At 65.9% G+C, this 57,260-nt stretch carries 47 protein-coding genes, 1 tRNA gene and 3 pseudogenes (2 of these 51 running past the window's edge); 8 read left to right on the forward strand and 43 right to left on the reverse strand.

What is annotated here, in order from left to right; translation table 11 throughout:
• Positions 1–353: the 3' portion of an urease accessory protein UreG gene (ureG, locus tag PKB_RS25670; RefSeq protein ID WP_043255684.1), read on the forward strand. 262 nt of this gene lie to the left of the window's left edge; only the last 353 of its 615 coding nucleotides appear in the window; its start codon lies beyond the left edge, outside the window; the stop codon is at positions 351–353.
• Positions 354–397: 44 nt separating this feature from the next.
• Positions 398–971 (forward strand): annotated as a pseudogene (locus tag PKB_RS25675) (HupE/UreJ family protein).
• Between the two features lie 129 nt (positions 972–1,100).
• On the opposite strand, the gene PKB_RS25680 reads toward PKB_RS25675, so the two are convergent.
• The 9 genes and pseudogenes from PKB_RS25680 to amaB all read right to left on the reverse strand — a co-directional run bounded on the left by PKB_RS25680 (position 1,101) and on the right by amaB (position 11,957).
• Entirely contained in the window at positions 1,101–1,862 is a 762-nt protein-coding gene (locus PKB_RS25680; RefSeq protein WP_043255686.1) for an SDR family oxidoreductase, read from the reverse strand.
• A gap of 675 nt (positions 1,863–2,537) precedes the next feature.
• Positions 2,538–3,470: a bifunctional Delta(1)-pyrroline-2-carboxylate/Delta(1)-piperideine-2-carboxylate reductase gene (gene lhpI, locus PKB_RS25685; protein WP_043255688.1), complete on the reverse strand. Its 933-nt coding sequence runs from the start codon at positions 3,468–3,470 to the stop codon at positions 2,538–2,540.
• Between the two features lie 119 nt (positions 3,471–3,589).
• Entirely contained in the window at positions 3,590–4,306 is a 717-nt protein-coding gene (locus PKB_RS25690; RefSeq protein ID WP_043255689.1) for an ABC transporter ATP-binding protein, read from the reverse strand.
• A complete protein-coding gene (locus tag PKB_RS25695) occupies positions 4,303–5,175 on the reverse strand; it encodes an ATP-binding cassette domain-containing protein (RefSeq protein ID WP_043255691.1) in 873 nt (290 codons plus the stop codon). Before PKB_RS25695 ends, PKB_RS25690 begins: the two co-directional genes overlap by 4 nt.
• A complete protein-coding gene (gene livM, locus PKB_RS25700) occupies positions 5,172–6,461 on the reverse strand; it encodes a high-affinity branched-chain amino acid ABC transporter permease LivM (protein WP_043255693.1) in 1,290 nt (429 codons plus the stop codon). Before livM ends, PKB_RS25695 begins: the two co-directional genes overlap by 4 nt.
• Positions 6,462–6,463: 2 nt before the next feature.
• Complete coding sequence (locus PKB_RS25705) at positions 6,464–7,378, reverse strand: ABC transporter permease subunit (RefSeq protein WP_043255695.1); 915 nt, start codon at positions 7,376–7,378, stop codon at positions 6,464–6,466.
• Positions 7,379–7,521: 143 nt separating this feature from the next.
• Positions 7,522–8,648: pseudogene (locus PKB_RS25710) on the reverse strand (branched-chain amino acid ABC transporter substrate-binding protein).
• A gap of 393 nt (positions 8,649–9,041) precedes the next feature.
• On the reverse strand, positions 9,042–10,325 hold the full coding sequence (gene amaA, locus PKB_RS25715; RefSeq protein WP_043255696.1) for an L-pipecolate oxidase: 1,284 nt from the start codon (positions 10,323–10,325) through the stop codon (positions 9,042–9,044).
• 141 nt (positions 10,326–10,466) lie between these two features.
• Positions 10,467–11,957 carry an L-piperidine-6-carboxylate dehydrogenase gene (gene amaB, locus PKB_RS25720; protein WP_043255698.1) on the reverse strand — a complete coding sequence of 497 codons (1,491 nt, stop codon included), beginning with the start codon at positions 11,955–11,957 and terminating at the stop codon, positions 10,467–10,469.
• Between the two features lie 168 nt (positions 11,958–12,125).
• Between amaB and PKB_RS25725 the strand changes: the two genes are divergently transcribed.
• Together PKB_RS25725 and nadE are read left to right on the forward strand one after the other, a co-directional pair.
• Positions 12,126–13,025, forward strand: a complete 900-nt coding sequence (locus PKB_RS25725; RefSeq protein WP_043255700.1) for a LysR family transcriptional regulator — start codon at positions 12,126–12,128, stop codon at positions 13,023–13,025.
• A gap of 94 nt (positions 13,026–13,119) precedes the next feature.
• Positions 13,120–13,947, forward strand: coding sequence for an ammonia-dependent NAD(+) synthetase (gene nadE, locus PKB_RS25730; protein WP_043255703.1), 828 nt, complete (start codon positions 13,120–13,122; stop codon positions 13,945–13,947).
• A 111-nt stretch (positions 13,948–14,058) separates the two neighbouring features.
• On the opposite strand, the gene trhA is transcribed toward nadE, so the two are convergent.
• Together trhA and azu are read right to left on the reverse strand one after the other, a co-directional pair.
• On the reverse strand, positions 14,059–14,691 hold the full coding sequence (gene trhA / locus PKB_RS25735) for a PAQR family membrane homeostasis protein TrhA (protein WP_043255705.1): 633 nt from the start codon (positions 14,689–14,691) through the stop codon (positions 14,059–14,061).
• A gap of 102 nt (positions 14,692–14,793) precedes the next feature.
• On the reverse strand, positions 14,794–15,240 hold the full coding sequence (gene azu, locus PKB_RS25740) for an azurin (protein WP_043255707.1): 447 nt from the start codon (positions 15,238–15,240) through the stop codon (positions 14,794–14,796).
• A gap of 112 nt (positions 15,241–15,352) precedes the next feature.
• Between azu and PKB_RS29760 the strand changes: the two genes are divergently transcribed.
• Together PKB_RS29760 and PKB_RS25745 are read left to right on the forward strand one after the other, a co-directional pair.
• Positions 15,353–15,532, forward strand: a complete 180-nt coding sequence (locus tag PKB_RS29760; protein ID WP_156958082.1) for a hypothetical protein — start codon at positions 15,353–15,355, stop codon at positions 15,530–15,532.
• A gap of 75 nt (positions 15,533–15,607) precedes the next feature.
• Positions 15,608–16,195, forward strand: coding sequence for an LOG family protein (locus tag PKB_RS25745; protein ID WP_043255708.1), 588 nt, complete (start codon positions 15,608–15,610; stop codon positions 16,193–16,195).
• On the opposite strand, the gene PKB_RS25750 is transcribed toward PKB_RS25745, so the two are convergent.
• From PKB_RS25750 to PKB_RS25805, 12 genes are all read right to left on the reverse strand, one after another.
• The gene (locus PKB_RS25750; protein WP_236658336.1) at positions 16,192–16,575 is read right to left on the reverse strand and encodes a type IV pilin protein; all 384 of its coding nucleotides are present in this window, start codon (positions 16,573–16,575) and stop codon (positions 16,192–16,194) included. The genes PKB_RS25745 and PKB_RS25750 overlap by 4 nt on opposite strands.
• A gap of 5 nt (positions 16,576–16,580) precedes the next feature.
• Positions 16,581–18,536, reverse strand: coding sequence for a pilus assembly protein (locus tag PKB_RS25755; protein WP_052355389.1), 1,956 nt, complete (start codon positions 18,534–18,536; stop codon positions 16,581–16,583).
• 9 nt (positions 18,537–18,545) lie between these two features.
• On the reverse strand, positions 18,546–19,112 hold the full coding sequence (locus tag PKB_RS28865) for a pilus assembly PilX family protein (protein ID WP_052355390.1): 567 nt from the start codon (positions 19,110–19,112) through the stop codon (positions 18,546–18,548).
• Positions 19,109–19,855 carry a PilW family protein gene (locus tag PKB_RS28870; protein WP_052355391.1) on the reverse strand — a complete coding sequence of 249 codons (747 nt, stop codon included), beginning with the start codon at positions 19,853–19,855 and terminating at the stop codon, positions 19,109–19,111. Before PKB_RS28870 ends, PKB_RS28865 begins: the two co-directional genes overlap by 4 nt.
• A 1-nt stretch (position 19,856) precedes the next feature.
• Positions 19,857–20,354, reverse strand: a complete 498-nt coding sequence (gene pilV, locus PKB_RS25770; RefSeq protein ID WP_052355392.1) for a type IV pilus modification protein PilV — start codon at positions 20,352–20,354, stop codon at positions 19,857–19,859.
• Positions 20,355–20,609: 255 nt separating this feature from the next.
• Positions 20,610–21,461, reverse strand: a complete 852-nt coding sequence (locus PKB_RS25775; protein WP_043255712.1) for a mechanosensitive ion channel family protein — start codon at positions 21,459–21,461, stop codon at positions 20,610–20,612.
• Between the two features lie 95 nt (positions 21,462–21,556).
• The gene (locus PKB_RS25780; protein WP_043255714.1) at positions 21,557–22,492 is read right to left on the reverse strand and encodes a transglutaminase family protein; all 936 of its coding nucleotides are present in this window, start codon (positions 22,490–22,492) and stop codon (positions 21,557–21,559) included.
• On the reverse strand, positions 22,492–24,990 hold the full coding sequence (locus PKB_RS25785; RefSeq protein ID WP_043255716.1) for a circularly permuted type 2 ATP-grasp protein: 2,499 nt from the start codon (positions 24,988–24,990) through the stop codon (positions 22,492–22,494). Before PKB_RS25785 ends, PKB_RS25780 begins: the two co-directional genes overlap by 1 nt.
• 50 nt (positions 24,991–25,040) lie before the next feature.
• Positions 25,041–28,325, reverse strand: coding sequence for a transglutaminase family protein (locus PKB_RS25790; protein ID WP_043255718.1), 3,285 nt, complete (start codon positions 28,323–28,325; stop codon positions 25,041–25,043).
• A 308-nt stretch (positions 28,326–28,633) separates the two neighbouring features.
• The gene (locus tag PKB_RS25795) at positions 28,634–29,761 is read right to left on the reverse strand and encodes an SO2930 family diheme c-type cytochrome (RefSeq protein WP_043255720.1); all 1,128 of its coding nucleotides are present in this window, start codon (positions 29,759–29,761) and stop codon (positions 28,634–28,636) included.
• Complete coding sequence (locus tag PKB_RS25800; RefSeq protein ID WP_043255722.1) at positions 29,758–31,005, reverse strand: parallel beta-helix domain-containing protein; 1,248 nt, start codon at positions 31,003–31,005, stop codon at positions 29,758–29,760. The genes PKB_RS25795 and PKB_RS25800 overlap by 4 nt, the downstream gene beginning before the upstream one ends.
• 226 nt (positions 31,006–31,231) lie before the next feature.
• Positions 31,232–33,496, reverse strand: coding sequence for a YgiQ family radical SAM protein (locus PKB_RS25805; RefSeq protein WP_043255724.1), 2,265 nt, complete (start codon positions 33,494–33,496; stop codon positions 31,232–31,234).
• 231 nt (positions 33,497–33,727) lie between these two features.
• On the opposite strand from PKB_RS25805, the gene PKB_RS25810 reads away from it, so the two are divergent.
• Positions 33,728–35,617: a diguanylate cyclase gene (locus PKB_RS25810; protein ID WP_043255725.1), complete on the forward strand. Its 1,890-nt coding sequence runs from the start codon at positions 33,728–33,730 to the stop codon at positions 35,615–35,617.
• Between the two features lie 6 nt (positions 35,618–35,623).
• On the opposite strand, the gene alr is transcribed toward PKB_RS25810, so the two are convergent.
• The 8 genes from alr to rnr form a co-directional block, all read right to left on the reverse strand.
• Positions 35,624–36,700, reverse strand: coding sequence for an alanine racemase (gene alr, locus PKB_RS25815; protein WP_043255727.1), 1,077 nt, complete (start codon positions 36,698–36,700; stop codon positions 35,624–35,626).
• Positions 36,701–36,858: 158 nt separating this feature from the next.
• The gene (dnaB, locus tag PKB_RS25820) at positions 36,859–38,253 is read right to left on the reverse strand and encodes a replicative DNA helicase (protein WP_043255729.1); all 1,395 of its coding nucleotides are present in this window, start codon (positions 38,251–38,253) and stop codon (positions 36,859–36,861) included.
• A gap of 130 nt (positions 38,254–38,383) precedes the next feature.
• Complete coding sequence (rplI, locus tag PKB_RS25825) at positions 38,384–38,830, reverse strand: 50S ribosomal protein L9 (protein WP_043255731.1); 447 nt, start codon at positions 38,828–38,830, stop codon at positions 38,384–38,386.
• Positions 38,831–38,851: 21 nt separating this feature from the next.
• The gene (locus PKB_RS25830; RefSeq protein ID WP_043255733.1) at positions 38,852–39,721 is read right to left on the reverse strand and encodes a hypothetical protein; all 870 of its coding nucleotides are present in this window, start codon (positions 39,719–39,721) and stop codon (positions 38,852–38,854) included.
• A gap of 35 nt (positions 39,722–39,756) precedes the next feature.
• Positions 39,757–39,987, reverse strand: coding sequence for a 30S ribosomal protein S18 (rpsR, locus tag PKB_RS25835; RefSeq protein ID WP_003095634.1), 231 nt, complete (start codon positions 39,985–39,987; stop codon positions 39,757–39,759).
• Between the two features lie 29 nt (positions 39,988–40,016).
• Positions 40,017–40,433, reverse strand: a complete 417-nt coding sequence (gene rpsF, locus PKB_RS25840; RefSeq protein ID WP_043255735.1) for a 30S ribosomal protein S6 — start codon at positions 40,431–40,433, stop codon at positions 40,017–40,019.
• A 201-nt stretch (positions 40,434–40,634) separates the two neighbouring features.
• The gene (rlmB, locus tag PKB_RS25845) at positions 40,635–41,387 is read right to left on the reverse strand and encodes a 23S rRNA (guanosine(2251)-2'-O)-methyltransferase RlmB (RefSeq protein WP_043255737.1); all 753 of its coding nucleotides are present in this window, start codon (positions 41,385–41,387) and stop codon (positions 40,635–40,637) included.
• Complete coding sequence (rnr, locus tag PKB_RS25850) at positions 41,384–44,107, reverse strand: ribonuclease R (RefSeq protein WP_043255738.1); 2,724 nt, start codon at positions 44,105–44,107, stop codon at positions 41,384–41,386. The genes rlmB and rnr overlap by 4 nt, the downstream gene beginning before the upstream one ends.
• A gap of 204 nt (positions 44,108–44,311) precedes the next feature.
• Between rnr and PKB_RS25855 the strand changes: the two genes are divergently transcribed.
• Positions 44,312–44,398, forward strand: a tRNA-Leu gene (locus PKB_RS25855).
• A 110-nt stretch (positions 44,399–44,508) separates the two neighbouring features.
• On the opposite strand, the gene PKB_RS30635 is transcribed toward PKB_RS25855, so the two are convergent.
• The 12 genes and pseudogenes from PKB_RS30635 to amiB form a co-directional block, all read right to left on the reverse strand.
• Entirely contained in the window at positions 44,509–45,393 is an 885-nt protein-coding gene (locus PKB_RS30635; RefSeq protein ID WP_408004251.1) for a methyl-accepting chemotaxis protein, read from the reverse strand.
• A pseudogene (locus PKB_RS30640) lies at positions 45,367–46,071 on the reverse strand (HAMP domain-containing protein); the annotation flags it as partial. The pseudogene PKB_RS30640 and the gene PKB_RS30635, both read right to left, overlap by 27 nt.
• Before the next feature lie 512 nt (positions 46,072–46,583).
• Positions 46,584–47,879 carry an adenylosuccinate synthase gene (locus PKB_RS25865; protein WP_043255743.1) on the reverse strand — a complete coding sequence of 432 codons (1,296 nt, stop codon included), beginning with the start codon at positions 47,877–47,879 and terminating at the stop codon, positions 46,584–46,586.
• 72 nt (positions 47,880–47,951) lie between these two features.
• On the reverse strand, positions 47,952–49,130 hold the full coding sequence (locus tag PKB_RS25870) for an ATP phosphoribosyltransferase regulatory subunit (RefSeq protein ID WP_043255744.1): 1,179 nt from the start codon (positions 49,128–49,130) through the stop codon (positions 47,952–47,954).
• Between the two features lie 34 nt (positions 49,131–49,164).
• Complete coding sequence (locus PKB_RS25875; protein ID WP_043257812.1) at positions 49,165–49,350, reverse strand: DUF2065 domain-containing protein; 186 nt, start codon at positions 49,348–49,350, stop codon at positions 49,165–49,167.
• A 93-nt stretch (positions 49,351–49,443) separates the two neighbouring features.
• Positions 49,444–50,313, reverse strand: coding sequence for a protease modulator HflC (hflC, locus tag PKB_RS25880; protein WP_043255745.1), 870 nt, complete (start codon positions 50,311–50,313; stop codon positions 49,444–49,446).
• A complete protein-coding gene (gene hflK / locus PKB_RS25885; RefSeq protein ID WP_043255746.1) occupies positions 50,313–51,482 on the reverse strand; it encodes an FtsH protease activity modulator HflK in 1,170 nt (389 codons plus the stop codon). The genes hflC and hflK overlap by 1 nt, the downstream gene beginning before the upstream one ends.
• Before the next feature lie 94 nt (positions 51,483–51,576).
• Positions 51,577–52,878, reverse strand: coding sequence for a ribosome rescue GTPase HflX (hflX, locus tag PKB_RS25890; protein ID WP_043255747.1), 1,302 nt, complete (start codon positions 52,876–52,878; stop codon positions 51,577–51,579).
• A 12-nt stretch (positions 52,879–52,890) separates the two neighbouring features.
• Complete coding sequence (hfq, locus tag PKB_RS25895) at positions 52,891–53,139, reverse strand: RNA chaperone Hfq (RefSeq protein ID WP_017520393.1); 249 nt, start codon at positions 53,137–53,139, stop codon at positions 52,891–52,893.
• A gap of 100 nt (positions 53,140–53,239) precedes the next feature.
• Positions 53,240–54,205 carry a tRNA (adenosine(37)-N6)-dimethylallyltransferase MiaA gene (gene miaA / locus PKB_RS25900; RefSeq protein ID WP_043255751.1) on the reverse strand — a complete coding sequence of 322 codons (966 nt, stop codon included), beginning with the start codon at positions 54,203–54,205 and terminating at the stop codon, positions 53,240–53,242.
• 93 nt (positions 54,206–54,298) lie between these two features.
• Positions 54,299–56,212 carry a DNA mismatch repair endonuclease MutL gene (gene mutL / locus PKB_RS25905; RefSeq protein WP_043255754.1) on the reverse strand — a complete coding sequence of 638 codons (1,914 nt, stop codon included), beginning with the start codon at positions 56,210–56,212 and terminating at the stop codon, positions 54,299–54,301.
• Positions 56,209–57,260: the 3' portion of an N-acetylmuramoyl-L-alanine amidase AmiB gene (amiB, locus tag PKB_RS25910; protein ID WP_043255756.1), read on the reverse strand. The gene runs 385 nt beyond the window's last position; the window shows 1,052 of its 1,437 coding nt (coding positions 386–1,437); its start codon lies off the right edge, out of view; the stop codon is at positions 56,209–56,211. Before amiB ends, mutL begins: the two co-directional genes overlap by 4 nt.

A 57,260-nucleotide genomic window follows, 5' to 3' on the forward strand; every position in this document is an offset into this window, starting at 1 on the left:
AGCTCAACCGCCGCTTCCCGGGCCTGGAGCTGATCCTGGTGGAGTCCGGCGGCGACAACCTCTCGGCCACCTTCAGCCCGGAGCTGTCGGACCTGACGTTGTACGTGATCGACGTTTCCGCCGGCGACAAGATCCCGCGCAAGGGCGGGCCGGGCATCTGCAAGTCCGACCTGCTGGTGATCAACAAGATCGACCTGGCGCCGCTGGTGGGCGCGTCCCTCGAAGTGATGGAGCACGACGCCAGGAAGATGCGCGGCGAGCGCCCCTTCGTGTTCAGCAACCAGAAGACCGGCCTGGGGCTGGACGAGATCATCGCCTTTATCGAACGGCAGGGGCTGCTGACGGCGGCCTGACATTTCTTCTACTGGGTACGAACAAGATCACCAAGGAGTCCCACATGTCCCTGCGCAAAAGCCTCTACGCCCTGGCGCTGTTCCTCACCCCGGCCATCGCCTTCGCTCACCCCGGGCACGGCGACAACGGCCTGGCAGCCGGCGTGCTGCACCCGCTGACAGGCCTCGACCACCTGCTGGCGATGTTCGCCGTCGGGCTCTGGGCTGCACAGCAGAAAGGCGCGGCGCGCCTGGCGCTGCCTTGCACTTTCGTCGGCACGATGTTGCTGGGAGGGCTGCTCGGCTTCGACGGCGTGCAACTGCCCTTCATCGAAACCGGCATCGCTGCTTCGGTCCTCGCCCTGGGCCTGTGCGTGGCGCTGGGCGGTGCGTCCGCCGCTGCCGCTGGCGATGGGCGTGACCGCGCTGTTCGCCCTGGCCCACGGCATCGCGCACGGTCTGGAGTTGCCGGAGCTGTCGAGCCCCTGGACCTATGCCGCTGGATTCGTAGGTGCGACTGCCGCGCTGCATGCGGCGGGTTATGCGCTGGTTCGCGTATTGCCGCAGGCCGCTGCGCCGCTGGTGCGCATCGCCGGGCTGGCTTCGGCGGGTGCCGGGGTGTGGTTGCTGGCGGGTTGATGATCGGCAATGGCGGATAACCGCTTCGCGGTTATTCGCCCTACGAAAAAACGGCATTCCACGGGAGCACATCGACTCCCATGTAGGGTGCATAACCCCGTGGGGGTTATGCACCGCCGCTTCCCCGCATCACTCCTTCCGATGCACCGAGAACCCGGCCCAGGCCTGGCTCACCGGCATGATCTCCAGGCTGTTGATGTTGATGTGCGCGGGCTGGTTGATCATCCACCAGATGGTTTCGGCGATGTCTTCCGGCTGCAGCGCTTCCGCGCCGGCGTAGGTCTTGTCGTAGCGCGCCTGGTCGCCGCCGAAGCGCACCAGGGAGAACTCGCTCTCGCACAGGCCTGGCTCGATGTTGCTGACGCGCACGCCGGTGCCTTGCAGGTCGCAGCGCAGGCTCAGCGAGAACTGCTCGACGAAGGCCTTGGTCGCGCCATAGACGTGGCTACCGGGATAGGGCCACTGGCCGGCCACCGAGCCGAGGTTGAGGATGCTCGCCCCGCGGCCCTGGGCGATCAGGCGCGGCAGCAGCAGGCGGGTGCAATACATCAGGCCCTTGATGTTGGTGTCGACCATGGTGTCCCAGTCGTCCAGGTCGCAGTTCTGCGCCGGGTCCGCGCCCAGGGCGAGGCCTGCGTTGTTGATCAGCGCGGTCAGCTTGTCGAATTTGGCGGGCAGGTTGTCGACGGCGCGGGTCACGGCGGCGCGATCGCGCACGTCGAGGACGATCGGCAGCACCTCGGTCTGGCTCGAAAGCTCCTTGGCCAGCGCCTGCAGGCGATCCTCGCGACGGCCGCTGATGATCAGCGACCAGCCTTCGCGGGCGAAGCGGCGGGCGCAGGCTTCGCCGAAACCGGACGTGGCGCCGGTGATGAATACGCTGGAGGTCATGGGCAATTCCTCTTCTGGGCCAGGTGCGGCCTGGCTCGCGGGTGGTCTGTCGGCCCCCGAGGATAACAGCCCGCCTCGTACCAGGAGCGCTACAGAAAAGCGATACGCAACCCGCACAGTTGCCGGCGCCATCAAGGCTGGGCGCCAGCAGCATTCTCCCCCAGTTTCTGCACAGGGTTTTCCACAGCTTCTTCACCCTTTGCTGCAACTTGATCGGTGCTCGGCATCCACGATGCCGGATCAGGCATTGTGCGGCCTGCAGCCCCACCTGAGCAGAAATCAGCCAGTCCCGGCGAGGCCCCGCAGGGCGGGGGCCGGAGCGGTCTTCCCCCACGTTTTCCACAGGCTGCTCAACAGCCACCGGGGATAAACCGATACGTAGCCAAGCAAGGGCGGGTATCGGACAGAAACCGCTCAACCCGCCGCAGGCCGCGCGGTGCCTGGCGCGGGGCAGTCTGTCCCGAGCTTGTCCACAGTTATTCCAACAGCTTCCGTGGACAAGCCGGGGACCTGCCGGCAGCCCCACCGGTGCAAGCTAACTGTTTGTATATCCAGGGAATTTCTGGAGTTGGCGAAAAAACCGGCAGGGTGCTGGGAGGCTGCTGGGGCGGGCCTTGCGGGAAGCTGCCCCAGCGTTATCCACAATCTTGTCCAGCGTTTCTCTGGACAACCGCCTCAGCCGTTCTGCTCCACCAGCAGGCGTGCGGCGATCAGGTCTTCCAGGGCGTAGCCGACCGATTTGAACAGGGTGATCTCCTCGCCGTCGCGGCGCCCGCCCTGGCCCTGCAACAGGTCGCTGAGCTGGGTGTGGATAGCCGACGCGGCGATCACCCCTTCGGCCAGCGGAATCAGCAGGTCGCCCGCCTCCTCCAGCGCACCTTCGCGGGTGTCGACGACGATGCGCGCACGGCGCACCGCTTCGCTGTCGGTCTCGCGCATGCTCGGCAGGAAGGCGCCGACCAGGTCGAGGTGCGTGCCGGGGCGCAGCCATTCGCCGCGCACTATCGGCTCGCGCGAGGTGGTCACGCAGCTGACGGTATCGGCCTGGGCTACGCCTTCGGCGAGGTCGGTGCAGGCACGCACCGGGTAGCCTTCGGCGTTCAGGCGTTCGACCAGCGCGGCGACCTTCTCCGCTTGCCGGCCCCAGATGGCGATATCGGTGTAACTGCGCACCACGCTGTGGGCGCGGACCATATGCGCCGCCAGGGTGCCGCTACCAACGATCAGCAGGCGCTGGGCATCGCGCCGCGCCAGGTAGTCGGCGGCCAGCGCCGAGGTGCTGGCGGTGCGCCGCGCGGTCAGTTCGGAGGCTTCGAGCAGCGCCAGCGGACGGCCGTTCTCGCCGTCGAACAGGCAGAACAGCGCGGCTACCGCCGGCAAGTTGCGCGCGCCGTTGCCGGGGAACACGGTGACCAGCTTCACGCCGATGTCCTGTCCCGGCCGCCACACCGGCATGGTCAGCAGCGAGGCGTTGTCCGGCAGGTTGTGGCAGCCGCGCACTGGCGCCTCGCAGGGGCCGGCCAGGCCCTCGCGCAGCGCTTCGATCAGTTGTGGATAAGCCAGGCGTGCGGCGACGTCGGCGTTGGTGAGGAAACGAACGTCTTGCATGGGGACTCCGGTGAAGGCTGGTTCACTGGGTCCCCGCGTGCGCGGGGAAGACGGTCCAGGGATGCCGAGCCCCCCCAAACCGTCATTCCCGCGAACGCGGGAACCCAGCGACTATCGCGTCAGTGCCCGCCCAGGTAGGCGTTGCGCACGTCCTGGTTGCCGAGCAGTTCGGCGCCGGTGCCGGTCAGGCGAATCTCGCCGTTGACCATCACGTAGCCGCGGTCGGACAGCTTGAGCGCGTGGTTGGCGTTCTGCTCGACGAGGAACAGGGTCATGCCGCTCTGCGCCAGTTCGCGGAGGATCTGGAAGATCTGCTTGACCACGATGGGCGCGAGGCCCAGCGAGGGTTCGTCGAGCAGCAGCACCTTGGGCCGGCTCATCAGCGCGCGGGCGATGGCGAGCATCTGCTGCTCGCCGCCGGACATGGTCATGGCGCGCTGGTTGCGCCGCTCCTTCAGGCGCGGGAAGAGGTCGAACATGCGCTCCATGTCTTCCTGCACGTGGTCGATGCCGATGGGGATGGTGCCCATCAGCAGGTTTTCCTCCACCGACATGTCGGGGAACACCCGGCGCCCTTCCGGCGACTGCGCGATGCCGTTGGAGGCCACGTAGTGCGCAGAGCGCTTGGCGATGTCCTCGCCGCGGTAGAGGATCTGCCCGGCTGCCGCGCGCGGCTGGCCGAAGATCGACATCAGCAGGGTGGACTTGCCGGCGCCGTTGGCGCCGATCAGCGCCACCGTCTCGCCTTCGTTGACGGTCAGGGAAACCTTCTTCAGCGCCTGGATCGGCCCGTAGAACACATCCACATCACGGAATTCCAGAATGGGCGCCGTCATGCGAGCTCCTCTTCGTCTGCGCCCAGGTAGGCGGCGATAACCTTCTCGTTGCTGCGAATTTCTGCCGGCAGGCCACGGGCGATCACGTCGCCGTGGTCGAGCACGATGATGTGGTCGGAAATGTTCATGACCATGCCCATGTCGTGCTCGATGAGCAGCACGGTGATCCCGTGGTGATCGCGCAGGTAACGAACGATGCGGCTCAGCGCCTGGGTCTCGGCCGGGTTGAGGCCGGCGGCCGGTTCGTCCAGGCAGATCAGCTCGGGGCGCGTGCACATGGCGCGGGCGATCTCCAGGCGGCGCTGCTGGCCGTAGGACATCTCGCCGGCCAGGCGGTTGGCGCAGTCCACCAGGTCGACCACCTCCAGCCAGTAGAAGGCGTGGTCCAGCGCCTCGCTTTCCGCGCGGCGGTAGCCGGGGGTGTTGAGGATGCCGGAGATGAGGTTGCGGTTGGCGTACATGTGCTGCGCGACCAGCAGGTTCTCCACCACCGACATGTCGCGGAACAGGCGGATGTTCTGGAAGGTACGCGCCAGGCCTGCGCGGTTCACCAGGTGGGTGCCGCCGAACATCTTGTAGTACAGGCGGTTGGCGAATTTCGCCGGATTTACGAAGTCGCCGCCCTCGAACGGCTGGCCGAGCACCTTGATCACGTCGGTCGGCGAGCCCTGGGTGTTGAGCAGGATCTTGCCGCCGGTGGCCTTGTAGAAGCCGGTCAGGCAGTTGAACACGGTGGTCTTGCCGGCGCCGTTGGGGCCGATCAGCGCGGTGATCGAACCGCGCTCCACATCCAGGTTGACGTCGTTCAGCGCCTTGATGCCGCCGAAGTGCATCATCAGGTGCTCGACACTGAGGATCTTGTCGCTCATGGCGCCACCCCCTTGCGTACGGCGAAGCCGCGGCGGTTGATGCGGATCAGCCCGCGCGGACGCCAGATCATCATCAGCACCATGAGGATGCCGAACAGCAGCACGCGGTAGTCGGCGAAGCTGCGCAGCAGCTCAGGCGTCACGGTCAGCACGAAGGCCGCGAGCACCACGCCGACCGTCGAACCCATGCCGCCCAGCACCACGATGGCGAGGATCAGCGCCGACTCGAAGAAGGTGAACGAGGACGGGTTGACGAAGCCCTGGTAGCTGGCGAAGAACACCCCGGCCAGGCCCGCGGTGGAAGCGCCGAGCATGAACGCCGAGAGCTTCACCAGCACGTGGTTCAAGCCCAGCGAGCGGCAGGCGATCTCATCTTCGCGCAGCGCTTCCCAGGCGCGGCCGACCGGCATGCGCACCAGGCGGTGCTTGATGTAGAGCACCAGCAGCACGACCAGGAAGAGCACGGCGTAGATGAAGATGAACTTGAGGTTCTGGTTGTAATCGATGCCGAGGAACTCGTGGATTGGCGTGCCGCCCTCCTTCGCCCGGCGACCGAATTCCAGGCCGAAGAAGGTCGGCGAGGGCACCGGCATGCCGTTCGGGCCGCCGGTGAAGGACAGCCAGTTGTTGAGGATCAGGCGGATGATCTCGCCGAAGCCGAGGGTCACGATGGCCAGGTAGTCACCGTGCATGCGCAGCACCGGGAAGCCCAGCAGCGCACCAGCGACGGCAGCCATCACGGCGGCCAGCGGAAGCATGGTCCAGAAGCCCAGGCCCAGGTACTGGTAGCCCAGCGCCAGGCCGTAGGCGCCGATGGCGTAGAAGGCCACGTAGCCGAGGTCGAGCAGACCGGCGAGGCCGACCACGATGTTCAGGCCCAGACCGAGCAGCACGTAGATCAGGCCGAGGATGACCACGGTGAGCAGGTACTTGGTGGCGAAGAACGGCATGATCACCGCGGCCACCACCAGCAGCGGGACGATCCAGCGCAGGCGGGTCTTGTAGCCGGGCGGCAGCACGCTGATGCCGGAGTCCGAACCCTCGAAGCGCTCCAGCCCGCGTTGGCCGGCTGGGGTCTGCAGGTACAGGCTGAGCAGCAGGCGGCCAAGCATCACGGCGCCGACCATCATGGCCAGGCGCTGGGGTTGCAGGTTGAAGCTGTAGCCGTCGAGGACGATGCCGACGATGGGGCCGAAGACGATGAGCGCGACCAGGCCGGCGAGGACGGCGTCCAGCACGCTCTTTTTCAGGTCGAGGCGCGGAGCGGAGGCAGTTGCGGAAGTCATGCTCACACCTTCGTCACCTGGGGACGGCCCAGGAGTCCTTGCGGTCGGAAGATCAGGATGGTCACCAGCAGGCCGAAGGCGAACACGTCCTTGTAGTCGGTGTTCACCATGCCGGAGAACTGCGCCTCGGCGACGCCGAGGATGAGGCCGCCGAGCATGGCGCCGGGCAGCGAGCCGATGCCGCCGAGCACCGCGGCGGTGAACGCCTTGATGCCGATGACGAAGCCGGCATAGAAGTCGAAGGTGCCGTAGTTCATGGTGATCAGCACACCGGCCAGGGCGGCCATGGACGCACCGATCACGAACACGTAGGAGATCACCCGGTCGGTGTTGATGCCGAGGATCGAGGCCATCTTGCGATCCTGCTGGGTGGCGCGGCACATGCGGCCGAGCTTGGTGTGCTGGATCACGTAGGTCAGCACGGCCATGCCGACGAAGGACGCGATCAGGATGAACAGCTTGGTGTAGGTCAGCTGGACCCAGCCTTCACCGACATGGAACTTGATCGCGCCCTCGAGCAGCGTCGGCACGCCCTGCTGGCGCGGGCCCTGGGAGAGCTGCACGTAGTTCTGCAGGATCAGCGACATGCCGATGGCCGAGATCAGCGGGGCCAGGCGGGTGGAGTTGCGCAGCGGCTTGTAGGCGATGCGTTCGATAGCCCAGCCATACACGCCGGTAACGAAGATGGTGAAGGCCAGAGTGCCGAGGATCAGCAGCGGGAAGGACTGCACGCCGAAGAAGGCCAGCACGGCCAGGCCGATCGCGGAAAGGTAGGCCGAGACCATGTACACCTCGCCGTGGGCGAAGTTGATCATGCCGATGATCCCGTAAACCATGGTGTAGCCGATGGCGATCAGGCCGTAGACCGACCCGAGGGTCAGCCCGTTGATCATTTGCTGAAGGAAGATACCGTCCACTATTGGGTACTCACGCAAGCGGGGCAGGAAAAGGCTGACCGGACGCCGGCGACACGGCTCGTGACCGTCACCTCGCGAGGTCGACCTGCGGAGATGCCGGCGCCGCTCGTGGCGGCGCCGGCAGGCGGTGCGTCAGGCCGCGATCACTTCTTGAAGGCGTCCAGCTGGTGGTACTTGCCCTTGTCGTCCCACTCGTAGACGACATAGTCGGAGACCTTCAGGTCGCCCTTCATGTCCCACTCTTTCTTGCCCATCACGGTTTGCACCGGATGCGATTTCAGCCACTTGGAAGCGGCGGCCGGATCGGTCTTGCCCGCGCCGTTGAAGCCGGCGGCCAGGGCTTATAGGCGTAGAGGGTGTAGCCTTCGGGCTCGAAGCCGTTGGCGCGGAATTTCTCCACCACGCTCTTGCCGTCCGGGATCAGGCGCGGGTCGGCGCCGAAGGTCATCAGCACGCCCTTGACGTATTGCGGGCCGCCGGCGGTGGTGACCAGTTCGTCGGTGACGATGCCGTCGTCGGACATGAACTTGGCGGTCAGGCCCTGCTCGCGCATTTGGCGAACCAGGGGACCTGCTTCCGGGTGCAGGCCGCCGAAGTAGACGACCTCGGCGCCCGAGGCGCGGATCTTGGTGACCAGGGCGTTGAAGTCTTTCTCGCCACGGGTCAGGCCTTCATAGAGGACTTCCTTCACGCCGCGCTTGTTCAGCTGCGCCTTGGTGGCGTCGGCCAGGCCCTGGCCGTAGGTGTCCTTGTCGTGGATGACCGCGACCTTCTTGGCCTTCAGCACGTCGACGATGTAGTCGCCGGCGACGATGCCCTGCTGGTCGTCACGGCCGCACATACGGAACATGTTGGCCAGTCCGCGCTCGGTCACGGCCGGGTTGGTCGAGCCGGGGGTCATGGCGATGATGCCGGCCTCGTCATAGACCTCGGAGGCGGGAATGGTCGAGGAGGAGCAGAAGTGGCCGACCACGGCGACTGCCTTGTCCTCGTCTACCAGGCGGTTGGCCACGGCTACGGCCTGCTTGGGTTCGCAGGCGTCGTCGGCCTTGACCAGCTTGATCTTCTCACCGTTGATGCCGCCGGCTGCGTTGATGTCCTCGGCGGCCTGGGACGCCCCGCGCCAGTACTGCTCGCCGAAGGAAGCGTTGGCCCCGGTGTGCGGGCCGGCAACGCCGATCACGACGTCGGCTTCGGCGAGAGAAGTCATGCCCATTGCGGCGGTTACCGCCAGAGCCAGAAAGCCTTTTCTGAAAATCTTCTGCGACATGGAGTTTTGCTCCTGAGGTTTTTGTGATGACGCGCGAAACACCAGATGTTGGCGATTAGCCAACAGCAAGCCGCGTGCCATTCGTTTTTGTTATTGGCAAAGTCCTACAGCAAAACCAAACAGAGCTGATAGATAACGGCCTCTACCGCGTGCAACCCCACAGATAGAAAGGTGCAACCCATCCATTTGCGAGGCGCAACCAGCCACCCTGCACGCCGACGAAAATCGGCAGCGACAGGCGCAACCCGAGAAGTAACCATCGCTGTAACCGAACTGCACATTCGCGGTGCGCGCCTGGGACGGTAACGCACCAAAAAGGCTAGACCATAGTGCAGAACGGGTCAGATGGATGGCGGACGGAGCCGGGCGAGCTCCGTCCCTGGAGCCGCTTCCTCAGATCACCACGCGCAGGCACTGGCCGGCGTGATAAAGCGAGAAGCCCGCTTCGTACAGACAACTGCGTAGGCCCACCGCGGATATTTCCTCGAGGGGACGCAGCGGCATGGGCAGGGCATTGCTGTCGCCGCGCAACAGGAAATCGGCGAAGGCCTTGCCTACCACGGTGCCCGTGGTCACGCCGCGACCGTTGTAGCCGCTCATGGCGAGCAGCCCCGGCGCCGGCTCGAACAGGCGCATCAGGTGGTCGGGGGTGAAGTCGATGCAGCCGGTCCAGGTGAACTCCCAGTCCACCTTGCCCAGCCGGGGGAAGTAATGCTGCTGGATGCGATCGGCCCAGCTCTTGAGGAACCAGGCCGGCTTGCCGGTGCCCTTGCCCAGGCTGCCGAGCAGCAGGCGGCCATCGGCGTCGCGACGGATGCTGCTGAGCACCTGGCGGGTGTCCCAGGAACCCTGGCCGCCGGGCAGGATTCGATCAGCCTCGGCGCCTTCCAGCGGACGCGAGGCGACCTGGTAGTAGTAACCGGGGAAGAAAGTGCGGCGCAGCTGCGTCCACTCGCCTTCGGTGTAGGCGCTGGAGGCGATCACCACCTTCTGCGCCAGCACGCTGCCGGCGTCGGTGCGCACGCGCCAGGCGTCGCCTTCCTTGTGCAGGGCGGTGACCGCCGAATGGTGATAGAGCTCGCCACCCATGCCGACCACGGCGCGGGCCAGGCCGCTGACGTAGGCCATCGGGTTGACGGTGCCGGCACGGCGGTCGAGCAATGCGCCGGCGATTTTCTCGGTGCCACAGGCTTCGGCACAGGCCGCGCCGGTCAGCAGTTCGCCGGGGGCGCCGCGCCGCTGCCACTGTTCGCAGCGGCTGCGCAGGTCGTCCAGGCCGCGCTGGTTGTGCGCCATGTGCAGGGTGCCTTCGTTGCGCGCCTGGCACTGGATGCCGTACTTGTCGATCAGCGAGAAGACCAGCGAAGGAGCCGCGCCCAGCATGCGGTTGAGGCGCCCGCCGACGTCCGCGCCCAGACCGGCCTCGATCTCGTCCGGCGGAATCCACAGGCCGGCGTTGACCAGCCCGACGTTGCGCCCGGCGCCGCCATTGCCGGTGCGATGAGCCTCCAGCACGCACACGCGCTGGCCCTCTTCCAACAGATGCAGCGCCGCCGAAAGGCCGGTGAAGCCGGCACCGATCACACAGACATCGGCCTTGCGTTCCCCTTGAAGCGCCGGTGCATCCGGCCGCTCGGGGGTCAGGTATTCCCACAGACACTCTTGGCGAAGCGACATCCAGCGATCCTTATTCGTGAATCTTGTGAATGACTCGGTACTGCGGTGTTGCCATTGGGTCCCCGCGTTCGCGGGGATGACACGGGAGGGCCGGAGCCCTCCACCGCCAATCCGGCGAACGCGGGAACCCAGCAGACAGCCTCAATCGAACACTATGCCCTGGGCCAGCGGCAACTCCCGCGACCAGTTCACGGTGTTGGTCTGCCGGCGCATGTAGGCCTTCCAGGCGTCGGAGCCGGATTCACGGCCGCCGCCGGTTTCCTTCTCGCCGCCGAAAGCGCCGCCGATTTCCGCGCCGCTCGGGCCGATGTTGACGTTGGCGATGCCGCAGTCGCTGCCGATCGCCGACATGAAGCCTTCCGCCTCGCGCACGTCAGTGGTGAACACACAGGAAGACAGGCCCTGGGGCACGGCATTGTTCAGCGCCACCGCCTCGTCGAAGTCCTTGTAGGGGATCACGTAGAGGATCGGCGCGAAGGTCTCGTGACGCACCACGTCGCTCTGCTCGGGCATCTCGACGATGGCCGGGGAGACGTAGAAGGCGTTGGGGAATTCGTTCTGCAGCTGGCGCTCGCCACCAAAGACCACGCCGCCTTCGCCGCGGGCCTGCTCAAGCGCACCCTGCATGGCGAGGAAGCTGTGCTCGTCGATCAGCGGACCGACCAGGTTGCCCTGTAGAGGATGGCCGATGCGGACTTTCGAGTAGGCAGCCTTCAGGCGGGCGACGATCTCGTCCTTCACCGACTCGTGGGCAATCAGCCGGCGCAGGGTGGTGCAACGCTGGCCGGCGGTGCCGACGGCGCTGAACAGGATGGCGCGCACGGCCATGTCGAGGTCGGCGCTCGGGGCCAGGATCATGGCGTTGTTGCCGCCCAGTTCGAGGATGCTGCGGGCGAAGCGCGCGGCAACGCGCGGGCCCACTTCGCGGCCCATGCGGGTGCTGCCGGTGGCGCTGACCAGGGCGACGCGAGGATCGTCCACCAGGGCTTCGCCGGCGGCGCGATCACCGATCACCACCTGGCTCAGGTACGCCGGGGCATCGCCGAAGCGGGCGATGGCCTTTTCGAACAGCGCCTGGCAGGCCAGCGCGGTGAGCGGAGTCTTCTCGGAGGGTTTCCACACCACGGTGTCGCCGCAGACCAGCGCCAGCGTGGTGTTCCACGCCCACACGGCGACCGGGAAGTTGAAGGCGCTGATCACGCCGACCACGCCCAGCGGCTGCCAGGTTTCGCGCATGTGGTGGCCCGGGCGCTCGGAGGCGATGGTCAGGCCGTAGAGCTGGCGCGACAGGCCGACGGCGAAGTCGCAGATGTCGATCATTTCCTGCACTTCGCCCAGGCCTTCCTGGGTGATCTTGCCGGCTTCCCAGGACACCAGTTCGCCGAGCTCGGCCTTGTGCGCGCGCAGCTCTTCGCCGAACAGGCGCACCAGCTCGCCGCGACGCGGCGCCGGCACGGCACGCCAGGCGACGAAGGCCTGGGCAGCGCGGCCGATCTTCTGCTCGACTTCGGCGGCGCTCTCCAGGCGCACCGCGCCCAGGCGGCTGCCGTCGATGGGGCTGTGGATCACGTGGTCGCCGTTGGTGTAGGCCTGGGAATCGACTCCCAGTTTCGCGAGCAGTGCGGAAATCATCGTCTCTCCTGGTCCTTGCGGATAAGCCATTGGAATGAAAGCAGTAATAACTGGCTTGCCAACAGCCAACAAACGACGTTTCCTCTGCACATCATTCCGTAAATTCATGCCACGGCCCGAGGATGGGCCGGGCCCTTCGCACAGCGCCGTCCGGATCGACTCGCCACCATGCTGAACAAACGCCACCTCCCCTCCATGACCGCCCTGCAGTGCTTCGAAGCCGTGGCGCGGCACCTGAGCTTCACCCGCGCCTCGGAGGAACTGGCGCTGACCCAGAGCGCGGTGAGCAAGCAGGTGGCGCAGCTCGAAGAGATGCTCCAGCACCTGCTGTTCCGCCGCGTGCGCCGGCGCCTGCAGCTGACGCCGGCGGGCGAGCTGTACCTGCAGGAGGTGCGCAAGATCCTCAGCCAGGTCGAGCTGTCGACCCAGTACCTGCTGTCCTACGGCGGCGAGACCGAGGTGCTGCGCGTCTCCACCCCGCCCACTTTCGGTGCGCGCTGGCTGGTGCCGCAGCTCAACGGCTGGCGCCACCGCCATCCGAACATCCACCTGGACCTGCGCCAGGAGCTGGAGCCGGTCGATCTGCTGCAATCGCGCTGCGACCTGGCGTTTTTCTTCGGTCCCGGCACCCTGCCCGGCGCCGAGTGCGTGCGCCTGTTCGGCGAGGAAATGGTGCCGGTGTGCGCCCCCTCGATCCTGCCGCCGCAGCCGCTGACCGACCCGCTGCAGCTCGACGGCCTGGTGCTGCTGCAGAACGCCACCCGCCCGGAGGCCTGGCACGAGTGGTTCGCCAGCCTCGACCGACGCAGCGAACACAGCTTCCACGGGCCGCGCTTCGATACCTTCTACATGTGCATCCGTGCAGCGCAGGCCGGCTGTGGCGTGGCCCTGCTGCCGCGCTTCCTGGTGGAAGAAGAATTGCAGGAAGGCAAGCTGGCCATCGCCTGGCCGCATGCCCTGGAAAGCCGCAGCGCCTACTACCTGGCCTACCCCGAGCATGCCGCCGCGGTGCCCAAGGTGCGCGCATTCGTCGAATGGATCGGCGAACGCCTCGGCAAAACCGAATGACACCAGCCCCGGGCATCGCCCGGCGCGCCCGAGGCTGGTATTTTTTCCGCATCCGACAGGCGCCGACCTGTCCACAGCCGGATCGAGGAATCCCATGAAAGCCATCCAAGACGCCATCGCCAAAGACCTCAACGTGCAGCCGCCCTTCGAGGGCGAGCAGGCCGTGCAGGCGGAAATCCAGCGCCGCATCCGCTTCATCCAGGACAGCCTGCGCGAATCGGGCACCAAGACCCTGGTGCTGGGCATCAGCGGCGGCGTCGACTCGCTCACCGCCGGCATGCTCTGCCAACGCGCCGTTGAGGGCCTGCGTGCCGAGACTGGCGACGAAAGCTACCGCTTCATCGCCGTGCGCCTGCCGTACAACGTGCAGGGCGACGAAGCCGACGCCCAGGCCTCGGTGGACTGCATCAACCCGGACGAGCGCCATACCGTGAACATCGGCCCGTCGGTGAAGGCCCTGGCCGCGGAGATCCGCGCCCTCGACGGCCTGGCGCCGGCCACCGCCGACTTCGCCCTGGGCAACACCAAGGCGCGCATCCGCATGGTCGCCCAGTACACCATCGCCAACGCCCGCCAGGGCCTGGTGGTCGGCACCGACCATGGCGCCGAAGCGGTGATGGGCTTTTTCACCAAGTTCGGCGACGGCGCCTGCGACATCGCCCCGCTGACCGGCCTGGTGAAGCACCAGGTGCGCACCATCGCCCGCACCCTGGGCGCGCCGGAATTCCTGGTGGAGAAAGTGCCGACCGCCGACCTCGAGGACCTCGCTCCCGGCAAGCCGGACGAGCACGCCCACGGCGTGACCTACAAGGAGATCGACGCCTTCCTGCACGGCAAGCCGGTCAGCCCGGAGGCGTTCGAGATCATCAAGCGCACCTACGAGAAGACCCACCACAAGCGCCAGTTGCCGAAGGCGCCGTAAGGTCGACCGCTCCGCTCCTGACCTTGTAGGAGCGGACCTTGTCCGCGATAGCCGAAAGCAGCGGCACGATTCGCGGATGAGATCCGCTCCTACAGGGTTGAAGCTCTGCCGTCAGGCGACGCGCGCAGGCAGCACGTACAGCCACACCGCCACGAAGTGCAGCAGGCTGCCGGCGATGACGAACAAGTGCCAGATGCCATGCCAGTGGCGGAAGCGCTCGTCGTAGGCGAAGAACAGGATGCCGATGGTGTAGCTCGCCCCGCCGGCCACCAGCCAAGCCACTCCGGCATCACCCAGGGCACGGTGCAAGGGCCCCAGGGCGATCAGCACTATCCAGCCCATCACCGCGTAGATGACGATGGACAGCACCCGCGCCTCGGAGCGCGGCTTGATTTCCTGCAGCATGCCGAAGACTGCCAGTCCCCAGACGATGCCGAACAGCGTCCAGCCCCAGGCACCCTTCAGGCTGACCAGGCAGAACGGCGTGTAGCTGCCGGCGATCAGCAGGTAGATCGACAGGTGGTCGAGCTTGCGCAGCACAGCTTTGGCCCGCCCGCGCACGCTGTGGTACGCGGTGGAGATGCTGTAGAGCAGCAGGAGCGTGCCACTGTAGACCGACACCCCGACGATCTTCAGGGCGTCGCCCAGCAGACTGCTGGTCACCACCAGCCAAGTGCCGCCGGCCAGCGCCAGCAGGGCGCCGACAAGGTGGGTCCAGGCGTTGAAGCGTTCACCGTGATACATGATTCCCCCCGGCACCCGCCCAGGCGGGGCGGACGCGCTCAAGGGAAAAGGTAGAACGAAAAAGCCCGGCGCAAGGCCGGGCTTTTCAGTTGGGCGACGAAATCACTTCAGGGTCAGGGTGCCCTTCATCATCGCGGAATGGCCGGGGAAGCTGCAGAAGAACGTGTACTGCTCGTCTGCCTTGAGCTTGGAGACGTCGAAGGTGACCGAATCCTTCTCGCCGGCACCGATGATCTTGGTGTGGGCGATCACGCGGGTATCGCCGTCCTTCAGGTAGTTCTTGTCCAGGCCGGCGGCCATGCCGTCGCCTACCACGCCCTGCATGTCGGCGGCGGTGGTCAGCACCCAGTTGTGGCCCATGACGTTCTTGGCCAGGGCGCCGGGGTGGGACAGGTTGACGGTGAAGGTCTTGCAGCTCTTGTCCACGCTGATGGCGTTGGTGCTGAACTGCATCTGGTCGGTGCCCTGGATGTCGACGGAGCATTCGGCGGCCAGCAGCGGAGCGCTGAACAGGGCGAGCAGGGAAACGGCGGCGAGTTGGCGGAACATGGGAGCCTCCTAGGCAGGTTGGGCGGGAAACCGGAGCAGCAGGCTGCCCGAAACGCAAAGGCCGGCTGCTGATCCAGGTCAAAACGGCGGCAACGAGTGCCAGTGTTGTGCCATGGCTGATTTCTATCAGACCGATCCGAAGGATCAACGAGGCAAAACAGCACGCCCCGTCCAGCATAGCCCCACGCCATCGACCGGGAGCAAAGCCATGCGCAATAAATCGGATACAACACTGTATACAATATTTCAGCAACTATTTGCCAGCTACGCGCATGGCGCCTGCGGCGGCTGATCGGCCGCAGGCTTGGTCCGTCCCGCGTCAGCCGGTAACCTTGGCGGTTCGTTGTCCGTCACGGAGTTCCAAGCGATGACCCTGCGTTCCGTCTGCGTGTTCTGCGGCGCCAGCCCCGGTGCCAGTCCCATCTACCGCGAAGCCGCGGAAAACCTTGGTCGACATCTCGCCGAGCGCGGCTTGCGCCTGGTCTACGGCGGCGGTGCAGTGGGCCTGATGGGCATGGTCGCCGACGCTGCCCTGGCTGCCGGCGGTGAAGTGATCGGCATCATTCCGCAGAGCCTGCAGGACGCCGAGATCGGTCACAAAAGCCTGACCCGCCTGGAAGTGGTGGATGGCATGCACGCCCGCAAGGCGCGCATGGCGGAGCTGGCCGACGCCTTCGTCGCCCTCCCCGGCGGCCTGGGCACCCTGGAAGAACTCTTCGAGGTCTGGACCTGGGGCCAGCTCGGCTACCACGCAAAGCCCCTGGGCCTGCTCGAAGTGAACGGTTTCTACGAACCGCTGCTGACCTTCCTCGACCACCTGGTGGACGAGCGCTTCGTGCGCCCGCAACACCGCGGCATGCTGCAGCGCGGCGCCACCCCAGCCGAACTGCTGGACGCCCTCGAAGCCTGGCAACCGCTGGCCGCACCCAAGTGGGTCGACCGCACGCCGACCTAACGCCAGCAGCGTACGTCCGGGCCCCGGTCGCCCAGCGCATTGAGCGTCAGCGCCGGGCATTCCGGGTCCCGGCGCAGGGCCACGGCGACCAGCCGGAAGCCGCCGTCGGCCCCGTCGCCGGCACTCACCTCCAGGCGGTAGAGGCCACTGCGTGAAAGCGCATCCAGGCCCAGCAGGTCGATCTGCCCGCTGACTCGCACGAAGCGGTGGTTCTGCGCGAAGTAGCGCTCCTGGCGCGCCGCCGCGTCCATGAGCAGCGCCCGCCCCTCCACGCGGTTCGCCCGCAGCACGTGCGCCTGGTAATTGGGGATGGCAATGCTCGCGAGGATGCCGAGGATCGCCAGGGCCAGCAGCAACTCCAGCAAACCGAAACCGCGCACGCGCTTCACAGGCCGCCCTCCAGTACGCGCCAGCTCTGCCGGCCGGGCCGCACGCCGTCAAAGAAGCGCACTGTCTCGCTGCGGCCCAGGGCAATGCCCAGGCCACTGGCCAGATCGAATGCGTACGACAAGCCACTGTCGCCGACGACGAGTCGCAAGCTGGCCACGACTTCGCCCTCGCGACGGTCGGCCTCGTCGATGCTCCCGTCATGGTTTGCATCGAGCGCATCGACCTGCGGCGCCCCACCGGTGCGCGGATCGACGGCCAGCAGGCGGCTGACCACTCCGCTACAGGGATCGGCATTCGGCGCCAGGGTGGTGAACAGCGCCAGTTGGCCGCTGCTGACCGGGTCGGCGATCGACCGCTCGCCCGCCTCCGGCAAATCGACATACCAGCCCCATTGCTTCACCCGCGCCTCGGGGTCCTTCTCCACTCGCCAGACCACCGGATGACGGCTGAGGCTTCGGCGCCCCGCTGCGTCCTCGGCCCCGAGCACCTGTCGCTGCAGATCGGTGCGGGTGATGCGCGGCGTGCCGAGTGCGGCCTCGCCCGCCGTATGCCGATCCCAGATGCCGTAGAGGCTCATTGGCCTGCCAACCGCAGGTCGAGCGTCGGCTTCCTCGAAGAACTTGCCGGTGCCAAACAGCACCAGCAGGCCCTCACCGGTGGGATGGCGGATCACTCGCGGCGCGGCGCTGATCGGCTGTGGACGCTCGGCAGCATCGCGGGCCGCGAACAGCGGGCGCCCGGCGAATGCGGTGCGTGCCCCTTCGGTACCGGCAGCCAGGTCGAAGCGCCAGAGATTGCCGAGCAGGTCCCCGGCATAGGCGTAGTCGGCGATGCCATCGCCATCGATATCCACGGCTCGTGGGCTGGAAAGCCCGTTGGGCACGCCGCTGTGGTCGTTCGCAGCCAGGGCCTGCAGCAGGCGGCCGCTGCCGATGTCGATCAGATAGAGCAGCGCCCTGTCGTTCCGGCTGCCATAGCCGTTCGCTGCCAGCACTACCCAGCGCCCATCGCTCAGCCGTACCAGGCTCGGACGCGGCAAGCCGAAACCGAGCTCGGCGAAGCGTTCGCTGGCGTCGATCTCCCAGAGCAACCGCGGGCTCCGCGGATCGCTCACGTCCAGCGCAAAGAACCCTCGCCCCCCGCCGCCAAGGCTGCCGACCAGCACGGTGTGCCAGTCACCGTCGATGTAGACATCCTCGGCCACCAGCGGCCCGTCGACGAAGTAGCGATGCCGGTCGCCGACGTATCCCGGATCGGCCAACTGGTTGAGCTCGCCGATGACAGCGCTGGGCACGAAGGCGAAGAGCTCGTCGCCACTGTCAACCGCAAAGGCGTGCAGCATGCCGTCGTTGGCGCCGACGTACAGGACGCTCGGGCGCTGCCCCTGGGCAGCCTTGAACGCACTGTAGCGCTGCGCCTGCAGGTCGCCCTCGAGGCGGTCGAGCGCCCGTGCATTGCGCGACGGCGGACCGATCAGCAACGGAGTCGAATTGACGATGTCGCCGAGCACCGAACTGCGCTGACGAAAGAGTCGTTCTTCCTCTCCACGCTCACCGCGCAGGAACGCCAGGCGTTCGCGCCCCAGCCCATCCGGCTCCCCCTCCGGAGGACGATCAAGCGCCGCCTGCTGCGACGCATCGAGATTGGCCCAACGGAAATCGACCAGTTCGCCATCTCGATGCATCAGCACACGGCGCACCATGCCCTGCGCTTCGAGCCGCGCCCTGGCGCTCCACAGCGCTTCACGCTGGCCGTTCGGTTGCAGCCGGTAGCGCGTGAGATCGCCGCTCCAGTCCGCGCTGTCGAAGCTCGCGACGTAGCCATGGGAACCGGCCTCAACCGCAGGCGCTGATACGGAGGCAAGGCACAAGGGCAATTGGCTGACCTCCGCCTGCACCTGGAAGACCAGGCAAAAGACGAGCGCTGACGCGCCCGCGAAAGGGTGCTTCATGGGTTGTCCTCAATTGGCATAGCGCCGCGCGTACACCACTTGCAGGATCACCGGCGCACGTCCGGCGTCGCCGCTGGCATAGGCATCGACGTAGTAGAAGTCGGTACGCGGAATCGCCTCGCCGAGATTGCCGAGGTTCAATCCCTCGCCATCGCTGGCGAAGTACGCCGCATGCAGGCGCGGCGCCGGCTCGAAGCGCGTGAGCCCGTCGGAGCCGCGGTAGTCCCGCGCATTGCCCGGCGCCGCCCACCAGCGCTGCGGATCGCCCTGCCACAGCCAGCGCCAGCGCTCGTCGTGGACATCACGCACTTGCTCGACCTGCAGCACGCAAAGCGCCTGCGCCGCGCGGCAGTCTTCCCCCCGCCCGTCCTCGGGCCCGGTCATCTGCGCCAGACGCCGCTCGCCTTCGCGCAGCGCGGACTCGGCGGCATTGAAGACTCTCCGTTGCTCGGAACCATTGCCCACCAGGCGGAACTCCAGCTGCGCCGCGCGCATGCCGGTCATCGCCAGCAGGGTCAGCATCAGCAGCATGAGCAGCGCTACCAGAAGCACCGCGCCAACCTGTCTGCGCTTCATGGGCCAATGCTCCGCAGCGCCAGGCTGAGCTGGCTGAGGTGCAGCAGCCGATGGTCCCCGGCGGGCAGTTCGAGTCGCCTTCCGCTGAGCGCGCGCCAGTGTTCCGGGCGCTCGCTGGCGATGCCGTCGGCCGCATGCTGCTCACTGGCGAACAGCAGGGCGATACCGATGGCCTGGAGCGGGTCCCGCGGCCGGGGAAGTGGCTGGAACTGAAAATCCAGCAGCCCATCGACCAGCACGCTGCTACTGGCGAAACCCACAGCGCTCTCGACGCGGGAAGCACAACCCAGCTCGCCGGCGAGGCTGTCGAAACTCAGGCGCGCCACCACGTTGAGCGGCTGCGCGGAGAAGGCCAGCGGGTTGCCCGTGCAGTCCGCCTCCTGCGCTTCGAAGCCGCGCTGATAGCGCACACACAGCTCGGCGCGGCGACCGTCGCCAGCATGTGCGAGGGCAATGCTCTGACCGCTGGCGAAGGCGGGACAGCCGCCACTCGCGGGCATAGCCCCAAAGGCCGCTTCAGGCGAATCCTGCTCGGGCCTGGTGCGATAACCCGCCTGCGCCACCAGCCGGCTGATGAGCTGGATGGCGAGCCGGGCGTTCTCCTGGTTGGCCAGTTGCCCCTGCTGAACCCCGTAATGCCGCTTGCCGTCGAGGAACAGCTGGGTGATGCCCAGCACCAGGAAGCCGCCCAGCGCCAAGGCCACCAGCAGCTCGACCAGCGCCAGGGCGCGCTGCCGCCTCATTTCATAGTTCCGCGCGCAGGGCATGGCTGCATACCTCCTGCTCGCACAGGCCAGAGCGACGGTCGGACCAGAACAGACGCACGAGCACCGCGCTGCCGGTCGCCGAACATTGCCCGGGCGCGGCGCTTCGACAGATCTCGACGCGCCCGAGCAGCTCCGCGTCTACCGGCAGCAGCCGCTCGATGCTCTGCCGCCAGCAAGCGAGGTCGGCGCGCGCGACGGCAACACCGCCGGCGCGGCGATCGCGCTCGGCACAATTTCCCGTTGCACCGGGGAAAGCTTCGCCGTGCGCTTTGAAATAACCGTCGATGCCTGCTGGGTTACTGCGCATCAGCTCCAGCAGATCGCTGGCCAGCAAGGTCGCGCTATCGCGCCATTGCGCGTCCAGGAGGTGCTGCTGGGCCCTGGCCTGAAAGGCCAGCGACCCGAGCACGCCGATGCCCAGCACCAGCAGCGCGACCAGCACTTCGATCAGGGTGAATCCACGGGAGTCCTGCATGGGCGATCCTCGGCATGGCCATTGGGAGCGCACAGGCTGCCGCGCGAGTGCAGGCGGCGATGCAGGCTTCGTCCATCAGTAAGCGAAGGGTTTTCCCCCAGGATGCTAGGAGGGTTTTGACGGCGCACCGACGCTTCCTACGTGGCGTCCGGTTGTCCGCGCCAGCCGACCGCTCATCGTGGACGGAGTAGGAAGCGTCCCTCAGAAACGCGAAAAGCACGCCGAAGCGTGCTTTCCGGAACCCCTCCGGCTGCGCTAGTTGCCGGGCGCCTGATGAACGATCACGTTCTGCGTCGGGGTCGGCGCCGGGAAGCCAGTGCCCAGCGCTTCCTTGATGGTACGGTTGGTGTCGAAGTAGACCTGCCAGTAGTTGTCGTTGTGGCAGTACGGACGCACTGCCAGTACCGGGCCGACCAGGTTGAACTCGAGGATTTCCACGTCCACAGCCGGTTCGGCGAGCACGTTGGGGATCTGCGCGATGCGCTCCTTGAGCAGGGCGGCGGCAGCGGCATAGTCGGCGGCGCCGGACAGCTGTGCCTTGAGGTCTACACGGCGGAACGCGTTCTGCGTGAAGTTCTGGATGGTGTCGCCGAAGATCTTGTTGTTGCCAACGAGGGTCAGCACGTTGTCCGGAGTGTTGATCGCGGTGACGAACAGGCCGATCTCCTTGACCGTGCCGGTGACACCGCCGGCGCTGACGAAATCACCGACCTTGAACGGCCGCAGCACGATGATGAAGCCGCCGGCGGCGAGGTTGGCCAACAGCCCCGACCAGGCCATGCCGATGGCCACGCCGGCGGCGGCGATCAAGGCCGCCAGGCTGGTGGTCTGCACGCCGAAGTAACCGAGGATGCCGATCACCAGGACGATGTTCAGGGTCACGGTGATGAAGGAGCCGACATAGCGCAGCAGCGTGGGGTCGACCTTCTGCCGGCCAAGAGCCTTCTCGACCATGTTCACCGCCATGCCGATCAGCCAGCGGCCGATCATCCAGAAGGCAATGGCGGCGAGGATCTTGATGCCGAAGGCCAGGGCGTATTGCTGTACCAGCGCCCAGATCTCGTTGAATTTCTCCGTACTCACATTGACGATGTTGGTGTCACCCATGGTCTTGCCTCATCCGTTGATCGAGAAACGACCACGGAAAAGCTAGCACGCGCTCCGCAGCTTGCTCGCCGGGCAATTTTCCCGCTTGCGCGCGTTCAGACCGCCAGTTCCCAGTGCGGCATCACCGTCACGCGCACTTCCGGATCGTGGCTGCCGCCGCCGAGGATCACTCCGCGCAGCGGCGAGACGTCAGCGAAATCGCGGCCCCAGGCGAGGGTGATGTGCTCCAGCGAGGGCAGCACGTCGTTGGTCGGGTCGAAGTCCACCCAGCCGTTCTGCGGGCAATACAGCGACACCCAGGCATGCGAGGCGTCTGCGCCAATCAGTCGCGGCTGCCCGGGCGGCGGCTGGGTCAGCAGGTAGCCGCTGACGTAGCGCGCGGCCAACCCGCGCGAACGCAGGCAGGCGAGCATCAGGTGGGCGAAGTCCTGGCAAACGCCGCGGCGGCGCTCCAGCACTTCGGTCAGCGGCGTGGCGACCTGGGTCGCCTCGGCATCGAAGGCGAATTCGCCGTGGATCTTGCCCATCAGCCGCGCGGCGCCCTCGAGCAGCGGCAGGCCGGGCGTGAAGCAGTCGGCGCCGAACTCGGCGAACTGTCGCTTGATCCGTACGTAGGGCGATTCCACCCGGTAGCGGCAGGCGTCCAGCTCCTCACGGCCCAGCGGCCGTCCGCTGAAAGCCAACGCAGCAGCCACCTGCTCCCAGGCCGGCGAGGCCTGCAGGCTCAGCGGCAAGCGCGGTAGCACTTCCACCTGAAGGCGCGCATCGACCCGCAACTCGTCATGCGGGCGCTCGAAGGCCAGGCGCGTCAGGGGATTGCCGAAAACGTCGACGCCGTCGCTGCGCCGGGTCGGTAGCGGCTCGATCAGCAGCTCGCGGGCCAGGCAGCGCTGCCACGGGCAATCGCGCGGCCACAGGTGCAGCAGCTGCTGCGACAGCGATACGGGCGCGGCATAGCGGTAGCGGGTGTCGTGGAACACCTGGTAGCGGGCGACTTCGCCCGGCGGACTGGAGACCAGGGGCAAGGCCATCAGGTGGACACCGTGCGTTGGCTGACGTCATCGACGTGAGCGAAGTAGCGCAGGCCGAGTCGATCGGAAACCTGCCCGGCACCGCGCGCCAGCTCGCGCAGCAGGCGCGCCAGGCCGGCGAGCACTTCGTCCAGCCCGGCATTGCCGAACAGCGCCTCTTCCAGAGTGGCGAAGTCGAAGCTGCGCAGGCGCTCGGTGAGGTGCTTCAGGTCCATTTCGCGCGGCGCGCCGAACTCCTGGTGCAGGCGCTCCAGCGAGCGATCCAGGGCCTGCAACTGGAAGAACAGCGCATGCGGGTTCTGTTCGTGCAGCAGGAGCAGGTCGAGAACCGGGATCAGCTGCGGTCCGGCCAGGTAACGAGAGCGGTAGGTGATGGTGCTGTTGCCCAGTTCCAGCAACCACTCCAGCGCGCCCGGGTCCCAGGCCGCGCCGCCTTCGAGGAAGCCGGCGATGGCGTCGGCGAAGAACTGGATGCGTTCGATGCGCCGGCCGATCATCAGGAAGCGCCAGCCGTCGTCGCGGGTCATGTCGTCGAGGGCGAAGCCGGACAGCGCCGCCAGCGACATCAGCAGGCGGTTGAGGAAGTCCAGGGCGTCGCCCAGCTCGGTACGCCGCGGATCCAGCCCCTGCAGCTCGCGCTGCAATTCGAGCAGCGCCAGCCAGTTCTCCCGCGACAGCCGTCCGCGCACCTGCGCGGCGGCCCAGTGCAAGCGGCGCAAATTGGCGCTCAGGCTGCTGCCTGAATCGCCTTCGAGCAGGGCCGCGAGCAGACGTTGCTCCAGTGGCTCTTCACCCTGAGGCAACACGCCGAGAGCGCTGGCCAGGGCGAGCGCGCTGCGTAGGGCTTGTTCGTCGCCATCGGCATCGACATAGCGCGACAGCACCACGCGCAGCAGCCGCGCATTGTCATCGCAACGCTCGGCGTAGCGGCCGAACCAGAACAGGTTCTCCACCACCCGCGAGGGCAGGTACGGGTCTTCGCGGATCAGGTCGCGCGCGCCGATGCTGCGCGGCCGCAGGGGCTCGCCGTGGACCGGGAGGTCGGCCAGCACCCAGGTGTCCTTGCTCGCGCCGCCGCGCTGCATTGAAACCACTTCGGCGTCCGCCGCCGAGGCCACCCGCGTCAGGCCGCCGGGCATCACCCAGTAACTGCCGTCGCTGCCGGCGACCACGAACACGCGCATGCCGATGGCCCGCGACTGCAACTCGCCCCGCGCGCCGTGGCTGTGCCAGACCGGCGCCTGGGACAGCTGCGCCTGGCGTTGCGCGACATAGGCGTGCGGCTGCGCAGCCAGGCGGGCCTCCAGCTCCGCGCGCGCAGTAGCATCCAGCGCATGGCCGAAGAGCGGCTCGAAGCTTTGCGAGGGGAAGGCCGGCTTGATTACCAGGTGATCCAGCTCCGCCAGCGCGCTACTCACCGCGCCCGGCTCGCCGCACCAGCGCGTCTGCACGGCCGGCAGCAGCAGTTCTTCGCCGAGCAGGCGCCGCGCCGCCGCCGGGAGGAAGCCGAGCAGGCCGGGGGATTCCAGCACCCCGCTGCCCAGCGCGTTGGCCACCAGCACGCGGCCGCAGCGAACGGCATCGAGCAGGCCTGGCACGCCGAGCGCGGAATCGGTACGCAGCTCCAGCGGATCGCAAAAGTCGTCGTCGAGGCGGCGCAGCACCGCATGCACGCGCTGCAGGCCGCCAAGAGTCTTCAGGTACAAGGTCGCGTCGCGCACCGTCAGGTCATGCCCCTCGACCAGCGGGAAGCCGAGCTGGCGCGCCAGGTAGAGGTGCTCGAAATAGGTCTCGTTGAATCGCCCCGGCGTCAGCAACACCACCAGCGGCGTCTCGCCGTCGCCCGGGGCGCATTGCGAAAGGGTCTCCTGCAACGTGCGGAAGTAGCCGGCCAGGTATTGCACGCGCAGGTCGCGGTAGAGCTCGGGCAAGGCGCGCGAGACGATCTGCCGGTTCTCCAGCGCATAGCCCGCACCGGACGGCGCCTGGGTGCGGTCGGCAAGGACGTGCCAGCGGCCATCGGCGTCGCGCGCAAGATCAGCCGCATAGCAGTGCAGGTAGATGCCGCCGGGCGGGGTCAGGCCGCTGCAGGGCCAGAGGAAATTCGGATGACCGTAGACCAGCTCGCTGGGCAGCAGGCCTTCGCTGAGCAGGTTCTGCTCGCCGTAGAGATCGGCCAGCACCGCGTTGAGCAGACGCGCGCGCTGCGCCACGCCGCTGGCGATGCCCTCCCACTCCTGCGCGGACAGCAGGTTGGGCAGCAGGTCCAGCTCCCAGGGACGGTCGGCGCCCTTGGGGTCGGCGTAGACGTTGTAGGTCACGCCGTTTTCCTGGATCTGCCGCGCCAGCAGGGCCTGGCGCTGGCGCAACTGGGCGACGCTGCTGCGCTCCAGGCGTTGCAGCATGCGCTGCCAGTGCGGGCGCACCGCGCCCTCGGCGTCCAGCAGTTCGTGGTACGCCGTGGCGGTCAGCGGATAGTGGGCGAGCAGTTCGGACATCGGGGACTCGACGCGCAGGATGGCCTTCTCACTTTAGCGGGCGGACAGGGTCATGTCCGCCGCAGGTCAAGGGTCATCGGCAACTCGGCCGAGCTGTGCGGCAAGGCCACCTCCATCCGCCCGGGTGTGTGGCCATGGCGGAAGAAGCGCGCCAGGCGCCGGCTCTCGGCCTCGTAGGCGTTCACCGGGAAGCTCTCGTAGCTGCGCCCGCCCGGATGGCTGACGTGGTACTGGCAGCCGCCGAGCGAACGCTGCATCCAGGTATCGACGATGTCGAAAACCAGCGGCGCCTGCACGCCGATGGTCGGCTGCAGGCAGGACGCCGGCTGCCAGGCGCGGTAGCGTACGGCAGCGACGAACTCGCCGACCTGCCCGGTCGGCCGCAGCGGCACCGGACGACCATTGCAGGTCACCACGTAGCGATCCGGCGCCATGCCGGAAACCTTCAGCTGCACGCGCTCCAGCGACGAATCCACGTAGCGCACGGTGCCGCCGGTGGCGCCCTCCTCGCCCAGCACGTGCCAGGGCTCCAGGGCCTGGCGCAGCTCGAGGTCGATGCCCTTCACCGCATAGTCGCCGTACTTCGGGAAGCGGAATTCGAAGTGCGGGGCGAACCAATCGCTGCGCAGCGGATAGCCGAAGGCGTTGAGCTCGTGGACCACGTCGGCGAAGTCCTGCTCGACGAAGTGCGGCAGCAGGAAACGGTCGTGCAGCTCGGTGCCCCAGCGCACCAGCTTCGGCGGCGTGTAGGGCTCGGTCCAGAAGCGCGACACCAGCGCGCGCAGCAGCAACTGCTGGGCGAGGCTCATGCGCGCATGCGGCGGCATCTCGAAGGCGCGCAGCTCCAGCAGCCCCAGTCGCCCGGAGGCGCTGTCGGGCGAGTACAGCTTGTCGATGCAGAACTCGGCGCGGTGGGTATTGCCGGTGACATCCACCAGCAGGTTGCGCAGCAGACGGTCGACCAGCCACGGCGGGCAGTCGGCGCCCGGCTCGGGCATCTGCGCGAAGGCGATCTCCAGTTCATAGAGAGCGTCGTTGCGCGCCTCGTCCACCCGCGGTGCCTGCGAAGTCGGGCCGATGAACAGCCCGGAGAACAGGTAGGACAGCGATGGATGGTTGTGCCAGTAGCTGATGAGGCTGCGCAGCAGGTCCGGCCGACGCAGGAAGGGCGAGTCGCCCGGCGTGGCGCCGCCGAGGACGAAGTGGTTGCCGCCGCCGGTGCCGACGTGGCGGCCGTCGACCATGAACTTCTCGCTCGACAGCCGCGACTGGCGCGCCGCCTCGTAGAGGAATTCGGTGCGCTCGACCAGCTCGCCCCAGTTCGCCGAGGGATGGATATTCACTTCGATCACGCCCGGGTCGGGGGTGACGCGGAAGTTCACCAGGCGCGGGTCGGCCGGTGGCTCGTAGCCCTCCAGCAGCACCGGGCAGCCCAGCTCGCCGGCGGTGGCCTCGATGGCGGCGACCAGCTCCAGGTAAGCCTCCAGCTCCGCCAGCGGCGGCATGAACAGGTACAGCCGCCCCTCGCGCGGCTCGGCGCAGAGCGCGGTGCGGGTGATCCAGCCGGCGGACTGGTGCATCAACGGCTGGCGCGTGGCGTCCGGCCCGCCAGGCATGCGTCCGCGCGCCTGCTGCATCTGCGCGGCGCGTTGCAGCGGCGGGCGTGGCTGGCTCGGGTCGGCCGGGTTGACGTAGGGATAGTCGGCCTCGCTGACCCACGGCTGCGAATCCAGCGGCAGGCGGTAGCCCAGCGCGGAGTCGCCGGGGATCAGCCGGCAGGTGTCCTCGCGGAGGAACCAGCGGCCACTTTCCCACTGATCGCCTGCCGCACTGCGCGCCAGCGGCAGCACGTGGCCGACCACCTCGCCCAGGCCCCGCTCGAAGACCTTGCGCAGGCGCTCGCGCTCCAGCGGGTCGGCCAGGCGCGCGTCTTCCGGGGTGACGTTGCTGGGCAGCCGGCGTTCGCGCCAGAGGTAGTAGAGCCAGTCCTCGTAGGCGGCGAACTGGGTATCGCCGGACAACCCCAGGCGCCCGGCCAGGCGGCGCAGGAAGCGCGACGCGAGGGCCGCATCGGCGCCGTAGCTGCGATCCTCTTCCGCGTAGAGCATGGGGTTGTTCCACAGCGGCTCGCCGTCGCGGCGCCAGAAGCAGTTCAGCGACCAGCGCGGCAGCTGCTCGCCGGGGTACCACTTGCCTTGGCCGAAGTGCACCAGGCCCTTGGGCGCGTAGTGGCGGCGCAGGCGATGGAACAGCTCGGCGGCCATGCGGCGCTTGTTCGGGCCCAGCGCGGCGGTGTTCCACTCGGGGTCGTCCGGGTAGTCGAAGGCGACGAAGGTCGGCTCACCGCCCATGGTCAGGCGCACGTCCTGTTCTGCGAGGTCGGCGTCGATGCGCTCGCCCAGGTCGAGGATCGCCTGCCACTGCTCGTCGCCGTAGGGCTTGGTCACCCGCGGCGCTTCCCAGACGCGCTCGACGCGCATCTCGTGGCGGAAGCTGACTTCGCACTCGTCCAGCGCCCCGCTGATCGGCGCCGCCGAGGAAGGCTCGGGACTGCACGCGAGCGGGATATGGCCCTCACCGGCGAACAGCCCGGAGGTGGGGTCGAGGCCGATCCAGCCGGCGCCGGGCAGGTAGACCTCGGCCCAGGCGTGCAGGTCGGTGAAGTCCACTTCGGTGCCGCTGGGACCGTCGAGGGATTTCTGGTCAGCGGTGAGCTGGATCAGGTAGCCGGAAACGAAGCGCGCGGCCAGGCCCAGGTGGCGCGCCAGCTGCACCAGCAGCCAGGCCGAGTCGCGGCAGGAGCCGGAGGCCAGCTTGAGGGTTTCCTCGGGGGTCTGCACACCCGGTTCCATGCGGATCAGGTAGCGCACGTCGCGGGCCAGGCGCTGGTTCAGGTCGACCAGGTAGTCCACGGTGGCGCGCGGTTCGCGCGGGATGCCGGCGAGGTACTCGGCGAACAGCGGGCTGGCCGGCTGGCGCGACAGGTAGGGCGCCAGCTCGCGCTGCTCGTCGGCACCGTAGCTGAAGGGGAACTGCTCGGCGTAGGGCTCGAGGAAGAAGTCGAAGGGGTTGAACACCGCCATCTCGGCGACCAAGTCCACCTCCACGCGCAGCTCTTCGGTCTTCTCCGGGAAGACCAGGCGCGCCAGGTAGTTGCCCTGCGGGTCCTGCTGCCAGTTGATGAAGTGCTTGCCCGGGACGACCTTCAGCGAATAGCCGAGGATGCGCGTGCGGCTGTGCGGCGCCGGGCGCAGGCGCACCAGTTGCGGCCCGAGGTTGACCGCGCGGTCGTAGCGATAGTGGGTGACATGCTGCAAGGCGACATGAATCGACACGGCGGGCCTCCTGCGGGCCTGGGCGATAACCGCTTGCGCGCAAGTCCCGTGCCAGCCAGCCAAGGCCCTGGCGCGGGCTGCGCAGGGGCGCCAGGCACCAGAGCGGGGCCGAGCGTGCACGCCGGGCGCGAGCGCGCACGAAAACGGGGCATGGCACGGCGCCGGCTACGACCAGCCTAGCCCGCTGGGTATGACAGACAGGAGACGGCGCGTCTGGCCGATGGAGGGAACGCGTAGGCCTTCCTGTAGGAGCGCGCCATGCGCGCGAATCGCGGGCATGGCCCGCTCCTACAGGGGGTAGAGCCGTATCAGGTGCAGCCGCCCGGCAGCGAGGCGATCCAGCGTTGCAGCATCTCCAGGCCTTCCTTGTGCACCAGGGTGCGGCCCAGCTCCGGCATCATGTCGCCGGGCTTGTCGCTGCCCACGCGGTAGGTCAGCACCGAGAGCTCCGGATGCCCCGGATGGATGTCCTCCAGGCGTCCACCGGTACCGCCGCCGGCCGCCACCGGCTGCTTGCACAGGCCGTAGTTCACGCCGAACTCGGCGCGGGCGTCGAGGTAGAGCCCGGAGGTGCGGCCCGCGCCTTTGGGGTTGTGGCAATGCCCGCAGTTGGCGTCGAGGTAGCTGCGCGCCTGCTTGTCCAACGTCTCGCCGGCGCGCGGGTGGCCCCAAAGGGCGTTCTGCGGCACCTGCGCCAGCGCCGGCAGGCCGCTCAGGAAGCCGCGCGCCTGCCAGTGGTTCAGCTGGTTGTCGCTGCCGTCGGCGTAGACGAAGTCCTTGTTCAGGTGACGCGCCTTCGGGCCCAGCGGGGCGATGCCGCCGCCCTTGTGCTCGGCGTGGCATTCGGAGCACTGGTTGGCGTCCGGCACCATGTAGGTGAAAGAGACCTTCTTCCCGGCCGCGTCCTGCAATTCGAGCGGCTGGCTGTCGCCGGCCAGTTCGAGGGTGGCTTCCTTCTGCTTGGCATCCCAGACGTAGGGCAAGGCGGTCCAGCCGTCCTTCTGCTTCACCAGCACGCGGGTCTCGATCAGGCGCACCTTGCCCAGGTCCAGGCCCTGCTGCGGGTCGCGGTCGTCCTGGGCGTTCTCCAGCAACTGCCCCGCTCCGTCGGTGGGGTAATAGAAGGTCTTGGTCAGCACCGTCCCCAAGGGATAGTCGAAGTGGTCGTCGGCATACTTCGCCGACTGGCCGTCGGGCATCCACACGGTGCGCAACTTGTGCGCATAGTCGGTGAACAGCGGGGTGTTGAGGTCGTAGGGCAACACTTGCGCGACAGGCTTCAGGTGACCGTCGGCCAGCTGCAGCATGCCCCAGCCGCTCAAGGTCTGCGGGTAGTCGTCGCCTTCGGGCTGGTAGCGCGGCTTCGCCTCCTGCCCGCACCCGGCCAGCGCAACGGCCAGGGCGAGCGACAACCAGGCGTGGGGCGCTCGCGTCATGCCTTGCCTCCCTTGTCGCCCAGGCCGGCTTGCTCGATCTTCGGCAGCGGGTTGAGCTTGCAGCGGTGGCTGCTCATGTCGGTGCTGATGTTCTTGTAGCCGTTCGGGCCGTCGACATTGACCAGGGTCGCGTCACCGTTGTCGACGCAGATCGACAGGTTGTCCGGCAGTTTGCCGTCGACGACTTTCTTCTGGTTGAAGTAGCCATCCCAGAGGATGTCCGGCAGGTGGCCGTTCAAGCCGAACTTGGCGATCTTCAGCGCCTTCAGCTCGAGGTGGTCGGGGCTGTCGCCGCCGGGCCCGAAGGTATTGCCGTGGATGTAGATGCCTTCGGGGTAGGGGTCGAAGTTCGGCTGGGTCGCCTTGTCCGAATAGTTGGTGCTGTAGTAGCTGCTGATGATGACGTTGGCGGTTTTGTGGTTGCCGATCTTGTTGTCGAAGATCTCCACGTCGTCGTTGGAGTTCACCACCACGCCGGAACCGGCCGGCACGCTGGCCACCGGGGTGCCCTTGTGGCCGAAGTTCTCGTGGTTGTTGCCCTGCACGTCGTTGTTGAAGACGCGTGAGCCACGCCCCGGCTGCTGCAGGTTGGGCATGTTGAAGACGAGGATGCCACCGGTGTTGTCGGTGGCGACGTTGTTGTAGACGTCGGCGCCGATGGTGTTCTCGATCTCGATGCCGGCGACGTTGCGCTCGGCGCGGTTGTTGCGCACCACCACGTTGCGCGACTGGCCAACGTAGATGCCCGAGTCCGATGCGCCTATGGCGACGTTGCCTTCGAGCAGGGTGTTCTCGGTCTGCACCGGGTAGATGCCGTAGCCGCCGTTCTCGGTGGACGCGCCGTTGGTCCACTCGGTGCGGATGTTGCGGATCACGATGTTCTTGCCGCCGACCACCTTGAGCGCGTCGCCGCTGGTGTCTTCGATGGCCAGGTTCTCGATGGTGAAGTCCGAGGCATCGACGAACAGCCCCTCCGCCCCGGCCTTCTGGCCCTTGAAGTTGAGGATGGTCTTGTCCATGCCAGCGCCGCGGATGGTCACGCCGTCGACCTTGAGGCTGAGGCTGCGGTCTAGGTGGTAGGTGCCCGCCGGAATCTCGATGACCTCGCCGGCCTTGGCCTTGATCAGCCGGGTCTGCAGATCTTTCTGAAAGTCCGTGCTGACAGCAGCGGTAGGTTTGTCCTGCTCGCCACAGGCGGCAAGGAGTACGGCGATGCTGAGGAGAGATAGAGCGGCGCGGCGCATGGCGGGGTCTCCGGCGTTGTTCTTATGATTTGGAACTATAGTGCCAAAAACATTTTGTAAACAACCCCCGACAGCGAGAGGCCGACAGAAGCGCCTGTAGGAGCGGATCTTTTCCGCGATAGCCGGGCCCCCGGCGCGATTCGCGGATGAGATCTGCTCCTAGACACGGGGAAATATCCACCGCAGAAACGACAACGGGGCCTTGCGGCCCCGTTGTCGATGTCACTCAGCGCGGTAGGTTCGGCTGGCGCTTGGTAGTGCGCTTCTTGCCCTTGGCGTAGCCGCTGGCCTTGCCCTCTTCCACCTTGTTCCACGGCTTGGAGCCGTCGCTGGCGCGCGGCGGCAGGCCGGTGTGCTGGGTCAGGACGCGTCCGCCACCGTTGCCGGCGACCTTCTTGCTGCCGGACGGGGTCGAGTTCTTGCGGCGCGCGCTCTGGTACTCGTCGGTCTGCGGCTGGTAGGTCGGGATCAGGTGATGCTTGCCGTTGCCGATCAGGTCCGCACGGCCCATGCGCTCCAGCGCCTCGCGCAGCATCGGCCAGCCCTTCGGGTCGTGGTAGCGCAGGAAGGCCTTGTGCAGGCGGCGCTGCTGGTCGCTCTTGACGATGGTCACGCCGTCGCTCTTGTAGGTGACCTTGCGCAGCGGGTTCTTGCCCGAGTGGTACATCGCCGTGGCGCTGGCCATGGGCGAGGGATAGAAGGCCTGCACCTGGTCGGCGCGGAAGCCGTTGCGCTTGAGCCACAGGGCGAGGTTCATCATGTCTTCGTCGGTGGTGCCCGGGTGCGCGGCGATGAAGTACGGGATCAGGTATTGCTCCTTGCCCGCCTCCTTCGAGTACTTCTCGAACATCTGCTTGAAGCGGTCGTAGCTGCCGATACCCGGCTTCATCATCTTGTCCAGCGGGCCGCGTTCGGTGTGCTCCGGAGCGATCTTCAGGTAGCCGCCGACGTGGTGGGTGACCAGCTCCTTGACGTACTCCGGCGACTCCACGGCGAGGTCGTAGCGCAGGCCCGATGCAATCAGGATCTTCTTCACACCCGGCAAGGCGCGGGCCTTGCGGTACAGCTCGATCAGCGAGCTGTGGTCGGTGTTCAGGTTCTCGCAGATGCCGGGGAACACGCAGGACGGCTTGCGGCAGTGCTTCTCGATCTCCGTGCTCTTGCAGGCGATGCGGTACATGTTGGCGGTCGGCCCGCCGAGGTCGGAGACCACGCCGGTGAAGCCCGGCACCTTGTCTCGCATTTCCTCGATCTCGTTGAGGATCGACTCGTGCGAGCGGTTCTGGATGATCCGGCCTTCGTGCTCGGTGATCGAGCAGAAGGTGCAGCCACCGAAGCAGCCACGCATGATGTTGACCGAGAAACGGATCATCTCGTAGGCCGGAATCCGCGCCTTGCCGTACGCCGGGTGCGGCACGCGCGCATAGGGCATGCCGAACACGTAGTCCATTTCCTCGGTGGTCATCGGAATGGGCGGCGGGGTGAACCACACGTCCACTTCACCGTGCTTCTGCACCAGCGCACGGGCGTTGCCCGGGTTGGTCTCCAGGTGCAGCACGCGGTTGGCGTGGGCGTAGAGCACCGGGTCGTTGCGCACCTTCTCGAACGACGGCAGGCGGATCACCGTCTTCTCGCGGGTCATCTTCGGGCTGGGCAGCAGCTCGACGACCTTGGCCTCGTTGGCGTCCTCGACCGGGCCCTTCTCCTGCTCGATGGCGCAGGCGGCGGTGTCCTGGGTGTTGACGTAGGGGTTGATGATCTTGTCGATCTTGCCCGGGCGGTCGATGCGGGTGGAGTCAATCTCGAACCAGCCTTGCGGGGTATCGCGGCGGATGAAGGCGGTGCCGCGCACGTCGGTGATGTTCTCGATCCGCTCGCCGAAGGCCAGGCGCTGGGCGATCTCGACCACAGCACGCTCGGCGTTGCCGTACAGCAGGATGTCTGCGGTAGCGTCGATCAGGATCGAGCGACGGACCTTGTCCTGCCAGTAGTCGTAGTGGGCGATACGGCGCAGCGAGGCCTCGATGCCGCCGAGGATCACCGGCGTTTCGCTGTAGGCCTCCTTGCAGCGCTGGCTATAGACCAGGCTGGCGCGGTCCGGGCGCGCGCCGGCCAGGCCGCCGGGGGTGTAGGCGTCGTCGCTGCGGATCTTCTTGTCCGCGGTGTAGCGGTTGATCATCGAGTCCATGTTGCCGGCGGCCACGCCGAAGAACAGGTTCGGCTGGCCCAGCTTCATGAAGTCATCCTTCGACTGCCAGTCCGGCTGGGCGATGATGCCGACGCGGAAACCCTGGGCTTCCAGCAGGCGGCCGATGATCGCCATGCCGAAGGACGGATGGTCGACGTAGGCATCGCCGGTGACGATGATGATGTCGCAGGAGTCCCAGCCCAGTTGATCCATCTCCGCCCGGCTCATCGGCAGGAAAGGCGCCGGACCGAAACACTCGGCCCAGTACTTGGGATAGTCGAACAGCGGCTTGGCGGCTTGCATCGGGGACACCGGGATACTCGAAAAGGGATGCGGAAAAACGCGGGCGCGGAATATAGCACAAAAAGTGAGCAATTCCGACTCCCGCGCTCGGGCTTCATCCCCGACCGATGGCACTGTCGGTGATCGGCCGCGGCCGCAAAGGTCACTGCCGGGCAGCGTGGCCAGTGGCTATACTCGCCCGACCGAACCTTCCGGTTCGATCCATCCTGCCGGGTACAGGGAGTGTCCGTCGTGCGCCATCTGTTGTTGTGCATCCTTGCCGTATGCCTGTGGCCCTTCGCGACACTCGCCGCCGAGCCCGTTTCGCTCGATTCGCAATCCAGCGGACGCTGGCTGAACGACGCCCTGACGCTGCTCGAAGACCACAGCAAGCAGCTCGACCTGGAGCAGGTCGAGGCGCGTGACGCCGAGTTCGTGCCCGCCGCCGGCCGCACCAGCGTCGGCCAGAGCAGCAGCTCCTGGTGGCTGCGCCTGGACCTCGACCAGCGCATGACACCGCCCGGCGGCTGGTGGCTGGAGGTCGACGCGGTCAATCTGCTCGACCTGCGCGTCTACCTGCCGGACGGCCAGGGCGGATACCGCGAGCTGCGCTCCGGCGAAGCCGTGCCCTTTGCCGAGGGCCGCGACCGCACCTATCGCCGCCCGGTGTTCCATCTGCCCGAAGGCCAAGGCCCGCTGCGCGTCTACATGCGCAGCTACGATCCTGCCGGCAACTCCTTCCCGCTGCGCCTCTGGAGCCAGGACGACCTGCAGGACCACCGCGCACAAACCAACCTGTTCCTCGGCCTGGTCTACGGGCTGATCGGCGCGCTGCTGCTGTACAACCTGTTCATCCTCATCACCCTGCGCGACCGCGCCTACCTCTGGTACGTGCTGACCACCGCCTTCGCCCTGCTTTTCAGCATGGGCATGACCGGCCACGCCTTCGAGTACCTGTGGCCGGAGCACGGCGTGCCCTGGTGGCTCAACCGCATCACCCTGCCCTCGCTGTGGGGGCTGTGCGTCACGCGCTTCACCCAGACGCTGCTGCAAACCCGCGTCCACGTACGCTGGGCGCACCACATGCTGACCCTGAACTGCCTGCTGTACGTCACCTCGGTCCTGATGAACGCCTTTGTCGGACGGGCCGAGGCCGGTTGGGTGATCGCCAGCACCACCCTGGTCGGAGTCCCCGCAGCGCTTGGCGCCGCCATCACCCGTACCCGCCAGGGCTCGCTGCCGGGGCGGCTGTACCTGATCGGCTTCGGCCTGGTGCTCACCAGCATCAGCGTCTCGGTGATGCGTGCGCTCGGCGTAGTGCAGCCGTCGCCGACCACCGCGTACCTGTTCCCGGTATCGGTGGGCATGGAATCGATCCTCTTCTCCTTCGCCCTGACCTCGCGCATCCAGGAGCTCAAGCGCGAACGGGCACAAGCGATGGACCAGGCGCATCGGGAAAAGAACGCGCGCCTGACCCTGCTGCAGAGCGCGCAAACCGATCTGGCGCAAGCAGTGGCGGCCCGCACGGCCGAACTGACCCAGGCCAACCAGTTGCTGCTTGAGCGAGAAGCCCAGCTCAAGCACGCCGCACACAACGATCCGCTGACCGGCCTGCCCAATCGCCGCTTCCTGGTGGAGCACGCCGAGCTGGCGCTGACGCAGGCCCAGCAGCGCGGCGAAACCCTGGCGCTGATGCTCATCGACCTGGACCACTTCAAGCCGATCAACGACCGCCACGGCCACGACGCCGGCGACTTCATGCTGCAGAACGTCGGCTATCGGCTGCGGCAGTGCGTGCGTTCCAGCGACTGCGTCGCGCGCCTGGGCGGAGACGAATTCGCCGCGCTGATCGCCGGCCCCGACGCCGAGGGCCATGCCCGCGAGATCGCCGAACGGCTGCTCAGCGAACTGTCGCGCCCGGTGCAATTCGACAAGCTGGAACTGCGCATCACGCCGAGCATTGGCGTGGCCATCTATCCCAGCCACGCACTGCAGTTCAGCAAGCTCTACAAGGCTGCCGACCAGGCGCTGTACGAGGTTAAGGGGAGCGGCCGCGCCAGCTACGCGCTGGCCGGCGAAGCGGAAAGCGGCACCAGCGACTTCTGGATGGACACGCTTCCCGCCCCGGACGGTCTGTCCTGAGATGCCTCAGGCGCTATAGCGGCGCGGCACCCGCGCAGTGACCTTGGTCAGCAACTCGTAGCCGATGGTGCCGGCGTGCGCCGCGACTTCGTCGATCGGCAGCTCCGCGCCCCACAGCTCAACCGCAGCGCCGACAGCCGCGTCCGGCAGATCGGTGAGGTCCACCGCCAGCATGTCCATCGACACCCGCCCGGCCAGCGGCACGCGCTGCCCGTTCACCAGCACCGGCGTGCCGCTGGGTGCATGGCGCGGGTAGCCATCGGCGTAGCCGCAGCTGACCGTACCGATGCGCGAGGGCCGTTCGGCCACCCAGCTGGCGCCATAGCCGACGCTCTCTCCCACGGCCACCTCGCGCACTGCGATGATCTGTGCGCGCAGGCTCATGGCCGGGCGCAGACCGAGCTCCGCAGCGCCGAGGTCAGCAAAGGGCGACGCGCCGTAGAGCATGATGCCGGGGCGAATCCAGTCCATGTGCGCGGCGGGAATGGTCAGTACCGCCGCGGAGTTGGCCAGCGAGCGCCGGTCAAAATCGAGATCGAGCAGGCCGAGGAAGCACTCCAGCTGATCCTCGTTGAGCGAATGGCCGCGCTCGTCGGCGCAGGCGAAGTGGCTCATCAGGTTCAGCTCGGCGACTTGCGGAGCGGCGCGCAAACGGCCGAAGACGGCACGCAGCGCGACCGCGTCGAAGCCCAGGCGATGCATGCCCGAATCCAGCTTGAGCCAGACGTTCAGCGGCCCAGGCAGTTCGCTGGCGAGCAGAGCCACAGCCTGCTCCTCGCCTTGCACGGCCACGTCCAGGCGCAATTGCGCAGCCACCCGGCACTCGCTCGGCTCGAAGCAGCCCTCCAGCAGCAGGACGCGCGCGGTGCCGTGCAGGGCGCGCACTTCCGCAGCCTCTTCCAGACTGGCCACGGCAAAGCCATCGGCAGCGTCATGCAGGCTGGTGACCACCTCGCGCACGCCATGCCCGTAAGCATTGGCCTTGACCACGGCGAATGCCTCGCGCCCCGGCGCGCAGCGCTTGGCCAGGTCGTAGTTGTGGCGGATGGCGGAGAGATCGATGTGGGCGACGAGGGGACGCATGGGGGCTCCAGGCTAGGGACTGCAAGCGAAGAGCGTGGAGCATAACCGCCCTGCCGCCACGGCGGCAGGAAAAACGGGAACGTCGAAGTGGGCTTCGTCCGCGAAAAGCCAAGCCCGGGCCCGGCAGCCGCGGATGAGCCCGCCCTTACAAGGCCGTGTTACTCGTCTTCGAAGTTGTACATGCCCGGCGCGAGGTTCTCGAAGCGGCTGTACTTGCCGAGGAAGGCCACGCGCACGGTACCGATGGGGCCGTTACGCTGCTTGCCGATGATGATCTCGGCGACGCCCTTGAACTCGGTTTCCGGGTGATACACCTCGTCGCGGTAGACGAACATGATCACGTCGGCGTCCTGCTCGATCGCTCCGGATTCACGAAGGTCGGAGTTCACCGGACGCTTGTTGGGACGCTGTTCCAGCGAGCGGTTGAGCTGGGAGAGCGCCACCACCGGGCAGTTGAATTCCTTGGCCAGCGCCTTGAGCGAGCGGGAGATCTCGGAAATCTCGTTGGTCCGGTTGTCGCCGGAGGAGCCGGGAATCTGCATCAGCTGCAGGTAGTCGACCATGATCAGGCCAATTTCGCCGTGCTCGCGCGCGAGGCGGCGGGTACGCGCACGCATCTCCGACGGCGAGATGCCGGCGGTGTCGTCGATGAACAGCTTGCGGTCGTTGAGCAGGTTGACCGCCGAGGTCAGGCGCGGCCAATCGTCGTCTTCCAGCTTGCCCGCACGCACCTTGGTCTGGTCGATGCGCCCCAGCGACGCGAGCATACGCATCACGATGGAGTCGGAGGGCATCTCCAGGGAATACACCAGGATCACCTTGTCGCTGCGCATCAGGGCGTTTTCCACCAGGTTCATGGCGAAGGTGGTCTTACCCATGGACGGACGGCCGGCGACGATGACCAGGTCGGCCGGCTGCAGCCCGCTGGTCTTCTCATCGAGATCGGTGAAACCGGTGGAGATGCCGGTCAGCGCCTCGTCGGTGTTGAACAGGTGGTCGATGCGGTCGATGGTCTTGGCCAGGATGTCGCTGATACCCACCGGGCCGCCGGTCTTCGGTCGCGCTTCGGCGATCTCGAAGATCTTCCGCTCGGCCTCGTCGAGCACCTCGTTGGCGCCGCGCCCCTGTGGGTTGAAGGCGCTGTCGGCAATCTCGTTGCTGATGCCGATCAGCTGCCGCAAGGTCGCACGTTCGCGGATGATCTGCGCGTACGCCTTGATGTTGGCTACCGACGGCGTGTTCTTCGCAAGCTCGGCCAGGTAGGCCAGGCCGCCGACCTGCGACAGCTGACCTTCACGCTCCAGCTGCTCGGACAGGGTGACCACGTCGATCGGCTGGTTGCTCTCGGCGAGCTTGTACACCGCGCGGTAGATCAGGCGGTGATCGTGGCGGTAGAAGTCGCCATCGGAAACCGCGTCCGACACACGCTCCCAGGCGTTGTTGTCGAGCATCAGGCCGCCGAGAACCGACTGCTCGGCTTCAATCGAGTGCGGCGGCACCTTGAGGGAGGCCGTTTGCAGGTCGTACTGCTCGGGGACGGTGATGTCGTTCATGGGCTCGATGTACAGAAAATTGAGGGACAGCTGAAAAGACAACGGGCACGGTACCTTGCGATACCGTGCCCGATGTTAGCGGACTGCCGCGTGCACGCAAGGTGCACGCGAAGTCGCAGCGACGGAGCGCTTACTCGGCGACTACGACCACGTGCAGGGTCGCATCAACGTCGGTGTGCAGCTGCACTTCGATGTTGTATTCGCCTACAGCGCGCAGGGCGCCGTCGGGCAGGCGAACTTCGCTCTTCTCCAGCGGGTAGCCGGCAGCGGAGACCGCTTCGGCGATGTCGCGGGTGCCGATCGAGCCGAACAGCTTGCCTTCGTCGCCAGCGTGGGCGCCGATGGTAACGATCAGTTCGGACAGCTGGGCAGCGCGAGCTTCGGCGTCAGCCTTCTTCGCAGCAGCCGCTTTTTCCAGCTCGGCACGGCGCTCTTCGAAAGCAGCAACGTTGGCCGGGGTGGCAGCGGTAGCTTTGCCCTGCGGCAGCAGGTAGTTACGGGCGTAGCCGCCCTTTACGTTCAGTTTGTCGCCCAGGTTGCCCAGTTTGGCGATCTTTTCCAGCAGGATGACTTCCATTTGAGTCTTACCTCTTAACTTTTAACCTTCACCGTTCGTGGTGCCCTGGCGACGAACCAGGCGACCACGAAAATCGAACAGACTATCGACGACAGCAACCAGACAGATCACGTTCCCTAGCATCAGTGCCAGGCCGTACATCAGCACCAGCCAGAACCCCGGCAGGCGTTTCAGTGCAACCAGCCCGTGGCCGAGCGCGAGCCCAGCGAACAGCAGCGGCACGGCGCAAAGCGGCGCCAGCACAGCAGCTTGCGGGCCCAGCAACGGCACCACCAGCACACCCAGCAGCAGCGATACAGCCACCGGCGCCGACAGGCGCAGCGCGCGGAACTCGCGGCCAAACCCTTGCGGGTTGTACAACGCCGCTTGCCAGTAGCGCGCAAGCATCAGGCACAGCAGGCTGATCACCTGCAGCGAGGCTGCCAGCAGACCGGTAACGGCCGGAACCAGCCCCGCCTGCAGTTCGGCCTGCTGGTCCGCCGAAAGCTTCGCTTCCGACAGCACCTGCGGCAGTACACTGCGAAACGCCTCCGCCAGGCCGGTAACCAGGCCGGCGGACACCGTGCTCAACAGCAGCACGTAGAACACGCCTAACACCACGCTGGCCAGCATGACCCGATTCCAGGACATGCTGGTGCGCAACACCTTCGCCAGAACCGCAGAACCCAGCAGGACCAGGGTGACCGAGGGGTCGCCCAGATACCACCAGGCCAGGGCCGGGAGCAGCGCCCAGACCAGGATGCCAAGGGCATCTCCGGCTCCGCGGCGCAACAGCACAAGGCTGCCGGCGGCGGCACCGAGCCAGAAGAACGGCTGCAGCACCGCGGCTAGGACGACCACCAGGGTCGCCTGCATGCGGCCTCGCATGACGAAGTCAGCCAATGCGCGCATGCGATCTATCCATCAAACCTTCGTCGACTGCCCGATCAACGGCCGTGGCTGTCGGTGTAGGGAAGCAGGGCCAGGTAGCGAGCGCGCTTGATGGCGGTCGCCAGCTGACGCTGGTATTTGGCCTTGGTGCCGGTGATACGGCTCGGAACGATCTTGCCGGTTTCGGAAACGTAGGCTTTCAGGGTGTTCAGATCTTTGTAATCGATCTCTTTCACGCCTTCAGCGGTGAAACGGCAGAACTTACGACGACGGAAGAAACGTGCCATGGATTTGGCTCCTCAATACTGTTCCGGGATTACTCGTCGGCGCTGTCGCGGCTATCTTCGCCGTCAGCGGACTCGTTATCGTTGGCGTCAGGACGCTCACGGCGCTCACGGCGCTCGTTGCGGCTCTCTTCGGCTTTCAGCATTTCGGACTGGCCGGTAACGGCTTCGTCGCGACGGATGACCATGTTACGGATCACGGCGTCGTTGTAGCGGAAGTTGTCTTCCAGCTCAGCCAGGGCCTTGGCGGTGCACTCGACGTTCATCAGAACGTAGTGAGCCTTGTGCACGTTGTTGATGGCGTAAGCCAGCTGACGACGGCCCCAGTCTTCCAGGCGGTGAACCTTGCCACCGTCTTCTTCGATGGCCTTGGTGTAACGCTCGACCATGCCACCGACTTGTTCGCTCTGGTCCGGGTGAACCAGGAACACGATTTCGTAATGACGCATAAATGCTCCTTACGGGTTGCAGCCTGCCGACAAAGCGGTCAGGCAAGGAGTGAATGTCTTTTTGACTTGCCGAAGGTAGGCGCGCAAGCACCTACCCGGACGGCAAGGCGCAACATTCTAGGGAAAGGGGATCAGGGGCGCAAGGCGAATTGACGAATATTTGTACAGCAACGGGGCGACGTCGCGCCGCCCCGTGCTTCCTCAGACAGCGGCCTTGATCTGGCGCTGACGGACGATCTCGAACAGGCACACCCCGGTGGCCACGGAGACATTCAGGCTACTGACGCTGCCGCCCATGGGCAGCTTGGCCAGGTAGTCGCAGTGCTCGCGAGTCAGGCGGCGCATGCCCTTGCCCTCGGCCCCCATGACCAGGACGGTCGGGCCAGTGAGGTCCAGCTCATACAGCATCTGCGTTGCTTCGCCCGCCGTGCCGACCACCCATAAGCCGCGCTGCTGGAGCTTTTCCAGGGTGCGTGCAAGGTTGGTCACGGCGACCAGCGGGATCACCTCCGCAGCACCGCAGGCAACCTTGCGCACGGTGGCGTTGAGGGTGGCCGACTTGTCTTTCGGCACTATCACCGCCAGAGCGCCGGCGGCGTCGGCCGTGCGCAGGCAGGCACCAAGGTTGTGCGGGTCGGTGACACCATCCAGCGCCAGCAGCAAGGCCGGCCCCGGCGTACGCTCGAGCAACTCCTCGAGCATGTTCTCGCCCCACACCTGGCTAGGGCTGACCTCGGCGACCACGCCCTGGTGCACGCCCTCGGCCCACTCGTCGAGCTCCTTGCGATCACGCGTACCAACCGGCACGCGCATCTGCCCGGCCAGCTCGACCAGCGCCTGGACCCGCGGATCATGCCGGCCCTCGGCCAGCCACAGCTGCTTGACCCGCTTCGGATGGTGGCGCAGTAGCGCCTCCACGGCATGCACGCCGTAGACCTTTTCCCACTGACTCATGGCTTCGCCTTACGCTTTGCTCCCGGCCCGCCCGCAGTCGCCTTGGGCTTGGCCGGCCCCTTGCGGTGCTTGGTCGGCTTGGCGGACTTGGCTTTCTGTTTCGACGGCTTGCGCGGTTTCTCCGCGCCGGCCTTGGCGGTCGCCTTGCCGGCGGCCGCCTTGCCCTGTGCCGGCGGACGCTTGCCACCGACCTTGGCTTCGGCGAGCAGCGCCTGCTTCAGCGCACGACTCTTATTCACATCGGTATTGCCGAGCATTTCCTCGGCTTGCGCGAGCATCTCCGGCGCCACCGAAGGCAGCGCCTGGACTATACCGACCTTACGCTTGCGCGGAGGTGCGCTGGGCAGCGGCGGCTCCGGGATGTCCAGCGGAAGCTCGCGGGGCGCACCCTTGCGTGCCTTGGCTGGTTTCGCGGACTTGGCTGGCTTGGCCGCCTCGACCTCGGCCTTCTCGCCGCGCTTCTTGCGACCGATAGGCGCGCTGAGCACGTTGTCAGCCAGTTCGAAGTCGATCTTCCGCTCGTCCAGGTCGACCCGCGCAACCACCACCGAAGTAGTGTCGCCAAGACGGAAGCTGCGCCCGGTGCGCTCGCCAGCCAGGCGATGATGTACGGCATCGAAGTGATAGTAGTCGCCCGGCAGCGCGGTGACGTGCACCAGGCCTTCCACGTAGATGTCGGTCAGCTCGACGAAAATGCCGAAGCCGGTAACCGCGGTGATAACGCCGTCGAAAGTATCGCCGACGCGGTCGCGCATGTATTCGCACTTCAGCCAGTTGGTGACATCACGGGTCGCCTCGTCGGCGCGCCGCTCGGTCATCGAGCACTGCTCGCCAAGCTGATCCAGGCGCAGCTCGTCATACGGATAGATGCGCGCCTTGGTCATGGCGGTCGCACCAGCACGCTGTACCAGCTCGGTTTCGCGCTTGGAGCGGATCACGCTACGAATGGCGCGGTGCACCAGCAGGTCCGGATAACGGCGGATCGGCGAAGTAAAGTGGGTGTAGGCCTCGTAGTTCAGACCGAAGTGACCATGGTTCTCCGGGCTGTACACCGCCTGGCTGAGCGAACGCAGCATCACTGTCTGGATCAGCCGGAAGTCCGGGCGCCCCTGGATCGTCTCGAGCAGCGCCTGGTAGTCACCCGGTGTCGGCTCACCCTTGCCGCGATACAGCGTCAGCCCCAGTTCGCCAAGGAACTGCCGTAGATTGTTCAGCTTCTCCTGCGGCGGACCGTCGTGGACGCGGTACAGCGCGGGGATTTCCAGCTTCTCGAGGAACTTCGCGGTAGCCACGTTGGCCGCCAGCATGCATTCCTCGATCAGCTTGTGCGCGTCATTGCGCTGGGTCGGGCGGATTTCCGAGATCTTGCGGTCGGCGCCGAAGACGATGCGCGTTTCCTGGGTCTCGAAGTCGATGGCGCCCCGCACATAGCGCGCCCCAAGCAGCACCTTGTACAGCGCATATAGAGTGTCGAGGTGCGGCACCACGCCGGGAAGCTGTTCCGCCAGGCGTTTCGCTTCCACGCTGTCCGGGGTTTCCAGGTACTGGCTTACCTTGGTGTAGGTGAGCCGCGCATGGGAGTGAATCACCGCCTCGAAGAACTGGAAGCCAGTTATGCGGCCGGACTTGGAGATGGTCATCTCGCAGACCATCGCCAGGCGATCGACCAGCGGGTTCAGCGAGCACAGGCCGTTGGAGAGAATCTCCGGCAGCATCGGGATGACCCGCTCGGGGAAGTAGACCGAGTTGCCGCGCTTGGCCGCCTCTTCGTCCAGGGCCGAGCCGACCTTCACATAGTGCGATACGTCGGCGATGGCGACATACAGCTTCCAGCCGCCGCCCTTGCGCTTCTCGGCATAGACGGCGTCGTCGAAGTCGCGGGCGTCCTCGCCGTCGATGGTCACGAACGGCAGGGCGCGCAGGTCGACGCGCTTCTCTTTGTCCTTCTCCGCCACTTCCGGCTTGAGCTTGGCCGCCTCTTTCTCTACACCCTGCGGCCAAACGTGCGGGATGTCGTAGCTACGCAGGGCAACCTCGATCTCCATGCCCGGCGCCATATAGTCGCCCAGCACTTCCACCACCTCGCCCTGGGCCTGGCGGTGCACGGTCGGCCACTGATCGATGCGAACCTGGACGAACTGGTTGTGCTTGGCGGCGCCCTGCTTGCCCGGCGCGATCAGCACTTCCTGCTGGATCTTCGGATTGTCGGCGACAACAGTGCCAATGCCGCTTTCCTCGAAGTAACGACCAACCAGGGTTTCATGGGCGCGCTCGATCACTTCGACCAGGGCGCCCTCGCGGCGGCCACGGCGGTCGAAGCCAGCAACACGCGCCAGCGCTCGGTCACCGTCGAACACCAGGCGCATCTGTGCCGGGCTGAGGAACAAGTCGTCGCTGCCGTCATCGGGAATCAGGAAGCCGAAACCGTCGCGGTGACCGGCTACGCGGCCACGGATCAGGTCCAGCTTGTCCACCGGCGCATAGGCGCCACGGCGCGTATAGATAAGCTGGCCATCGCGCTCCATGGCGCGCAGGCGCCGGCGCAAGGCCTCTTCCGATTCTTCGTCGGACAAACCGAACTCTTCGAGCAGTTGCGCACGGGTCGCCGGTGCGCCGCGTTCGGCGAGGTGCGCGAGAATGAGCTCGCGGCTGGGAATGGGGTTTTCGTATTTTTCCGCTTCGCGGGCGGCCTCGGGGTCGAGGTTTTGCCAATCGGCCATTAGGGTGAAGTCACCTTGTCGTCATTAATGTGGGCGCCATCTGCATATTGAAGCGCGAAATCCGCTCGTCGGTCAGCTTGGGCCGAGAATAAATTTTTTATCGCATCAGGGGTTTACAACCCAAAGTGGGCTCCGTATAGTTCGCGCCCACAGCGTCGCTGAGACGTTGTAACACGGAAACGATGAGCAATCATCGCATCCAGTGCCCAGGTGGCGGAATTGGTAGACGCACTAGGTTCAGGTCCTAGCGGTGGCAACACCGTGGAAGTTCGAGTCTTCTCCTGGGCACCATCTTCAAAGCAAAAAGCCGAGCACTGCTCGGCTTTTTGCTTTCTGCATTCCGAAAAATAAAAGCCTGCACAGGCTCGACCCCACTCAAGCGGGGCCGAGTCCATTCGGCATCAGGCCCTGAACTGCCCGAGACTACCGCGCAGTTGCGCGGCCAGACCATCCAACACACGCCCGCTATTGGCCGTCGCAGCAACCGCTTCCGCGGCACGCCCGGCTTCGGCATGGATCACCTCGACCCGACCACGCACCGCATCTGCACCCGCCGCCTGCTGCTCAGCTGCATGAGCGGCAGACTCCACCGCCCCATGCACCTCCTCTACGGCGCGCTGCACTTCCAACTGCAGACGCTCGCTGTCATGCAACGCAGCCAAACCCTCGACCGCCTGCTCGCGCGCACGCCCAATCGCCTCGACGGCCTCACGCGCACCACGCTGCAGTGCATCGATGTGCGTCTGGATATCGCCAGTAGACTGCTGCGTCTTGCTCGCCAGCGCCCGCACCTCGTCGGCCACCACAGCGAACCCGCGACCACTTTCGCCGGCACGGGCCGCCTCGATGGCTGCGTTCAATGCCAGCAGGTTGGTCTGCTCGGCAATCCCGTGGATAACCGAGAGCACGACTTCGATCTGTTGACTCTGCGCGGCGAGACGCTCGATCACCCCAGCGCCGGTCTGCACCTGCGACTCGAGATCCTCCATCAACCCTCCGACCCGACGCGCAATAGCAGCATTGCCATCGGCTGCCTTGCGAATGGCCGCCACGCGAAGCAGCGCATCCTGCATGGCCTGGCTTTCCACCTGCGCCTCCGAAGCCATTCCGGCGAGAGCCTCAAGGCTGCCGGCGACCTCATTGCGCTGCCGATCCGCGGCCGCTTCGGCACTGGCGCTACGCGATGCCAATGCAGCAATTTCACTTCCGGTACGCTGGGCGACCTCTCCAGCCTCGCGCACGATCGGCTGCAGCTTGTCGATGAAGCGGTTGACCATGGCAGCCATCTCGCCCAATTCGTCACGGCTATCCAGGCGGACCCTGCGGGTCAGATCGCCATCCCCAGCCGCTAGATCACCGAGCGCCTCAATGAGCAGGCGTAGACGCGAAACCACCTGACGCCCCAGCACCAGCGCCAGAACCAGCAGCACGCCCAGACCGACCAGCACCAGACCCAGACCTGTACGCCAGCGAAGACTGCCAGCCGCCTCTTCGACGGCCACCCGCGCACCCTCGCTCATCTCTCCGGCTGCCTGGCGGGCCGCCTGAAGCCGCGCACTCAGCGCCTTGTTGCTGTCCGCGGCCGCACCGGCCAGGCTGTCCGCAACCAATTGGTCACCACTGGCGATAAGTGCAGAGAAGCGCTTGTCCAGCGCCGCGACCTGCTTATCCACAGCCGCAGTCGACACACCGACTCGCACGGTTCCGATCACCACGCCATTGGGACTGATAGGTGCACTGGCGAGGATCACCGAATCGTCATGCGCAGCCGCCTCCAGCACCTTGTCCAGCGCATGCTCGCCCTGCCCTTTCGCGAGCAGTGCCTGGATTCGGGGATCCTCGCGATTCAGGTAGCGAGTCAGGTGCTTGCCCTCGGGATCGTCGTAGACCACGAACATCACGTCAGGGTTGGCCTGCGCACGCCGGGCATACTCCGACAGAGTTGGCACATCGTTGTCCCACATGGCCTTGGGCGCTACCGCCGCCAGCAACTGGGCGAGCTGATCGGCCGATTGACGCAGACCCTGCTCGAGACTCTGGCGAGTCTCGCCACGCTCTTCTTCAAGGCGCGCGGAAAGAGCCGCCCCCAGGCGCTCACGAGTACGCGAAGAAAGCTCGGCGAGCCCGGAGCTGAGCTCACCACCCGCCTGCTCCAACTCTCCGGAAAGGCGCTGCGACTGACCACCCAGGCGATCGCCCAGATTGACCACCAGGTGATCCACGGTGCTGCGCGTCAGCCACAGGGCAATGACCAGTTGCACCAGCAGGGCAACGCCCAGGGCGATGAAAACGGGACGCAGCAAACGACTGCGCAAAAGCGAAAGGACGGCGGACACGGCATGCCTCCTGAGGTAACGGAATACTGACGCGAAATGCGCCGATCCGAATTGCCAGCAAGGGGCGTGCCGTTACGACTTTCGTCTAGCCGAAAACGACAACGGGCCGCATGAGCGGCCCGTTGCAGTACAGCATCGAATCAGGCGAACGGATGACGCAGGACGATGGTCTCTACGCGGTCCGGGCCAGTGGAGATGATGTCGATGGGCGCACCAACCAGCTCCTCGATGCGCTTGATGTATGCGCGAGCGGCGGCCGGCAGAGCGTCCAGGCTCTTGGCGCCAACGGTGGAGTCAGTCCAGCCCGGCATATCCTCGTACACCGGCTGCAGGCCGATATAGCTGTCGGCGTCGGTCGGCGCATCGGTCAGCAGTTCGCCGGCGGCGTTCTTGTAGCCGGTGCAGATGCGCACGGTCTCCAGGCCGTCGAGGACGTCCAGCTTGGTCAGGCACAGGCCGGACAGGCTGTTGATCTCGATGGCGCGACGCAGGATGACGGCATCGAACCAGCCGCAACGACGAGCTCGGCCAGTGGTGGCGCCGAACTCGTGACCAACCTTGGCCAGGTGTGCACCAACGTCATCGAACAGCTCGGTGGGGAACGGACCGGAACCCACGCGAGTGGTGTAGGCCTTGGTGATACCCAGGATGTAGTCCAGGTACAGCGGACCGAAGCCCGAACCGGTAGCGGTGCCACCAGCGGTGGTGTTGGAGCTGGTAACGAACGGGTAGGTGCCGTGATCGATGTCCAGCAGCGAACCCTGGGCACCTTCGAACATGATGTTCTCGTCGGCGCGACGCAGGTTGTGCAGGGTCGAGGTCACGTCGGCCAGCATCGGCTTCAGTTGCTCGGCATAAGCCATGCACTCTTCCAGGGTCTTCTGGAAGTCTACGGCCGGCTCCTTGTAGTAGTTCTGCAGGACGAAGTTGTGGTAGTCCAGCAGCTCACCGAGCTTGGCGGCAAAGCGCTCGCGGTGGAACAGGTCACCTACGCGCAGACCGCGGCGAGCTACCTTGTCTTCGTACGCCGGACCGATGCCGCGGCCAGTGGTACCGATCTTGGCATCGCCACGCGCCTTCTCGCGCGCCTGGTCGAGAGCCACGTGGAACGACAGGATCAGCGGGCAGGACGGGCTGATACGCAGGCGCTCGCGCACCGGCACACCCTTCTCTTCCAGCTTGGCGATCTCGCGCATCAGCGCGTCGGGCGCCAGCACCACACCGTTACCGATCAGGCACTGCACGCCTTCGCGCAGGATGCCCGACGGAATCAGGTGCAGCACGGTCTTCTCACCGTCGATCACCAGAGTGTGACCAGCATTGTGGCCGCCCTGGTAACGCACCACGGCAGCTGCCTGGTCGGTGAGCAGGTCGACGATCTTGCCTTTGCCCTCATCACCCCATTGGGTGCCCAGGACTACGACATTCTTACCCATAACACTTGTCCCCATCGTGGATATTCGGTGCCGGCCTCGGCCGGCGGAAACTCGCGGCAGCCCTTATCGGGATCAGAAGGGCACCACCTGCCAATTGCCGTCACGCAGCTGCAGTTGCCGATCGCAACCCGCCTCGCGCGCCGAAGCCGCATCCTGCCCCGGCAGCGCCTGAACCACGCGCTGCCCATCGCGGCGCAGTCGTTGCACCGCCTGCCACAGACCGGCACCTTCGGCCGGCGACCAGATGCCCGTTACCGGAACATCCAACTGCGCCTGCCCGAGGGTCACCAGCGTCTTCAGATCGGTGGAGAAGCCAGTGGCCGGTCGTGCGCGACCGAAATCGGCGCCGATGTGATCGTAGCGACCACCCTGGGCGATCGACTCGCCCACGCCGGGCACGAAGGCGGCGAACACCACCCCCGTGTGATAGTGATAGCCGCGCAGCTCGCCCAGGTCGAAATACAGGGGAAGCGTCGGGAAGCGCTGCGCCAGCGCATCGGCGATTGCGGTCAGGTCAGCCAGCGCTGCCTGCACAACGGCCGGAGCAGCAGCCAGGACCTCGGCAGCCTGGGTCAGCACTTGGCGACTGCCGCAAAGCTCAGCCAGTGCACGCAGCATGCCGGCGAGATCGGCAGGCAGGTCTTCGGTCAGCGCGGCGACTTCGTCTACAGCCTTGCGTTGCAGCGCGTCGAACAGCGCTTGCTCGGACTCGCCGGACAAACCGGCCGCGCGGGCCAGGCCGCGGTAGATTCCGACATGGCCAAGGTCCATATGCACGGCGGGCACTTCGGCCAGCGCCAGCATGTCGAGCATCAGGCTGATGACTTCGACGTCACCGGCCGAACCGGTATCGCCATAGAGCTCCGCACCCAGCTGGATCGGGCTACGCGAAGTAGCCAATGCACGCGGACGCGCATGCAGCACGCTGCCGGCGTAGCACAGACGGTTGGGCCCCTCGCGACGCAGGCTGTGGGCATCCATACGGGCCACCTGCGGCGTGATGTCGGCGCGGAACCCCATCAGACGGCCGGAAGCCGGATCGGTGACCTTGAAGGTACGCAGGTCCAGATCCTGACCGGCGCCGGTCAGCAGGGATTCCAGGTATTCGATATGCGGGGTGACGACGAACTCGTAACCCCAGCGCTGGAACAGATCCAGCACCTGACGGCGGGCTGCTTCGACGCGCGCCGCCTCTGGGGGCAGCACTTCTTCGATCCCATCTGGCAGCAGCCAGCGGTCTACCGTTGCCATGTCGCCTCTCCCCTTTCAGCCGGGCGGCAATTCATCAATGAATCCAGTAAAGAAGGACGGTCCCGAGCAGCATGCTGCCCAGTCCGATGAGTCGCAGGCGTCGATCGTCTAGACGACCCAGCCCGCTGACGGCCTCACGCCAGCCACGCGGATACAGGAATGGGAGGATGCCCTCCAGCACCAGCAACAGACAGAACGCTTTGCCGAATTCCTGCCACATGATTCTCGCAGACGCAAAAAAGCCGGGATTTCCCGGCTGACCCATGATAACACGTTTTCTCCGGCGGGCGCTGCCGCCCGCCGGAGAAGCGCATCAGGGCTTTGACTTTTCCAGGTAGCGGAAGAATTCGCTGTGCGGATCGAGCACCAGCACATCCTTCTGATCGCCGAAGCTGTCACGATACGCTTTCAGGCTACGGGTGAAGGCGTAGAACTCCGGATCCTGGCTATACGCCTTGGAGTAGATGGACGCCGCCTTCGCATCGCCATCACCGCGAGTTTCTTCAGCCTGGCGATAGGCCTCGGCCAACAGCACACGACGCTGGCGGTCGGCATCGGCACGAATACCTTCGGCCAGTTCGCGACCTTTGGCACGGTGCTCGCGAGCCTCGCGCTCACGCTCGGTGCTCATCCGCTCGAAGACGCTGCGGTTGACTTCCTTGGGCAGGTCGATGGCCTTGACGCGCACATCGATGACCTCGATTCCCAGCTCCTTCTGCGCCATGCGGTTCAGCGAAGCAGTGATGTCACCCATGAGAGCGTCACGCTCGCCGGACACAACCTCGTGCAGCGTGCGCTTGCCGAACTGGTCACGCAGACCAGCCTCCAGACGCCGCGACAGTCGCTCATCGGCGATCTGCTTGAGGCCAGACGTGGCGGTATAGAAGCGCTCTGCATCAGCCACACGCCATTTGGCGTATGCATCTACCATCACCGCCTTCTTCTCGAGGGTGAGGAAGCGCTGGGTCGGCGAATCCAGGGTCAGCAAGCGGCCATCGAACTTGCGCACCTGGTTAACGTAGGGAACCTTGAAGTGCATGCCAGGCTGCACATCCGACTCCACCACGCGACCGAAGCGCAGCAGCACCGCACGCTCAGTCTGCTGTACCACGTAGACACTGCTCCACAGCGCAACGGCAACGACGACGCCAGCGATCAGGGCGATCAGCGACTTGTTACTCATTAGCGGCTCTCCCTGGTGCGCTGGTCGCGTTGCTGCAGGTCATTGGCGACCCGCGAACCGAGATCCGGCGTGCTGCTCGTACTGCTCGGTGCACTGGTGCTCGGCGCTGCCGAGGTGCGGCCGTCCATCATCTTGTCCAGCGGCAGGTAGATGAGGTTGTTCTGCCCCTGCTGGCCGGTCACCAGCACCTTGCTGGTCTGCGACAGCACATCCTGCATGGTGTCCAGGTACAGGCGCTGGCGCGTTACGTCCGGCGCCTTGTGGTATTCCGCGGTCAACTTGTTGAAGCGATCCGCCTCACCCTGAGCGCGCGAAACCACTTCATCGCGATAGCCGTTGGCTTCTTCAATGATGCGCTGAGCCTGACCACGAGCTTCCGGCACCACGCCGTTGGCATAGGCCTCGGCCTGGTTCTTCTCGCGCTGCTCGTCTTCGCGAGCACGAATGACGTCGTCGAAGGCTTCTTGCACTTCGCGCGGCGCAGCGGCGCTCTGGATGTTCACCTGAGTGACAGTGACCCCGGTCTTGTAGTTGTCCAGGAAACGCTGCAGGCGATCACGCACATCAGTCGCCATCTGCTCGCGACCTTCGGTGAGGATCTGATCCATGGTGGTGGAACCGGCAACATGCCGCAGGGCGCTTTCAGTAGCCTGCTGCAGGCTGACTTCAGGCTGATCGACGTTCAGCACGAAGTCCTTCAGGTTGCTGATCTTGTACTGCACGGTGAGCGGTACTTCGACGATGTTCTCGTCCTCGGTGAGCATCTGCCCTTGCTTGCTATAAGCGCGCTCGCGGGTGACGTTCTCCTGGAACTTCTTGTCGATCGGAGGGAAATAGAAGTTCAAGCCGGGGCCGACCGTTTCATGGTACTTGCCCAGCCGCAGGATTACCGCCTGCTCCTGTTCATCCACGACATAGACGGCGTTGTACAGCCAAAGGACGGCAAGCACGGCGAGGCCAATGCCGAAAAGGCCGAAACCGCCCCCCGCACCATTGCCAAGCGGGCTGCTGCCACGCTTCTTGCCGCCAAATATACGGTTCAGGCTTTCCTGCAATTTGCGGAAGGCCTCATCAAGATCCGGAGGACCCTGGCGTCCGCCACCACGGCGACCACCCCAGGGGTCCTGATCATTCTTGTTCGAGTTGTCACCCGGCTCGTTCCAAGCCATAGCGCTCTCCATCTGATAACGCGAAACGCGCCTACGGCGCGCCCACCAATGCTACAGAATGCCTTCTACGCTGCCAAAAGCACCGTTTCAGGCTTTATTGCAAAGTGTGTTGCGCAATGAACTCCGCCGGCTGCCATCCTTCGCGGCTTACCAGGCGGTTCAACTCGACACGCGGCAGGCGAACCTGCAAAACGGCGCGTCCTTGCTCGTCATGCTCCTCGGACTGCACGGCCCCCAGCTGGAAGAGCTGGGCACGCAGGCGACCGAGACGCTGCGGAAGACAGAGCGTACCGACGAACATATCGTCGCCAAGCAGCTCGGCCACCGCCTTTTCCAGCAGCTCCAGGCCTCGACCCTCGCGAGCCGAAAGCCAGACCCTAACCGGCTTGCCGTCCTCGTCGCGCTGTATCTGCGCTTCGAAGTCCGGCATCAGGTCGATCTTGTTGTACACCTCGAGCATCGGCAACTCGTTGGCGCCGATTTCCGCCAGCACCGCATGCACCTGCTCGACCTGCGCAGTCCGCTCCGGCTCAGCCGCGTCAATCACGTGAAGAAGCAGATCGGCGTTGCTCGACTCTTCCAGCGTAGCGCGGAAGGCCTCGACCAGTTTGTGCGGCAGATGGCGGATGAAACCTACGGTATCAGCAAGCACCACGGGCCCCACGTCGTCGAGCTCAAGCCGCCGTAAGGTCGGGTCGAGGGTAGCGAACAGCTGGTTGGCCGCGTAGACCTCGGAAGTGGTCAGCGCATTGAACAGCGTGGACTTGCCGGCGTTGGTGTAACCAACCAGAGAGACCGACGGAATCTCAGCCCGACGACGCCCACGACGAGCCTGCTCACGCTGGCTGCGTACCTTTTCCAGGCGCTGCTTGATCTGGCGGATGCGTCCGCGCAGCAGGCGCCGGTCGGTCTCGAGCTGGGTTTCGCCGGGGCCACGCAGACCGATACCACCTTTCTGGCGCTCAAGGTGGGTCCAGCCGCGCACCAGGCGCGTGCTCATATGCTCGAGCTGAGCCAGTTCGACCTGCAGTTTGCCTTCGTGGGTACGCGCGCGCTGGGCAAAAATATCCAGAATCAGCCCGGTGCGATCGAGTACCCGACACTCGAGCGCCCGCTCCAGGTTACGTTCCTGGCTGGGCGTCAGGGTGTGATTGAAGATAACCAGTTCGACTTTCTGCGCGTGCACAAGATCGCGCAGCTCATCGACCTTGCCACTGCCAATCAGGTACTTGGCCGAAGGCTGGTGGCGCGAAATGCTGACGAATGCAACGGACTCCGCGCCCGCCGAACGGGCCAGCTCCTGGAACTCCTGCGGGTCTTCGCGCGCCTCGGGGTCCTGACCTTCCAGATGGACCAGAATGGCCCGTTCCCCACCACCCGGGCGCTCAAAGAACAAGACAGACTCCCGTCAAACGTTGCCCGGCTCGGCCGGTTGGTCGCCGGTGGGCAGGCGTACCGGACGACTCGGCACGACGGTGGAAATGGCGTGTTTGTAGACCATCTGGCTGACAGTGTTCTTCAGCAGGATGACGAACTGGTCGAAGGATTCGATCTGACCTTGCAGTTTGATACCGTTGACCAGGTAGATGGACACCGGAACACGTTCTTTACGCAGGGTATTGAGATAAGGGTCTTGTAGCGAATGCCCTTTTGACATATGCCGCACTCCTTTAGGGAATCAATAGATTTAGTAATAGTCGAATGGCTTACTGCCGTCGGTAACCCCAAGGATAGACGGCTGAATTCAGGTCTCGAACCTATATGGAGACCGCCTCAAGAATTTTCAAGGCACGCGGCAGATTGTCGCCTGCCAGACTGTCCAACCAGTGTAGATGGCTCCAGCTTCGCAGCCATGTGAACTGGCGCTTAGCCAATTGCCGGGTGGCTATCACCCCGCGCTCCTCCATCTCAGCGTAGGACAGTTTGCCCTCGAGGTATTCCCATACCTGTCGGTAACCTACGGCACGTATAGACGGTAGCCCGGCGTGCAAGTCACTTCTTGCGCGAAGTGCTTCGACCTCGGCAACGAAGCCCTGTTCCAGCATCTGACGAAAACGATGCGCGATTCGCGCGTGCAGAACCTGGCGTTGCAGAGGGGCAATCGCCAGGTGCGCGACAGTATACGGCAATTGCCCTGTACCTGGCGCGCCAGAGCCCGCATTTTCACTTGCCTGACGCCGACGATGGTCGCTCATCGACATGCCGCTGACGCGATGCACCTCCAGCGCGCGAATCAAGCGCTGCGGGTCATTGGGATGGATGCGTGCGGCCGACTCCGGATCGACTCGCGCGAGCTCCGCATGCAGTACCGCCCAACCTTCGGCCTGCGCCCACGCCTCGAGCTCGGCGCGCACGGCCGCGTCGGCACTTGGCATGTCCGCCAAGCCCTCCAGCAACGCCTTGAAATACAGCATGGTGCCGCCCACTAGAAGTGGAATACGTCCGGCCGCAGTGACTTCTGCCATTGCCGCCAAGGCATCGGCGCGGAATTCTGCAGCCGAATAGCTCTCCGCGGGATCGCGAATATCGATCAGGCGGTGGGGAAACTCGGCAAGCACTTCCTTCGACGGCTTGGCCGTGCCTATATCCATGCCGCGATAGACCAGCGCGGAGTCGACGCTAATCAGCTCGCACGGCAGCACCCGCGCCAACTCGAGCGCCAGATCGGTCTTGCCGGCGGCGGTCGGACCCATGAGGAAAATGGCGGGAGGCAGCGAAGACATCGGCAACTCGTCGGGATTCGGAAAGGCGCGCAAACTGCGCGCTGAATCGATTGGCGCGCAGTTTACTGCAGACAGCTTAAGGCTGGCTTTATTTCAGCGACCGCGCAGGAAAAGCTTGTCCAGCTCATCCATGCCCAACTGCGTCCAGGTCGGACGACCGTGGTTGCACTGACCGCTGCGCTCAGTGATTTCCATGTCACGCAGCAGGGCGTTCATCTCCGGCAGCGTCAGGCGCCGGTTGGCTCGCACCGCGCCATGGCAAGCCATGGTCCCGAGCAGTTCGTTGAGATGGGCCTGGATACGGTCGCTGGTGCCGTATTCCAGCAGGTCAGACAGCACATCGCGCACCAGCTGCGTGGCTTCGGCCTGTTTGAGCAGCGCTGGAATCTGCCGAATTGCCAGGGTCTCAGGCCCGAGCCGCTGCAGCTCGAAGCCGAGCCGGGCAAACCAGTCCCCATGCTCTTCGGCGCAATCGGCCTCGCGCTCGCTGACGGCAATGGATTCCGGCACCAGCAGCGGCTGGCCGCGCAACCCTTCACTGTCCATGGCCAGCTTGAGGCGCTCGTACATGATGCGCTCGTGGGCGGCGTGCATGTCCACAAGCACCAGGCCGTGGGCGTTCTCGGCCAGGATATAGATACCCTTCAGCTGCGCCAGCGCGTAGCCCAGCGGAGGAACATCCTGGGTACTTTCCGGCAGCGCCTGAGGAGCAGTTGCCTGCGTTTCAGCGAGCGGGGCGTAGAAGGTGCGATAGGCGCCCTGAGCTTCGGCGACGGGCGGAATCTCCTGGCGAGTTGGCTGATAGCTGTAACCACCACCGCCACCAGACGAGCCTGTCGAGCCACCACCGATCCAGTTTCGAGCCGCCGCCGGCGCTTCGAGCACCTTGTCCGACAGGCTCATTTCGCCTTGCGGGCCGAACTCGCCAGCGGCCTGCCCCGTGGGGCGCTGTACGGTCAGGCTGGTGGCGCCTGGCGGTGCGAGCTGATCGTCCGGGCGCACCTCAGCAAGGGCGCGATGCAGGGTGCCGTAAAGGAAGTCATGGACCATGCGGCTGTCGCGGAAGCGCACTTCGTGCTTGGTCGGGTGCACGTTGACGTCCACCGTCGCCGGATCGACCTCGAAGAACAATACGAAGGTCGGGTGCCGGCCGTTGTACAGCACGTCGCGATACGCCTGGCGCACCGCGTGGGCGACCAGCTTGTCGCGCACCATGCGGCCGTTTACGTAGAAGTACTGCAGGTCCGGCTGGCTGCGCGAGAAGGTCGGCAGGCCTACCCAGCCCCACAGGTGCAAGCCATTGCGCTCTACCTCAATGGGCAGCGCCTGCTCGAGGAAGGCCGGGCCGCAGACAGCGCCGACTCGGCGCGCGCGGGCCAGCTCATCCTTCGCTTCATGCAAGTTGAAGATCGTCTTGCCGTTGTGGCGCAGATGGAAGGCCACATCGAAGCGCGCCAACGCCAGGCGCTTGATGACTTCCTGCAGGTGATCGAATTCGGTCTTCTCGGCGCGCAGGAACTTGCGGCGCGCCGGCGTGTTGAAGAACAGGTCGCGGACTTCGACGCTGGTGCCCACCGGATGCGCCGCCGGCTGCACGCGCGGCAACATGTCACGGCCTTCGGTCTCCACCTGCCAGGCCTGTTCGGCTTCGGCGGTGCGCGAAGTCATCGTCAGGCGCGCCACGGAGCTGATCGAGGCCAGCGCTTCGCCACGGAAGCCCAGGCTCATCACCGCTTCCAGGTCTTCCAGCTCGCGGATCTTGCTGGTGGCGTGACGCGCCAGGGCCAGAGGCAGGTCGTCAGAGGGAATTCCGCCGCCATCGTCGCGCACCCGCAGCAGCTTGATGCCGCCTTGCTCGACCTCGACATCGATGCGCCGGGCGCCGGCGTCCAGGCTGTTTTCCAGCAGCTCCTTGATGACCGATGCGGGGCGCTCGACCACCTCACCGGCAGCGATCTGGTTGGCCAGCCGCGGACTGAGCAGCTGGATACGGCGCAGCTCGGTCATTGCTGAGCCGCCAGGGCCGTTGCCGGAATATTCAGCACCTGGCCGACGCGCACGCTGTCGGTCTTCAGGCCGTTGGTGCTACGCAGGGTGGCCATGCTCACGTCATAGCGAGCAGCGATCATCGACAGGCTTTCGCCAGAACGCACCACGTGCTGGCGCGGCCCCGTACTGACGGCGCCCGCATCACGCAGCGATGCGATGTAAGTGCCCGGCGGCGGGGTCTGCACGAAGTATTGGCGGACACCGGCGGCGATGGAGCGCGCCAGGGCCTGCTGGTGTGCGGAGCTGTTGAGCTTCTGCGACTCGCCCGGGTTGGAGATGAAGCCGGTTTCGACCAGGATCGACGGGATATCCGGCGACTTCAGCACCATGAATCCGGCCTGCTCCACGCGATTCTTGTGCAGCGAGGTGACCCGACCGACGCTGGTCAGGACCTTATGCCCGACGTCCAGGCTGGAGGACATGGTCGCGGTCATCGACAGATCGAGCAGCACGCCGGCGAGCATGTGGTCCTTGTCGTCCAGGCTGACGCTTCCGTCACCACCGATCAGGTCGGAACGGTTTTCGCTGTCGGCCAGCCAACGCGCGGTTTCCGAGGTGGCGCCACGATCCGAGAGAGCAAATACCGAAGCACCGAAGGCACTGCTGCTGGGCGCGGCGTCGGCGTGAATGGAGACGAACAGGTCAGCGCCTTTCTTGCGCGCAATCGCAGTACGTCCACGCAGCGGGATGAAGTAGTCGCCGGTCCGCGTCAGTTCGGCGCGGAAGCCCTTCATCTGGTTGATCTGGCGCTGCAGCTCACGGGCGATGGAGAGGGTGATGTTCTTCTCGTGCAAGCCGCTCGGGCCGGAGGCGCCCGGGTCTTCGCCACCGTGTCCGGCGTCGATCGCAACGACGATGTCGCGCTTGCCACCGGACGGCACCGGCGCCTTGGCCACCGGCTGGGTCGGGGTCACGGGCGCAGCGGGCTGATCCGGGGTTGGCGTGGCCGGCACATCCGGCGTGATGTCCGCGCCCTGGTCGTAGAGGTCGACGACCAGGCGATTGC

It is taken from the genome of Pseudomonas knackmussii B13 (assembly GCF_000689415.1).
GTDB classification, from domain to species: Bacteria; Pseudomonadota; Gammaproteobacteria; order Pseudomonadales; family Pseudomonadaceae; genus Pseudomonas; species Pseudomonas knackmussii.

What these genes read in the sequence shown, in the direction of transcription:
- PKB_RS25680 (WP_043255686.1), bottom strand. Translation starts at nt 1,862, where the DNA reads ATGACCTCCAGCGTATTCATCACCGGCGCCACGTCCGGTTTCGGCGAA.
- lhpI (WP_043255688.1), bottom strand. Translation starts at nt 3,470, where the DNA reads ATGCAAGACGTTCGTTTCCTCACCAACGCCGACGTCGCCGCACGCCTG.
- PKB_RS25690 (WP_043255689.1), bottom strand. Translation starts at nt 4,306, where the DNA reads ATGACGGCGCCCATTCTGGAATTCCGTGATGTGGATGTGTTCTACGGG.
- PKB_RS25695 (WP_043255691.1), bottom strand. Translation starts at nt 5,175, where the DNA reads ATGAGCGACAAGATCCTCAGTGTCGAGCACCTGATGATGCACTTCGGC.
- livM (WP_043255693.1), bottom strand. Translation starts at nt 6,461, where the DNA reads ATGACTTCCGCAACTGCCTCCGCTCCGCGCCTCGACCTGAAAAAGAGC.
- amaA (WP_043255696.1), bottom strand. Translation starts at nt 10,325, where the DNA reads ATGTCGCTTCGCCAAGAGTGTCTGTGGGAATACCTGACCCCCGAGCGG.
- amaB (WP_043255698.1), bottom strand. Translation starts at nt 11,957, where the DNA reads ATGATTTCCGCACTGCTCGCGAAACTGGGAGTCGATTCCCAGGCCTAC.
- PKB_RS25725 (WP_043255700.1), top strand. Translation starts at nt 12,126, where the DNA reads ATGCTGAACAAACGCCACCTCCCCTCCATGACCGCCCTGCAGTGCTTC.
- nadE (WP_043255703.1), top strand. Translation starts at nt 13,120, where the DNA reads ATGAAAGCCATCCAAGACGCCATCGCCAAAGACCTCAACGTGCAGCCG.
- trhA (WP_043255705.1), bottom strand. Translation starts at nt 14,691, where the DNA reads ATGTATCACGGTGAACGCTTCAACGCCTGGACCCACCTTGTCGGCGCC.
- azu (WP_043255707.1), bottom strand. Translation starts at nt 15,240, where the DNA reads ATGTTCCGCCAACTCGCCGCCGTTTCCCTGCTCGCCCTGTTCAGCGCT.
- PKB_RS29760 (WP_156958082.1), top strand. Translation starts at nt 15,353, where the DNA reads ATGGCTGATTTCTATCAGACCGATCCGAAGGATCAACGAGGCAAAACA.
- PKB_RS25745 (WP_043255708.1), top strand. Translation starts at nt 15,608, where the DNA reads ATGACCCTGCGTTCCGTCTGCGTGTTCTGCGGCGCCAGCCCCGGTGCC.
- PKB_RS25755 (WP_052355389.1), bottom strand. Translation starts at nt 18,536, where the DNA reads ATGAAGCACCCTTTCGCGGGCGCGTCAGCGCTCGTCTTTTGCCTGGTC.
- PKB_RS28865 (WP_052355390.1), bottom strand. Translation starts at nt 19,112, where the DNA reads ATGAAGCGCAGACAGGTTGGCGCGGTGCTTCTGGTAGCGCTGCTCATG.
- PKB_RS28870 (WP_052355391.1), bottom strand. Translation starts at nt 19,855, where the DNA reads ATGAGGCGGCAGCGCGCCCTGGCGCTGGTCGAGCTGCTGGTGGCCTTG.
- pilV (WP_052355392.1), bottom strand. Translation starts at nt 20,354, where the DNA reads ATGCAGGACTCCCGTGGATTCACCCTGATCGAAGTGCTGGTCGCGCTG.
- PKB_RS25775 (WP_043255712.1), bottom strand. Translation starts at nt 21,461, where the DNA reads ATGGGTGACACCAACATCGTCAATGTGAGTACGGAGAAATTCAACGAG.
- PKB_RS25780 (WP_043255714.1), bottom strand. Translation starts at nt 22,492, where the DNA reads ATGGCCTTGCCCCTGGTCTCCAGTCCGCCGGGCGAAGTCGCCCGCTAC.
- PKB_RS25785 (WP_043255716.1), bottom strand. Translation starts at nt 24,990, where the DNA reads ATGTCCGAACTGCTCGCCCACTATCCGCTGACCGCCACGGCGTACCAC.
- PKB_RS25795 (WP_043255720.1), bottom strand. Translation starts at nt 29,761, where the DNA reads ATGACGCGAGCGCCCCACGCCTGGTTGTCGCTCGCCCTGGCCGTTGCG.
- PKB_RS25800 (WP_043255722.1), bottom strand. Translation starts at nt 31,005, where the DNA reads ATGCGCCGCGCCGCTCTATCTCTCCTCAGCATCGCCGTACTCCTTGCC.
- PKB_RS25805 (WP_043255724.1), bottom strand. Translation starts at nt 33,496, where the DNA reads ATGCAAGCCGCCAAGCCGCTGTTCGACTATCCCAAGTACTGGGCCGAG.
- alr (WP_043255727.1), bottom strand. Translation starts at nt 36,700, where the DNA reads ATGCGTCCCCTCGTCGCCCACATCGATCTCTCCGCCATCCGCCACAAC.
- dnaB (WP_043255729.1), bottom strand. Translation starts at nt 38,253, where the DNA reads ATGAACGACATCACCGTCCCCGAGCAGTACGACCTGCAAACGGCCTCC.
- rplI (WP_043255731.1), bottom strand. Translation starts at nt 38,830, where the DNA reads ATGGAAGTCATCCTGCTGGAAAAGATCGCCAAACTGGGCAACCTGGGC.
- PKB_RS25830 (WP_043255733.1), bottom strand. Translation starts at nt 39,721, where the DNA reads ATGCGCGCATTGGCTGACTTCGTCATGCGAGGCCGCATGCAGGCGACC.
- rpsR (WP_003095634.1), bottom strand. Translation starts at nt 39,987, where the DNA reads ATGGCACGTTTCTTCCGTCGTCGTAAGTTCTGCCGTTTCACCGCTGAA.
- rpsF (WP_043255735.1), bottom strand. Translation starts at nt 40,433, where the DNA reads ATGCGTCATTACGAAATCGTGTTCCTGGTTCACCCGGACCAGAGCGAA.
- rlmB (WP_043255737.1), bottom strand. Translation starts at nt 41,387, where the DNA reads ATGAGTCAGTGGGAAAAGGTCTACGGCGTGCATGCCGTGGAGGCGCTA.
- rnr (WP_043255738.1), bottom strand. Translation starts at nt 44,107, where the DNA reads ATGGCCGATTGGCAAAACCTCGACCCCGAGGCCGCCCGCGAAGCGGAA.
- PKB_RS30635 (WP_408004251.1), bottom strand. Translation starts at nt 45,393, where the DNA reads ATGGCTGCCATGGTCAACCGCTTCATCGACAAGCTGCAGCCGATCGTG.
- PKB_RS25865 (WP_043255743.1), bottom strand. Translation starts at nt 47,879, where the DNA reads ATGGGTAAGAATGTCGTAGTCCTGGGCACCCAATGGGGTGATGAGGGC.
- PKB_RS25870 (WP_043255744.1), bottom strand. Translation starts at nt 49,130, where the DNA reads ATGGCAACGGTAGACCGCTGGCTGCTGCCAGATGGGATCGAAGAAGTG.
- PKB_RS25875 (WP_043257812.1), bottom strand. Translation starts at nt 49,350, where the DNA reads ATGTGGCAGGAATTCGGCAAAGCGTTCTGTCTGTTGCTGGTGCTGGAG.
- hflC (WP_043255745.1), bottom strand. Translation starts at nt 50,313, where the DNA reads ATGAGTAACAAGTCGCTGATCGCCCTGATCGCTGGCGTCGTCGTTGCC.
- hflK (WP_043255746.1), bottom strand. Translation starts at nt 51,482, where the DNA reads ATGGCTTGGAACGAGCCGGGTGACAACTCGAACAAGAATGATCAGGAC.
- hfq (WP_017520393.1), bottom strand. Translation starts at nt 53,139, where the DNA reads ATGTCAAAAGGGCATTCGCTACAAGACCCTTATCTCAATACCCTGCGT.
- miaA (WP_043255751.1), bottom strand. Translation starts at nt 54,205, where the DNA reads ATGTCTTCGCTGCCTCCCGCCATTTTCCTCATGGGTCCGACCGCCGCC.
- mutL (WP_043255754.1), bottom strand. Translation starts at nt 56,212, where the DNA reads ATGACCGAGCTGCGCCGTATCCAGCTGCTCAGTCCGCGGCTGGCCAAC.